Genomic DNA, 57266 nt, shown 5'->3' on the forward strand with positions numbered 1-57266 from the left:
AAAGAAATCGCGGATCATGTCAAATTCGCGGAACCGGGCCAGTTTCGAGCCAAGGGTGGTGCGTTCCGTCTGGGCCACGGACAGGGACAGGATTTTCTGCAGCGCCGTGCTGCCAACGATGTAATCAAGCCGGGCGCTGATATGGGCCAGTGTCCGGGCCCGGACGTAGCGCAGGAACAAATCGCACAGCAAGGCCAGCCCGACCCCGGCCAGAAGATAGGACAGGGTGTCGAAGGACCCCGCATTGATGGCAAGGTCATACACCGCCATGATGAACAGCGGCGTTGCAAGGGCCAGCAGGTTCAGCAGAAACGTCATGATCAGGATGCGTTTGAAGAAAACCTTGAAGCGACCGAGGACCGCCTGAAACCATTCCTTGCCGGAATTCCACTGGCCGATCTTGTCCCGGGGGACGGGACGGAAGAAAAATGCCTGTCCCGTTTGACCGAGTTCCGAACGGTTGTCGAGGGTTCGGTAGGTTTGCCGGGCGCTGTCAAAGATCCGGTATCCGTTTTCGTCGCCGGACACCACAACCATCACCGTGCCGCCGGGGCCATCAAACAGGCAGGGCAGCAGGCGCGGGTCGATATCCTTCAGGCGTGTCTTGCGGGCACTGCTTTGGAAATGCAGGTTGGCCAGCGTGCTGCGCAGGTCAACAAGGTCCATGGTGGTTTTGAAATGGGGCATGGCCTCGACCACCTGTTCCGGGTTGCCGCGCCAGCCAAGGGCCTCCAGCAGGGGGGACAGGCAGGCCGCGTATCGGGTTTCGCGGCCCCAGTTATTGTCGGCGGGATTGCCCTTGATGGCGCTCAGGAATGTCATGGGCCTACACCAGTTTAACCTGTTTTTCTTGCGTGTCCGGGGCCACTTTTCCCGGGATCAGGGCGTCAATCGGGCTTTTGACAAGCTGGCGGTCCATGATGCGGTATCCGCGGTCGGCGATCTTCAACAGAGAGGGCCGGTGGCTGACCAGAATAATGGTGCTTTTCCCTTTCCGGTCCAGCAGCACATTCTTGAGGATTTCATCCCCTGCTGCATCAAGGGAGGTGTTGGCCTCGTCAAACAGGATCACCTCGGGGTTCGAGATCAGTGCCCGCGCGATGGTAATACGCTGGCGAATGCCGCCGGGGGTGCTGTCGGCGGCGCCATCGCCGATCACCGTGTCATAACCAAGGGGAAGATGTTTGATCACCTCGTCCAGACCCAACTGGCGGGACAGTTCCAACGCCGCATCGATAAAGGGGCCTTTCCGGAAAGCGGTCAGGTTGTCCATGATGGTGCCGTTGAAAATGGTGGCGGTCTGGGGCAGATAGGCGATCCGCTCGCTCAGCAATGCATGCGGCAGGTGAGAGACATCCTGACCGTTCAGAAGGACGCGCCCCGCAGTTGGGGTCAGCAGGCCCCGCGCCAGCCACAGCAGGCTTGTCTTGCCCGCGCCGTTGCCACCGGTAATCGCTGTGATGCTACCGGCAGGGAAGGCGCCGTTCAGGGTATCGAACAGGTCGTCATGCTGGTCCCCATATCCAAAGGACAGGTTTTCAAAGTCGATTGTGCCGCCGTTGGCAGGGCGAGGCAGCAAGGGGCTCGGTACCGGAGAGCCGGGCGCAAGGGACGTTTCCGGGGTGCTGGAGTTGGCCACCTCTTGCGGCAGGGAGAGCAGGGATTGCACCCGTTCCTTTGACAGCTTCACATTCTGGTAGTGGGTCCACACCCCCATGGCCCGAAGCAGGGGCTGCAACGCCCGGCCGGACAGCAGGGTGCAGGCGGCAAGGCCGCCAATGGTCAGCCGCTCGTCGATCACCAGAAACGCCCCGAAGGACGCCACCGCAATCAGCGTCAGTTGCGAAAAGGAGGTTCCCAATCCTTGCGCCAGATTATGCTGCAGGGACACGTTGCGGATGACGTTGGCGGTTGTTTCCTGAAGCCGTTCATAACGGCGGACCATCTGCGCCTCCAGGGCAAGGCTCTTGACCGTATGGATGCCGGTCAGCACCTCGATCAGGAAGTTATAGCGCCGGTCGTCCCATGTGGCGCGTTCCTCAAGGCCTTTTTTGAGATCCCGGCTGACAAGCAGGGTGACAAGGGCGAAGCCGAGCAGGAGGAGGGCCGGGGCCAGCACCAGCACGCCGCCGATATAGGCCACCATTGCGAGGAAAATCAGCGCAAAGGGCAGGTCGATGAAAATCAGCAGGTTGTGGCCGGACATGAATTCCCGCAGGTTTTCGATGGCATTGAAACGATGCAGGTAGACACCGGCGGCCTCTTTCTCAAAACGCACGATATTGGTGCCAAGGGTGCGCGACAGGGCGCGGCACCCGGCGATATGCTCGAACCGTGCCCCGGAATAGGCGGTAAGATAAGATCGGGCCAGCCGGAAAAAAGCCTCCAGCAGCAGGGCAATGCCCACCCCCACCACCAGCAGCAGCAGGGTCTGTGTCGCATTGTTCGGCAAAATCCGGTCATAGACCTGCAGGATCATGACCGGCAGGGCAAGGGCCAGCACATTCAGCGCGAGCGAGGTCAGTATGATGCTGGTACGGCTGCCGGTTGCGGCGGGAAGTGTCCCTTCGCGCAGCATCGGCTTGTCATCCTGCAAATGATGTTTATCCAACTTTCATTCCCCGCCTGGATACTTTTCGTGGGTATCTCCTGTTCCTGTATGGGTGATTATTGGTTTAATTTTCGTAAAAATTGGAAATTGGGGGCGAAAAACGGGAAAATTCTTCTTGGGTAAAGAGGGCGCGATCAGGCGCAAAATTCGGGGAGAACGGCCGCAATATCAAAATACATAAAATTTTATTCAAATTAATTTCAAGTAAGAGGGGGAGCGTTATTTGACTTGTTGGTCTTTCAGTTGAAAGTTTACTTAAAATTATATTCAATTACTGTTAAATTAATATTTTGTTAATATGATTGGTTATACTGGAGAAACGACCCCCTGCAAAGCAGGGAGGATATCCCGGATCATTCTAACAGGATTGAAAAGCGATGAGCGACACGACGAGACCGGAAAGCGAACAGGTCACAGACGATCTGGAACTTTTGACCGCCGCAGGCTCACAGCGCAAATCGGGCCTGTCTTCAACCGAAGCCGAAAGCGGCGAGGGGGGCCGGGTCAAGACGGCGGACGCCTCGCTTGCCAATATTCATACGGGCGGCCGCGATCCTTACGAAGCCTCACAGGAAACACGGCAGGACGGCGCTTTGGTAGGCGACGAGACGGCCCCGGAGACCGCTTCGGATGCGGCACCGGACGATCGCGCCGGAATTGACGCCCTGTCACCCGGTTCGGGCGACAGCGGTTCTGATGCGGGACTGGATGATAGTCGGTCCGGCGGCGGCCGGGACCGGGTTGAGTTCGAGGATGTGGTCCTTGAACTGGATGGTGAGACGCCGTCAGACGCGGCGCCCGCCTGGCAACAGGCCCAAGGCGCAGCGTCTTCCGTCCGCGCCCCTTCCCAATCCCAGCCGGAGACGGGGGGCAGTGTTGCTGCCGCGTCTTCTTCCGCAGCTTTGAAAGATCAGGGCAGCGGCGATCTGGCGACTGGGGGGAGCGATCCCGTGTCAGACACCGGCCAAGAGGATGATCGCAACACTGATCGCGGCAACGGCCAAGAGGGCGGATTTCCGGGCGGTCCGGGTGTTCCGGAAACAGATGGTAGCGGTGATCCAACAGGCGACCCATCGGAGGGTTCCGGCGACGGCGAGGACGGCACACCGCCTCCCACCGATGGCGGGGGTCCGGAAACCCCTGATCCTGAAGGGCCTTCAGAACCGGAAGAGCCGGAAAATCCGACCGTGCCGGAAACCGGCGGCGGTGACGATGGCGGTGATACTGGCGATACTGGCGATAGCGGTGATGGCTCCGGTTCCGGCGGTAGCGGTAGTGGCTCTGGCGGGGGCGGAAGCAATCCGGTTTCGGATAATGATGTGCATGACCCCGGCCTTCAGGACAGCGCCACCCTGATCGGCACGGATGAGGATGACCAGAAAAGCACCAAGCTGATGGGCACCAACCATACGGATGATATTATCTATGGTCTTGGCGGCGACGACGACCTGATGGGCAAGGGCGGGAATGACACGCTTGTTGCCGGGGACGGCGACGATACCATCAAGGCCGGGCAGGGCGATGACCACCTGTATGGCGGTGCGGGCGATGACGACCTGCGCGGCGAGGGTGGCGATGACCTGATTTATGGCGGCGCTGGCAACGATGACATCACGGGCGGTGTCGGCAATGACACCATTTACGGCGGCACGGGCGATGATCATGTCGTTGGCGGTGCTGGCGATGACATGTTCTATTTCGGTGGCAATGACGGCATGGATACCTTTGTCGGGGGTAATGGCGGCGGTTGGTCCGACACCATTGTCCTGACAGACGGGTTGCCGGGTGGGGATGTTTCCGATTGGCTGACCCTGACCAGCGGCTCCATCGAGACCACCGACGACGGGGCCATCTTCCTGTCAGAAGACGCCTCCGGCACCATTACCCTTGGCGAGGATGCGGTCCTGACATTTGAAGGCGTGGAGAAAATCGAGGGCTAGGCCCCCTGCGCCTTGCCCTCAGGCGTCATTGACAAGGCTCACATGGCGGCAATAGGGCTTCAAATCCCGGACAGACCCGCCTGCGGCGACAATTCGCCGGACCTGTGCCGTGTCCCTGACCACCAATCCGCAGAGAGCATGAAGGCCATACTCATGCAGGATCGGAGAGAGCGGAGTCCCGGGTCCGACAAGGGCCGTCATCCCGTTCTGTCCGGCCGCCAGCAGGGGCGGTAATGTCTTGTTGATCAGGGTGGACGCGGTGATGAAGACGGCATCGCTCGACCGGATCAGGTCGGGGGCTGCCGAGGCTGGAAACTGACCGGGTTTCGGGTCCAGTTCCACAATTCGCGCCGCCGGGAATTTCTCGCGTGCCCCCTTGAAGGCCCCGATAAAGGTAACCGGTCCGTCCTGCGGGCCAAACACGTCCAGCCCGTTTAGATCGGCCCCTTCAAGGTCCGCCCTGTTTATATGGCAGTTGATCGCGGCGATGCCGATGGCGACCTCAAAGGGGTTGTCGGAAAAACATTTTTCCGCCAGCGTCCGCAGGCTGTACCGGGTCAGGTGGCCCGCTTCGGGAACGGACCGGCAGCCATGGGTGCCCCGCGCCGGGGTATGGGCAAGGCCGGCCCCTTTTTCTGTTTCAACCAGTGTCCAGTTCAGGCCGACGGTCACCGCGGTTACGGGGATATCGGGAACCGTGTCGGTCAGTTCCCGGTACAGGCGATCCTTGGGCCACCAGTCCCGGAATGCCTGCAGATCCATCGGCAGGATCGAGGTTAGCCCGCCGGTAAAGCGGTTCCACTGATCGGCGGCAAAGGCCGGAACAGCGATGAGGATGGGAATACCCTCCGCCATGACGCTCAGGATGCTGTCGGCAATGCCTTCGCCGCGCTGCTCCGCCTCGCCGAATTTCTCGACGATAACCAGATCGGCTTTCTCATCGATGGCCCGTTGCAGCGCGCTGGAGGACAGGGTCAGGGCCGACAGGTCCAGACCGCATTCCCGTGGACCGGCCGGTTTGTTGTCGGTGCGGACAATGGGAAACCGTTCGCCGTTGTCCAGATCAATGGCGTCCACCCCGGTGCGAAGGCCATCTCCGTCCCGCAAGACCTGTTGGCGAAGCCCGCCGATTTTCCAGCCGCGCTTTTTCATGGTCTCGGCAAAGCGAAGAAGATAGGCCAACTCGGCAGCATTGTTATACAGAACCGCAGCGGCATGGATGGGCATGGAAATATCGGTCACCTCTCACCTCTTGTCAGCGAGACTAAAAAAGACTGTTGGCCCAGCCTAAGGGGCGCGGGGCATGAAAATCCAGTCTTTCTGCCCTGATTGTCCTTAAAGGGCAGTACGGAAAATGAAAAAGGCTAGTTTCCGTTGCGTAAATTTGTGCTATCAGTTTAAACATGGTGATATCACAAACTGTATCCTAAGAAACTCCCACCAAGAGGATGTGAAAATGAATCAGAATCAAGCCTTCAAAGGGTTGAAAGTTGCAGACTTCAGTCAGGGTGTGGCCGGTCCGTATTGCGGCATGATGCTGGCTCAAGGTGGTGCAAGTGTTACCAAGGTTGAACCGACCGGTGGTGACTGGGCACGGACCCTTGGGACAACCTATGGCGAATACTGCGCCCATGCCATTGTCGTGAACCTTGGCAAGAAATCCATTTCCATTGACCTGAAAAACCCGGAAGGGTTGGCTCTGGCCCGGAAAATTGCCGAAGAGGCGGACGTGGTTCTGGAATCCTTCCGTCCCGGCGTGATGAAGAAATTCGGGCTGGATTACGACAGTGTTTCCAAAAACAACAGCAACGTCATCTATCTGTCCGTGACAGGCTATGGTCAGGAAGGGCCGTACAGCACCCGTCCGGTTACCGACAGCGCCATTCAGGGCTTTTCCGGCTGGATGTCCATCACCCGTGATGAAAACGGTATGCCCATGAAAAGCGGCATGGTCGTCATTGATTTCCTGACCGGCCTGTTCGCCTACCAGAGCGTGATGAAGGCCCTTATCGGTCGCGGTGTCAGCGGCGAGGGTGCCTATATCGACTGTAACCTGATGCAGGCCGCCGCCGCCTTCCAGAGCGCGAAAATCCTTGAGCATCATCTTGAAGGTGGCTCTCCGAACGTGCTGTATGTTCCGGCAGGAACTGTCCAGACAGCGGATGGCTATGTCGGGATTGCCGTGATGCGCGAAGGGCACTATGCGGAACTTTGCAAGGTTCTCGGCCGTGAAGACCTGATCGATCACGAGGATTACAACTCTCGTGAAAAACGGGTTGTGCATGAAAAGCCGCTGATGGCCGAAATTCGCCGGGAATTCCTGCGCAAGACCACCGCACAATGGTCGAAGGAACTGGAAGCCGCTGGCGTGATCCACAGCCCGATCAACGGATATGCCGATTATCTGGAGAACGAACAGTCCAAGGCCGTGAACAGCTATAGCTGGATCGACCATGAGGTTGTCGGGAAAATCCCGCTGCCGCGTATTCCGGGCTTCGATGGTTTTGTCAATGGCAGCGAACTGGCTCACAGCCCGCTGGTCGGCGAGCATTCCGATCAGGTTCTTGAAGGACTGGGCCTCAGCGAGGCGGAAATCGCGGCGCTGAAGGAAAAAGGCGCGGTCTTTAGCCGCTAAACGCTAGCCGGTAACAGAAACTCGGCAACTTAGTAAAGGGGAGGCGGGGCAGCCAACCGGCCTTCTTTCAAAAAGACCAGATACAAAAAGGGGCGTGTGATTGGATCACACGCCCCTTTTCAGTTGGTATCAAACCCGGTTGGCTCAGGCCTTGCCGAAGCCACCGCCACCCGGTGTTTCGATCACGACCGTATCACCCGGTGCCAGATCGACCTCGTCATTGCCTTTCAGCTGGACCTTGTCACCGTTGCTGCGGACAACATAGTTGTTACCGCGGGCACCGGCTTCACCGCCGTCCAGACCGTACGGGTCAGTATTGCGGTGCAGGGACAGGAAGGTGGCCGTCATGTCTTCCAGGAACTTCATCCGGCGAATGGCGCCGTCACCGCCTGAGAAGCGACCCTTACCGCCGGAACCCCGACGGATGCAGAACTCTTCCACGCGAACCGGGAAACGCCATTCCAGAACTTCCGGGTCGGTCATGCGGGTGTTGGTCATGTGACTGTGAACCGCGCTGGTACCGTTATGGTCCGGCCCGGCACCCGTGCCGCCGCAGATGGTTTCGTAGTTCTGGTACTTGTCGTTGCCGTACAGGAAGTTGTTCATGGTCCCCTGTGAGGAGGCCAGAACACCAAGGGCACCGTACAGGGCATCCGTGACACACTGCGAAACTTCCGTGTTACCGGCAATCACCGCCGCCGGGTAGGCGGGGTTCAGCATGGACCCTTCCGGAACCACAACCTTGATCGGTTTCAGGCAGCCTTCGTTCAGCGGAATTTCATCCTCGACCAGTGTCCGGAAAACATACAGGACAGCGGCCTTGCTGATGGCCAGCGGCGCGTTGTAGTTCATTTCATCCTGCGGTGAGGTGCCGGTGAAATCAACCGTTGCGCTGCGGTCAGCCTTGTTCACGGAAATCTTGACCTGGATTTTGGCTCCCGTATCCAGCGGATAGGTGAACTCGCAATCCTTCAGGGCGTCCAGAACCCGGCGAACGGATTCCTCGGCGTTGTCCTGAACGTGGGTCATATAAGCGGATACCACGTCAATGCCGAAGTGATCGATCATCTTGCGCAGTTCCCGGATGCCGGTCTCGTTTGCCGCAATCTGGGCAATCAGGTCGGCAACGTTCTGGTCCGGGTTCCGGCACGGATACTGACCGCTGGTCAGCATGGCGCGGGTTTCCTCTTCGCGGAAGTGACCTTTGGAGACCAGCAGGAAGTTGTCGATCAGGACGCCTTCCTCGTCGATGTGACGGCTGTCCGGCGGGGAGGACCCCGGTGTCCGGCCACCGATATCGGCATGGTGTCCGCGTGACCCCACATAGAAGATGATCTCCTTGCCGTCCCGGTCGAAGACCGGTGAAATGACCGTGACGTCCGGCAGGTGTGTCCCACCATTATACGGAGCGTTCAGGGCAAACACGTCACCCGGAGACATCTTGCCTGCATTTTCGGTGATGATGGTCTTGATGCTTTCGCCCATGGATCCAAGATGGACCGGCATATGCGGGGCGTTGGCAACCAGATTGCCTTCGGTGTCGAAAATCGCACAGGAGAAGTCAAGCCGTTCCTTGATGTTCACGGATTGGGATGTGTTGGCAAGGGTTGCCCCCATCTGTTCCGCAATGGACATGAACAGGTTGTTGAACACTTCCAGCATCACCGGGTCGGCATCGGTCCCGACGGCCTCGGTTTTCGGCCGGGCTTCGATACGATCCAGAACAAGGTGCATGCGGGCGTTCAGTGTGGCCTGCCAGCCCTGTTCGATGATGATGGTGCCGGTTTTCTCGATCAGGATGGCCGGACCCGGAATTTTCTGGTTCGGGACCATGTGATCGCGATTGTACAAAGGCACCATCTTGCGGTCGTTGCCTGTGTACATGGAGACGGTATCCACCGGTTCCAGATCGGCTGGGGCTGCATCGCTGGCCACTTCCGGGTCTTCAACGGAATCGGTCAGGCCGACCGCTTCAACGGAAACTGCCTCGATGATCAGGCCGCGATTTTCGGCGATAAAGCCGAACCGCTGCTTGTGGGCCTGTTCGAACTCTTCCTTCATGGTCGCCGGATCGGTCATGGTGACCAGCAGGGCGGTGTCGGAACCCACATATTTGATATGGGCTTTGCGGATCAGTTCGATATTCTCGGCCGGGACGCCTTGCGCCACCACCTCGTCAGAGGCTTCCTTGCCAAGCGGGGCGGTTGCCTTCTCACAGATTTCAAGGGCATTGTCGCCAAAGCTCTCTTCAACCTGCATTTCGCGCATGGCGCGGATATCGGCAAGACCCATGCCATAGGCAGAAAGAACACCAGAGAACGGATGCAGGAAGACGCGGGTCATGCCAAGGGCATCCGCTACAAGGCAGGCATGCTGGCCGCCCGCACCGCCGAAGCAGTTCAGGGTGTATTCGGTGACGTCATAGCCGCGCTGGACAGAGATTTCCTTGATGGCATTGGCCATATTTTCAACGGCAATACGCAGGAAGCCTTCGGCCACTTCTTCAGGGGACTGAAGGGGCGCGCCGGTGGATTTGGCAATGTCTTCCGCCATGTCCGAGAATTTCTGGCGCACCGCATCCGCATCAAGCGGCTCGTCCGCATTGGGGCCGAATACCTTGGGGAAGTGGTCCGGCTGGATTTTACCCAGCATGACGTTACAGTCGGTAACAGCCAGCGGGCCGCCGCGGCGGTAACTGGTCGGTCCCGGATTGGCACCGGCAGATTCCGGCCCAACGCGATAGCGCGCACCGTCAAAGGTCAGAAGCGAACCGCCGCCCGCGGCAACCGTATGAATGTGCATCATCGGCGCCCGCATGCGAACACCGGCGACAACAGTTTCAAAGCTGCGCTCATACTCGCCGTCATAATGGGTGACGTCGGTGGATGTACCGCCCATGTCAAAGCCGATCAGCTTGGTATAGCCGCTCATGGCTGCGGTCCGGGTCATGCCGACAACACCGCCGGCCGGGCCGGACAGGATGGCGTCCTTACCCTGGAACAGGCGGGCGTCGGTCAGGCCACCGTTGGACTGCATGAACATCAGCCGTGCACCGGAGCCGGAATCGGTTCCAAGGGCTTCGGAAACCTGATTGACGTAACGGCGCAGGATCGGGGACAGATAGGCGTCCACAACCGTGGTGTCGCCGCGGCTGACCAGTTTCATCAGCGGGCTGATGTCATGGCTGACGGAAATCTGGGTAAAGCCGACCTCGCGGGCGATATCGGCAATCCGCTTTTCGTGATCCGTATAGCGATAGCCGTGGATCAGGGCGATGGCAACGCCGCGAATACCGTCATCAAAGGCTGCCTGCAGGTCCGCACGGACCTTGTCTTCATCCAGTGGTGTGACAACGGCGCCGTGGGCGTCCATGCGCTCATTGGCTTCGATCACACGCTCATACAGCAGTTCGGGAAGAACGATATGGCGGGCGAACAGTTTCGGGCGGCTCTGGTATCCGATGCGCAGGGCATCGCCAAATCCCTTGGTGGTGACGAACACGGTCCGGTCGCCGTCCCGCTCCAGCAGGGCGTTGGTCGCAACCGTGGTGCCCATCTTTACATACTCAATGGTATGCTCGGGAATCGGGTCTGTCTTTGCAAGGCCCAGAAGTTCGCGAATGCCCTGAACGGCCGCATCCTTGTACTGTTCCGGATTCTCGGACAGCAGCTTGTGCGAAATCAGTTCACCATCCGGCTTTTTGGCAACGATATCTGTAAAGGTGCCGCCGCGATCAACCCAAAATTGCCACATCTGATTTTTCTCCTACTGGATACTGTGATATGGTAGGACGCTAAAATAACATTGACAAAACGTCAACGTTTTTATATCGTTTTTACGCATTCACAAGGAACAAACTTAATCGGGGAGTATAAGTATGAACGCTTTTTCAAAACTTCTGTCTGCCGGCACGTTCGCGATCGGCACGATGGTCGGGTCCGCTGCGGTTGCGGATACATGGGATATGCCGACGCCGTATCCTGACAAAACATTTCATACCGTTAATATTACTGAATTCGCAAGAGATGTCGAGGCTGCAACAAACGGTGCCCTCACAATCAAGATCCATTCTGCCGGCTCTCTGTTCAAACACGCGGAAATCAGCAAGGCTGTTCGCGGCGGACAGGTTCCGATCGGCGAATTTTTCATGTCCCTGCTGAATAACGAGCAGGCCGTTTTCGGTGCCGACAGCCAGCCTTTCCTGGCCACCAACTATGACGACGCCAAGCGTCTGTGGGATGCCCAGAAGCCGGTCGTGACCGCGCTGCTGGACAAACAGGGCCTGATGCCGCTGTTCTCCGTTCCGTGGCCGCCGCAGGGTCTGTACACTAAGAAGGAAATCAACTCTGTTGAGGACCTGAAGGGCCTGAAGTTCCGCGCTTATAACGCGACGTTGGAAAAATTTGCAAATCTGGCCGGCGCCGCACCGACACAGGTTGAGGTTCCGGATATCCCGCAGGCCTTCACCACGGGCCGCGTTGAAGCCATGATCACATCCCCGTCCACCGGTGCCAACTCCAAGGCATGGGACTATGTAACTCATTACACTGACATTCAGGCGTGGGTTCCGAAGAACATCGTGGTTGTGAACAAGCGGGCGTTCCGCAAGCTGGACAAGGCTGTTCAGGACGCCGTTCTGGCCGAAGCCGCCAAGGCAGAGGCACGGGGCTGGGAAATGAGCCGCGAGGAAACTGCAGCCAAGATCAAGGTCATGCAGGACAACGGCATTACCATTGTCACACCGACCGAAGAGCTGATGACTGGCCTCAAGGAAATCGGGGCGACCATGCTTGAAGACTGGAAAGCCGCTGCTGGCGAAGAAGGTCAGAAGGTGCTGAGCGCCTACGGCAAATAACATTGACTTTTCAAGGGCGGCATATGGCCGCCCTTGTTATTTACGCTTGCTTGTGCGGGAGACAGGAATGCGTTGTTTTTTGAATTTTTTATATAAGGCAAGCGGGTGGACCGCCGCCCTGTTCATCCTGGCCATTTGTATTCTTGTCATGGCACAGGTGACGCTCAACCTGATTGACAAGGTCTATGGTGCGCTGTTTGGTGTGCCGTTCGGGTTGACCATTCCATCCTATGCCGATTTTACCGGATTTTTCCTGGCCGCGTCGTCCTTTCTGGCGCTGGCCTATACCTTGCGCGAGGGCGGACATATCCGTGTGAGCCTGCTGCTCCACCAGTTTTCGCACCGCGTCCAACATTTCTTTGAAATTCTGTGCCTGTCCATTGCGGCGGCAATTACCCTTTACTTCACATGGTTCACAGGACGGCTGGTTCTTGAATCCTGGACCTATGGCGATTTGTCTGCGGGCATGATTGCCGTTCCCATCTGGATACCGCAGGCCAGTATTCTGGTTGGCCTTGCCATTCTGGCCATTGCCGTTCTGGACGAGTTGATCTCTGTGCTTCTTGGGCACGGGGCGTCCTATGAAGGCAAGGGGGAAAACCTTCTGGTGGACGAGGATGATACCGCCGCCGACTATATCGCTGGGGAGGATCGTCCATGACCGAAATTGCACTGACAGCGCTTCTTTTACTTGTTCTTCTGGCCCTGCTTGGGGCCGGTGTCTGGGTTGCCTTCTCCCTGCTGGCTGTGGGGATGGTGGGCATGTTTGTCTTTACCGATGCCCCGGTTGGCGATGTTCTGGCCACAACCGCATGGGGCGCCAGCAATTCCTGGGCGCTGGCGGCGCTGCCGCTGTTTATCTGGATGGGGGAAATCCTGTTCCGCTCCCGTTTGTCGGAAGACATGTTCACCGGTCTTGCGCCGTGGATGAACCGCCTTCCCGGACGGCTTCTGCATGTGAATATCATCGGTTGCGGAATCTTTGCGGCCGTGTCCGGGTCTTCCGCCGCGACGGCGGCCACCATTGGCAAACTGTCCATTCCGGAACTTTCAAAGCGGAAATATCCTGAAAAACTGATGATCGGGACCTTGGCCGGTTCCGCGACGCTGGGCTTGCTGATCCCGCCGTCCATCATCCTGATTGTTTATGGCGTGGCCACGGAACAGTCCATTGCCCGCCTGTTCATGGCCGGGGTTGTGCCGGGCATCATGCTGGTCGGCCTGTTTGTTGGTTTTGTCATTCTGTGGGCGTTGTTCAACAAGGACAAGCTGCCGGTCGAGGAAAGCCGCTCCAGCCTGCGCGAGAAACTCTATCATTCCCGCCGCCTGATCCCGGTGGTGATGCTGATTGGCGGTGTGATGGGGTCCATCTATGCCGGGATCGCATCGCCGACCGATGCCGCAGCGGTCGGCGTGGTGCTGGCACTGGCCCTGTCCTGGTTTACCGGATCACTGAACCGCGAGACCTTCCTTGACGGGCTGATCGGGGCCACGAAAACCTCCTGCATGATTGCCTTCATTCTGGCAGGCGCGGCCTTCCTGACCGTGGCCATGGGCTTTACCGGTATTCCCAAGATGCTGGCGGTCTGGATTGGTGGCATGAACCTGTCCCCGTATGAACTGCTGTTCGCGCTGACAATTTTCTTTGTCATCCTAGGCTGTTTCCTTGACGGGATTTCCGTTGTCGTGCTGACCACCTCCGTGATCATGCCGATGGTGGAGCAGGCGGGCATCGATCCGCTGTGGTTCGGTATCTATATCGTGGTTGTTGTGGAAATGTCCCAGATCACACCGCCGGTCGGGTTCAACCTGTTTGTCCTGCAATCCCTGACAGGACGGAACATCCTGAATGTGGCCATGGCGGCACTGCCGTTCTTCCTGCTGATGTTTGTCGCGCTGGCGGCCATCGTGGCGGTGCCGGAAATTGTGACATGGCTGCCGAACAACATGAACTGACCGTGCGCGTAGAGGAGTAGAATAATGACAGAAAAGAATATCCCGCACATCGTCTCATCCGAGCATCTGGCCTCCGAAAACGGATGGCAGATGAGTGAACTGGAATACGGCATGATCATGGCCTATAACGCGTTCAACCGTTGGATGGTGCGCTGCATGACCGCCGTTGGATACAGCGATTTCAACGGCTTGGACATTCTTGTTCTGCACAATGTCAACCACCGTCAGCGCGAGAAACGGCTGGTGGATGTGGCTTTCATGCTGAATGTGGAAGATTCCCACACCATCAACTATTCCCTCAAGAAGCTGATGAAATCCGATCTGATCCAGAGCGAGAAACGGGGCAAGGAAATGTTCTATTCCACCACCCCGAAAGGCGCCGAGGTCTGTGCGGAATATCGCAAGGTCCGGGATGTGTGCCTGCTGGAATCCGCAGCGGCAACAGATCGGGACTTCAACGAGATCAGCAAGACCGCGACAGTGCTGCGAAGCGTGTCCGGTCTGTACGATCAGGCCGCCCGCGCCGCGGCCTCTATCTAGGCGATCCGGGGCGGCCAACCAAGAAAGAGATTGGTTGGCCGCCCCGATCCCGTTACTCTTGGGGCCGCATCTGTTTGGGGCCCGGAATATGAAACTTTCGAAAACATTTGGACGCTGGCCGACAAGGCTGGTTCTTGCGGTTGCCATAGTGGCGATGGCGGGGGCGGGCCTGTATGGCTTTCGGGTGCCTTTGGCCGAGAGGGGCCTTGCCTATCACCTGAAAAGCCTCGGCTTCGATCAACCGTCTTTTCAGGTGACCTCTATTGAGACGGACGGCGCGGTGATCGAGGATGTGATCCTTGGTCCCGATCTTTCCGCAGGACGACTGGCGGTGAAGTATCATCTGGCCGGTCTGCTGTCCGGGCAGGTGGATGGCGTGACGATAGACCGCCTGAACGCCGACCTGTCCGACCCGGAGGGCGGTGCCCTGTCCGTCCTGATGGGCTTTGCCGAAACGGATGCTGCTTCTGATACGGGCAATGAAAGCCCCCTGACCATTCCCCCCATTTCTGTGACCGATGCCCGTATCAAGGCCGCCTTGGGACCAACCGGGCTTGACGCGGTCCTGAACGGTACCCTTGATGCAGCAGGGGCTCTTGCAGCCCGGGTTCAGGTGAACGCCACCCACGAGGAAGGCGGGCAGGGCATCGCCCTTGACGGGTTGGACCTGTCTGTTGCCGGCAGCCTGCCCGAAACCCGCCTTGATATCCGCATTGAGGATGGCAAACTGGTGCATCGCGCAGACCTTCCCGCATGGCCGCCGGTTCCCTTGACGGGCACGGTCAGCCTGAACCCGGAGCGGGCGGATTTCAGCCTTGCGGCGGCCCTTCAGGAAGGCTCCCATGCCTTGAAGCTGCAGGGCTTTCATGATCTGGTCGGCGGGGCGGGACAGGGAAACCTGACCGTTACTGATTTTGTGTTTCAGAAAACGGGCCTTCGCCCCGGTGATCTGTCCCCGTATCTTGCGGACCTGCCGCCGCTGGATGCGGCCTTGTCCGCCCGCGCCCACGCCGGGTGGAGCGGGGAGGGCCTAACCCTCACCAGTGATCTGGAGGTCACAGGCCTGTCTGTGGAGGGGGAGGGATATACCGCCGCGTCCGAGCGGATCGCGCTTTCGGCAACAGGACAGTATGACTTTGCCAGCGGGGACCACCATCTGGCGGTGCGCGGGCAGGATCTGGCCGGATTGCTGATCATGAACGAGGACAGGATCACCGTCAAAAACGGTGAACTGGCCGTCCGTATCCGGGAATTTGGGCAGCAGATTACGGTTGAGACCTTGTCCGTATCTGTGTCCGATCCCATCGCAAAACCCCTGTTTCCGCCGCTGCTCCTGACCGCCACCGCCGCCCTGACAGAAGACGGCGCAAAGGCGGAAGGCCGTGTGACAGGCCGGGATGATGAGGTGACGCTGGCCTATGACCTGCAGTCGGAGCGGGCTTTCTCTCGCGTGGACATCACCGGGAAACTGGACCCCCTGACTGTGGGCCGGGGCGGGATTACGCCTGAAAAACTGTCCCGGTTGTTATCGGCCCTTCCCGCCGGAACTGGCGGCACGGTGGCCGGTGATGTGGCCCTAGTCTGGAACCGGGCGGCCGGTAACCTCACCGGCACGGTCAATTGGTCCGGGCGGGACATGGTGGTCAAACAGCAGGATATCCGCATCTCCGGCCTGTCCCTGTCCGGGAATGTGGACATATCCGAAAGCGGTTACAGCGGCCGGGTCCGGGATGTCACAGGCCGGGTCGATGCGGGGCCGCGGCAGGCCAGTTTCAAGGGCGGGCAGGCCCAATACCAACTGGATACGGATTTCAAAAACGGCACGGTTGATCTGGTGGGGATGCAGGTAACGGCGGGCAAGGGCCTGTTTCTGAAGCCGCCGGTCACGCTTGCCGGAAACGCGCAGCTTCGGTCCGGGACGCTGGCTGTGAACGGCGGATTGACCACGCTGTTGCTGGGTGAAATGGTCCGCTTTGACGGCAAGGCCGATCTGGACCGGGGGCAGGGACGCATCAGGCTGACCGTTGCTGATATCCCGTTTGAGAAAGGCGGGGTGCAACCGGCGGATCTGGTGCACGGCCTTGGCACAGAGGTGGAGGCCAGTGGGTTTCTTGGCGGTGCGGCGGAACTGGTTTGGTCCGGCGATACGGTGACCACATCGGGCAGCCTTAATCTTGACACGGTTTCCCTGAAAATGGAGGGGATGGAAGCAACCGGCATCACCGGGCGGATCAGGCTGGACAGCCTGATGCCGCTGACCGTCAGCACCCCGCAGGAAATTTCTGCGGATCGTCTGGTGGCGGCCGCCGTTTTTGACCGGCCCTTGCTGCGTTTTCGTGTGGCAACACCACAGGACGCACCGGTTCTGTTCGTGGATTACCTGAGAACCGGGCTTGTCGGCGGCATGGCTGAAATCCGGGATGCGAAACTGGATACGGCAGCGGCGGTCAACCGGGTCACGGTGGAACTGAGTGCGCTGGACCTGGAACAGGTCATGGCCATGGGAAATATTCCCGATGTGACCGCCACCGGACGGCTGAGCGGTAGCCTGCCGCTGGAATTTGACGGGGACAAGCTGACCATTTCGCTGGGGGAACTGACCGCACTGGAGCCGGGCCATCTGCAGGTCCATTCAGCAGAAGCCCGGCAGGCCCTTGCTGGCGGCGGGGACCAGACAAAGCTGCTGTTCGATATTCTGGAGAATTTCAATTATACCGAATTGTCGATCGCCATTCAAAAGCCCCCCACCGGCGAGGACAAGGTCAGCCTGCATATCAAGGGGGGCAACCCGGATGTGGAAAACAACCGGCCGGTTGTCCTGAATATCAATGTGGAAACGGATCTGGACAAGATCCTTGGGACGGTGCTCGATGGCTATCGGTTGTCGGAACAGGCCCTGCGTGCTACCGTCGGTAAGAAGCGTCAATGATCAAGAGGAAATGCGTGAACGGAAACTCTTACGGAATATTGCCTGTTACCCTGCTTGCAGGATTGGTATTGCTACAGGCCTGTTCGCCGACGGTGAAAGTCGAGGCACCGTCCGAACCTATTACTATCAATCTGAATATCAAACTTGATGCGGAAGTCCGCCTCAAGATCGAAGAAACCGCCAAAGAAGATATCGAGACCAACCCGGAGATTTTCTGATCATGAAACACGCGACGAAAAAATACGGTATGTCCCGTCGGGGACTGTTGTTGGGGGCCGCCCTGATGGCCGCATCTTTGGGTCTGATGGGGCCGGCACCGGCATGGGCCAGTCAGCTTGACGATCTGCGGAAATCCGGCGCTGTCGGCGAGGCCTATGACGGCTATACCCGGGCGCGGGACGGATCGGCCAAGGGGTTTGTTGATACGGTCAACAAACAGCGCCGTGGCATCTATGTCAAACGGGCCAAGTCCGAAGGTGTCTCCCCGGATCAGGTGGGGCGTGTCTATGCCCTTGAGATTTTCAAGAAAGCGCCAAAGGGAACATGGTTCCTTGGTGAAAATGGAAAATGGACGCAGAAATAACCTGCGGTTCCTGAATTCATAAAAAAAGGGGCAGGTGCCATATGGCATCTGCCCCTTTTCTGTTTTTCAGGCGGGGATCAGTTCGCGGCGGCAAATTCCGCCAGTTTCTCCACCAGAACTTTCAGGTCGGCCTTCACTTTGTCGAAATTGGCTGATTTCTCAAGGGTGGCCTCATCCATATAGAGATCGCGGCGAATTTCGATCTGCAGGCTGTGACGGCCCGCATCCGGGTCGCTATAGGCCCGCACCAGTTCCACACCGGCATAAGGCTCATTGACGGCAACCTGATATCCAAGCTCTTCCAGAACCTCTTTTGTCTTGGCAACGAATTTCGGATCGCAGGTGGTGCCGCGGCGGTCGCCAAGGCAGAATTCCGGACGCTGGACGCCGGGCCCTTCCTTGGAGGTCTCGTTGCTCATTTCCGGCATGGAATGGCAGTTCAGGTGCCATACACGGCCAAAACTGGCATGGGTGTCATCCAGTGCCGCTTTCAGGGTGTCGTGATAGGGCACCCAATAGCTGTCGATGCGGTTTTCTGCTTCGGCCACAGACAGCTTGCGATCATAGATATCCTCGTTGATCTGGTTTTTCCGCCAGATCAGACCAATCCCGAGACCGGCTTTTTCACTTTCGCCAACAGGACGGGTCCAGTCCCCATCGATCAGGGCGGTGTCCATTTCGGTGATGCCCCGGTTCACGTCGATATAGCTGCGCGGGAAATGGGCCCCCATCAGGGTCGCGCCCAAATCCGGTGCATCGGCATACAATTCGTGGATATAGGTATCTTCCGCCCGGCGCAGGATCATGAAATCCGAGGCGTGGTTGAAATCCTCGGGGTATTCCATGCCGCTGTGCGGGCTGTCCAGAACAAGGGGAACAGAGGTGGATGTCGGGGCGTTCAGGAACAGAACGCCCGGAATGTTTTTGCTACTCACGATACTAACCTTCATTCAAATGACACGCGGACATATGGCCGGGTGCAACCGATTTAAGTTGAGGGACCTCCTGGCGGCAACGATCTGTCGCAAAGGGGCAACGAGGATGGAAATGACATCCCTGCGGCGGATCAAGCGGAGAGGGGATCTCTCCCTCGATCGGGGTAAAGTCCGCATGACGGGCATCCAGCCGCGGGATTTCCCGAAGCAGGGCCTGTGTATAGGGATGGTTTGGCTTGGCAAACAATTCCTCGGTGGGGGCGGACTCAACAACCCGCCCCAGATACATGATCACGATCCGGTCCGAGATATGCTCGACCACACCCAGATCATGGGAAATGAACAGATAGGTCAGGTCCAGATCTTCCCGCAGCTTGATGAACAGGTTCAGAATCTGGGCCTGAATGGACACGTCAAGGGCGGCCACGGCCTCGTCACAGACGATGAAGTCCGGCTGCACCGCAAGGGCGCGGGCAATCCCAAGACGCTGGCGCTGCCCGCCGGAGAACTGGTGCGGATAGCGACGCTTGTAGGACGGGTCCAACCCGCAGCGCAGCATCACGTCATCCAGATAGTCATCCTGTTCCGCCGCAGTCGTCAGCTTGTGCACCAGCGGTGCCTCGCCGATGATGTCCCGGACCCGAAGGCGGGGGTTAAGGGACGCGAACGGGTCCTGAAAAATCATCTGGACCTTCAGCGCCACTTCCCGCGCATCCTCCCCGGTCAGGGAGGCGATATTCTGCCCCTTGTACAGGATCTCGCCGGAGGTGGGAGGCATGATGCCCGCCACCATGCGGCCCAGCGTGGACTTGCCGCAACCGGACTCGCCCACCAGACTGACAACTTCACCCTTGTTGACGTGAAGCGAGACCCCATCCACCGCATGGACCACTTCCTCGCGGATATTGGAGCCCAGCTTCTGGGCGATTTTTCCGGCAAAATCCAGCGGCTTGACGAACTTCTTCGACAGCGACCGGATTTCCAGTACAGGAGAGTTCTGTTCCTGATTAGACATGGGAGAGAGCCTCCTCTACACGATGGCAGCGAACAAGGCGGCCATCCTCACATTTGCTGATGGACGGGGCCTGCTGGCAGGCGTCCGAGGCATACTGGCACCGTTCCCGGAACGAGCAGCCCTTTGGCAGATTGAACAGGGACGGGGTCATGCCCGGAATCTGGGTCAGGGGCTGGCCCCGCTTGTTGCGGCTTGGCACCGACCCGATCAACCCTTCGGTATAGGGGTGCTTCGGATTGTCCAGAACATCGTCCACCTTGCCGGATTCAACGACCTTGCCCGCATACATGACGCAGACCGTATCGGCGAGGCCCGCCACAACGGTCAAATCATGGGTGATCCAGACCAGCGATGTGCCCGTTTCCCGGCACAGTTTCTGGGTTTCATACAAGATCTGGGCCTGAATGGTCACGTCAAGGGCCGTGGTCGGCTCGTCGGCGATGATCAGGTCAGGCTTGTTCAGAAGCGCAATGGCGAAGGCCACACGCTGCCGCATGCCACCGGAAAACTGGTGCGGATAGGATTTCAGGCGCTCCTCGGGCGAGGGAATGCCAACCTGTCCCAGTGCGTCACGGGCCCGCTGCAAGGCTTCCGCCTTGGACACGTTTTCGTGGGCGCGGATGGCTTCGACCATCTGGGTATCAATCCGCAAGACCGGGTTCAGGGTCATCATGGGGTCCTGAAACACCATGGAAATCCGCGAGCCCCGCAGTTGCTTATACTGCTTTTCCGTATACTGGGTCAGGTCCTCGCCCTTGAACAGGATCTTGCCGCCGGTAACCCGGCCGGGTTGATCCACCAGTCCAAGGATCGAGAAACCGGTCACGGACTTGCCGGACCCGGATTCCCCGACAAGGCCCAGAACCTCGCCGCGATTGACGGTAAAGCTGACATCATTGACCGCCGTAACGGCACCGGCTTTTGTGAAAAACTGCGTTTGCAGGTTTTCCACCTGAAGTGTGGGTACTGTCTGGGTCATTTTTTCAGCCTCGGGTTCAGGACATCACGCAGTTGGTCACCAACAAGGTTGATGCTGACAATGGTAATCAGCAGGGCAAGGCCCGGATAGAAGCTGACCCAGTAATCACCGCTCAGCATGTAATCGAAGCCGTTCTTGATCAGCAGGCCAAGGGATGGTTCCGTGATCGGCACACCGATCCCGAGGAAGGACAGGGTCGCTTCCAGGGAAATGGCGTGTGCCACCTGTACGGTACCGACCACGATCAGCGGCGGCGTACAGTTGGGCATCAGGTGCTTGAACACGATCCGGCGGTGGCTGATGGCAAGACAGGTTGCCGCCTCCACATATTCCTTGCGGCGTTCCACAAGGGCGGTGCCGCGAATGGTCCGGGCGTAATAGGCCCATTGCACCGCCACCAGCGAAATGATCACCTTGTCCACCCCTTGTCCCAGTGCGGACACAAGGATCAGGGCGATCAGGATGGCCGGAAAGCTGAGCTGCAAGTCGGCGATCCGCATGATCAGGGTATCGACACGGCCCCCGAAATAGGCGGCAAACAGGCCCAGAGCACCGCCTAGAACAAGGGCGATCAGGGTTGAAGCGGCGCCCACGGCAAGGCTGGTGCGCAGGCCATAGAAAATACCGGACAGAAGGTCGCGGCCCTGATCGTCGGTGCCCAGCCAATAGGTGATCTGTGATCCCACGCTACCCGGTTCCAGACGCCCGTCCAGAAAGTCGATCTGGTTCAGGTCATAAGGGTTCTGGGGGGTGATCCACGGGGCGAAGATGGCGGCTGCGATCAGGGCCACGAATACGATCAGGCCCAGAACAGCCAGTTTCTTTTCAGCAAAATCCGACGCGAAGGTGCGCCACGGATTGATGCCGTCATCCTGTACAGCGGCGGCCATCAGTTTGCTCCTCCAAGACGAACGCGTGGATCCAGAATGGAATACAGGATGTCCACGACAAAATTGATAACGATAAACATGGTCACGGTCAGCAGCAGATAGGCAACCACAACCGGACGGTCCAGATGGCTGATGCTGTCAATCAGCAGCTTGCCAATTCCCGGCCATGCAAAAACGGTTTCCGTCACAACGGCAAAGGCGATCACGCTGCCAAGTTCCAGACCCAAAACGGTTACCACCGGGATCATGATGTTTTTCAGCACATGCACACCGATGATCCGGGCGTCGGAAACCCCTTTGGCGCGGGCGAACTTGATATAGTCCTGCAGCAGAACCTCGCGGGTGCCGGACCGGGCCAGACGGATGACCAGTGACATCTTGAACAGGGCCAGGTTGAAGGCGGGCAGGAACAGGTGACTGAGGCCATCAAGGGTCAGGAAACTGACGGGTATACCGAACAGGTCCACCGTCTCCCCGCGTCCCGAGGCTGGAAGCCAGCCCATATTCACGGAAAACAGCATGATCAGCATCAGGCCAACCCAGAAGGTGGGCAGGCTGAACCCCAGAATGGAGCCGGTCATGATAACCCGGCCAACAACGCTGTCCGGTTTCAGACCAGCCAGCATGCCAAGGGGGACGCCGAAAACAACAGCCAGACCCACGGCCAGAAAGGCCAGTTCAAGGGTGGCGGGCAGGCGCTGGAAAATAATGTCAAGCGCCGGCAGATTATGAACAAATGAATTCCCAAGATCGCCTTGCAGGGCATTGGCAAGGAACAGGCCGTATTGCGTCCAGATGGGTTTATCCAGACCCAGACGGCGAATGGTTTCTTCCTGTTCCGCAATATCCGCTTCCGGGTTGATCAGGATGTCGACCGGATTACCGATCGCATACACACCGGCAAAGACGATGATGGACATTACAAATAAGACAACGACACTTTGCGACAAGCGCCGAATGGTGAAAGCAAGCACTGAACTCTCCTGTCAAAAAAGACCGGGCACTGAATATGTGCCCGGTCTCTTTGTTCCGATGGACTTAGTTGGCCTTGTGTACGCCTGTTGCCAGGGTGTACTGGTCGGCACGTGCCTTGTGGGACAGACCCTTGCGGTGTGCCCATGAAGTCACTTCGAAGTGAAGCGGAAGGATGGAGTAATCTTCCATGGCTTCCCGGCTTGCGGTCCGCAGGATTTCCTCGCGTTTCGCGTCATCCACGGTGGCAAGGGCCGTCAGGATCTTTTCATCCAGTGACGGGTTGCTGTAACGGCCACGGTTGGTGCCGCCCAGACCGGTTTCCTTGTTGCGCGTACCGACAAGGGCCCGCAGCGGGTTGGACATTTCACCGGTGCCAGCGCCCCAGCCAGCCAGATAGATGGAGAACTCGTAGGTGTTCCGGGTCTTGAAGAAGACGCTCTTGGTCATGGCGTTGACGGTTGTCTTCACGCCGATACGGGTGAACATCTGGGCGATGACCTGGGCAATCTTGGCATCGTTGATATACCGGTCATTCGGGGTGCCGAGGACCAGTTCAAAACCGTTCGGGTAACCGGCTTCGGCCAGCAGTTTCTTGGCGCCATCCGGGTCATACGCTTCGTGCTTGGCGCCCGGGTTGGTGCCAAAGAAGCCCTGCGGCAGCAGTTCACCGGCCGGAACAGCAACACCGCCCATGATTTTTTCGACGATGGCATCGCGGTTGATGGCCTTGGACAGGGCCTGACGAACACGCACGTCAAGGAACGGGTTCTTTTCACAGGCTTCCGTGGCGCACGGGCCTTCGCCTTCATACTGGGCGTCCGGCTTGCCGGTGCCCTTGACGCCGAAGGTGGACGGGCCAAACTGGTCCATATGCAGATAGATTACCCGGTTGGACAGACCTTGCGATACGTCGAATTTCGGGTTTTCTTTCAGTTCTGCCAGGTCCTGGGTGGGCGGGTTGTCGACAAAGTCAACATCGCCAGCCAGCAGGGCGGCCATACGGGCGGCGGCATTGGTGATCGGCTTCTGGATCACTTCGTCCCATTCGGGCTTGCCGCCCCAATAGTTTGCATTGGCTTCCATGACAAAGCGGTCGCCCTTGACGAATTCCTTGAACTTGTACGGGCCGGTACCGATGGAGGCGGAGCCGTTGTTGAAGTCAACTGTGGACGGGAACGCGTCCAGACCGCAGTTTTCCTTGTCATACTTGATGTCGCCGGAAACGCCATTGGCGGTTGCCGACAGGATGCCCCAGTTGGCGAAATAGGTCGGCAGCAGCGGTGTGGGTTCCGAGGTGTGAACGATCAGGGTGTGGTCGTCCTTGATTTCGAAGTCGGAAATCGCGCTGGTGAAGCTGACGAAGTTGGACGGGCTGTTGGGAACGTTCGGTACCCGGCAGGCGGAATAGACAACGTCCAGCGCCGTAAAGTCGGAGCCGTCATGGAACTTGACGCCCTTGCGCAGGTTGAATTCCCAGGCGGTTTCGCTGATCGGCTTCCAGGATTCGGCAAGAAGCGGACCCAGCTGCTGGGTTTCGTCCTGATTTGTCAGCGATTCGAACATGTGGCGGCGCAGCGCGTTGTTCGGTGACAGGTTGTGGTAGTGCGGATCGATGGAGCTGGCTTCAGAGGCCATTCCCATGGTCAGAGTTTCCGCCTGTACTGCGGCCGGCAAGGCGGTCGCAAGGGCCACCGCTGCTGCGGCAAGGCCATACTTTCCGATGAACATTTTCAATCTCCCTGTTCAAACAGTTAAAACGTCCCAAGTGTCGCGCAGGCCTGTGTCGCGCTGGCCCCTGTCGCGCGTGGGGGTATTTCTTGACCAATTTTAACCATTGATCTGGCGCCAATGTAGACAAACACATACGTATATGTATAGTCTTTTTTTAATCCTATTCGCCCAGCGAATACCTGCTAAATCTTTTTCGGTGTGATATGTCGAATTTTGCAAATGGCCTGAACTTTCGCCAACTGGAGATTTTCAGTGCGGTTGTCGAGGCTGGCTCGACCACGCGGTCCGCGATCAAGCTGGGCCTGTCACAGCCTGCGGTCAGCCGCAACGTGGCACAGCTTGAAAAGGATCTGGGGTTCAGCCTGTTTGACCGGTCCGGCGGGCGCCTGATCCCGACCGAGGCGGCGCTCCGCCTGCATGCGGAGGTCAGCAAGGCCCTGACCGGCATTGAAAATGTGCTGCACAGCACCCGGGACAGCAAAGCCCCCATGCGGGGCAAGGTAAGCATTGCCGCCGTTCCCAGCATGAGTTTGAGTTTCCTGTCCCGCGCCGTGACCGGCTTTGCGGAGGACTTCCCCGATGTAAAAATCCAGTTTGAGACCCGCACCAGCCGAATGTCCGTCGAGATGGTGGCGGATTTGCGGGTGGATGTGGGGCTAGTCTCCCTGCCGCTGTCCCATCCGGGCATCCGGTTGGAGGAACTGGCCCGGCCGCGGGCGGTCTGTGTCATGCCCAAGGGGCACCCGCTGACCGCAAAGCGGGAAATCGATATCAGTGACCTGAAGGGGCACAACCTTATTCCCATGTCCCGCAGCCACAGTTCCCGGCACCGTCTGGAAGAACTGTTCAGTTCTGTCGGGATCGAGCCGCAGGTCCGGTTCGAGACCTCGACCATGGAAATGGCCTGCGCCCTGATCGAAAGCGGCCTTGGGGTCACGGTGGCCAACGAGATCACCGCCAACCGCCATGAAAGTCACGGGGTCGTCGTGCGCCCGTTCAAGCATGACATGAACTATATCTATGCGTTTGCCTTTCCGGCAAGCACCCCGCCGACGGAGATTTCCCAAGTCTTTGTCACCTACCTGAAGAATTATCTGGCGAACTGGATGAAGCAGTCTGAAGAACGGCTGTCCGCCTGATATTCCCATCCGTCCCTATCAGGACAATCAAAGAAGAGAGTGCCGAAATGAGTACCGAACAGAAGTCCGAATTCACCATTGAACTGACGGCTCCCGATATTTCCGCCTACAAGACCGGCAACCGGGGCATTGAATATGTAACCACATTCGATTCCGGGGTGGAGGGGCCCCATGCGCTGGTCAGTGCCGTGGTTCACGGGAACGAGCTTTGCGGCGCCATCGCCGTGGATCACCTGTTTAAGCAGGATGTCCGGCCCACACGGGGCAAGCTGTCGCTGGCCTTCATGAATGTGGATGCCTATCACAATTTTGATCCGGCCAACCCGATGGATTCTCGTTATGTGGAAGAGGATTTCAACCGCGTCTGGGCAAAGGACGTTCTGGACGGTGATCGGGACAGTGTTGAGCTCCGCCGCGCACGGGCGGTTCGTCCGCTGATCGACGAGGTGGATTACCTGCTGGATATCCATTCCATGACCATCACCCCGGAGCCGCTGATGATGGCCGGCCCCATCGCCAAGGGGCGCGTTATTGCCAAACAGGTCGGTCTGCCGGAAACAGTGATTTCCGATGCCGGGCACAAGGCGGGCCTGCGCATGCGGGACTATGGCGATTTTATCAACCCGGACAGTCACAAGAATGCGCTGCTGATGGAATGCGGCATGCACTGGGTCAAGGAAAGCGGCGATCTGGCCATTGAAACGGCTTATCGTTTCCTGGATGTGCTGGGCATGATCGACCCTGAACTGGCCGAGAAGTTTGGCCCGAAAACCCTGCCGCAAGCCCAGCGGTTCGTGGAATCCAGCGGTCCCTATACCATCAAGACCGACAATTTCCGCTTTAACGAGAAGTTCAGCGGCGGTGAAGTCTTTGACAAGGCCGGCACCGTTATCGCCCATGACGGGGACGAACCGGTCACCACACCGTATGATGATTGCGTCCTGATCATGCCGAACCTGCGGCTTCGCAAAGATGAAAGCGCCCTTCGGTTCGGTCGCCTGATCGAGGTTTGATCCCCGGCCCATGGGCCATGAACCCTGATCTTGCCCTGACCTTGCCCTGACATGATCAGGGCCTTGAAAACAGAAACCTCCCCTCGGTTGAGGGGAGGTTTTTTTATGGTCTGTTGCCAAAGAAAAGAGGCAGGGGGTCAGGCCGTCGCTGTCCGTTCGCGGGCGGCCAGTGTACAGGCGAAGTCATGATTGACATCCCGGTGACCGGCCTCATCCTCCCGCACGGCCAGAACCACATCCCGAAGGCGGGCGGTTGGCGGCAGGTTCCAATATTCGATGGCGATATCCGGGGCGGGCACGTTCTCGTGATACCCATCGTCAATTTCCTGAAGATACCGGGTATAGCTGATAACAGCTTCTTCCTCGAAATAACCGACAACCCGGTGGGCCGTTTTCGGCGCGAACAGATACAGGAAGAAAAAGACGTTATAGAAAACCGCCTGAACCGTCATGATCAGCGCCCGCTCAAACACGGACGGCTTGGTGATCTCGACAAAGGTCATCAGGTGCATACGCTCGTTTTCCGCTTCGTCCAGAAGGGTGCGAATCCAGCCCTGATCGTCGCGGATATGACGGATGGCCTTCAGGTGTTGCAGCAGGCCACCGACCATGCCGGGCACGGCGGCCACGGTTTCCAGAACCACGGCCCGGTGACCGTATCGCTTGCGAAAAAACAGGTCAGCAGAGAAACGCAGGACGCGAACAATACCAAGGGCGACCCTGTCGCTGAGGCCGGTCGGCTTGTGATGGCGCGTCAGGTTGATCGGTTCTGGCAGGCTTTTGGCGGTGGGGGATGACATGCTCATCTCCTTTTCTTGGGTAATCCACTCAATGCCTTGAATATAATCCGCCTGATGGAAAAAAGAGTGTGGCAGGATGCCGCTGCGGCATTCTGCCATACATGCAGGTTTGTCAGATTTTGGACGGTTTCACCCGGCCAGATGATATTTCGTCAGGTCCGTATCATAGGTGAGGGACCAGTAATCCACCAACCGCCACGGCGTGTTGGCCACAATCCTGCCTTCGCTGTTCTTGTACCAGCTTCCCACATCCGGATGGGTCCAGATCATCCCGTTGTGAATGTCGTCCACGGTGCGGTTATATTCGTCATGAATATCCTTTCGGATTTCCAGTTCCGTCCTGTCCGCCTCGATCATGCCCATGATGGACTTGGTGATGTATCGGGTCTGGCATTCCACCTGAAAGATCGTGCTGCCGCCGTGGGCCAGATTGGTGTTCGGGCCATACAGGATGAACATGTTGGGGAACCCCGGTGTGGTCATGCCAAGATAGGCGCGGGGGTCGTCCTGCCACTGGTCGTGCAGTCGGACACCGCCCCGGCCCTGGAGGGTCATGGGAAACAGCAATTCCCCCGCCTTGAAACCGGTGGCATAAATAATGGCATCAAAATCGCGGGCGTCGCCGTTGGTATCCACAATGCCCTCCGCGGTCAGCCGGTCCACACCGGCAGAGACCAGATCCACATTGTCCCGTTTCAGCATCTCGCACCAGTAGTTGTCGATCAGCATCCGCTTTGAAAAGGGCGGGTAATCGGGGATGACCTTGTCCATCAGCTCCGGGTTTCGGTCCAGTGCCTGTTCCAGATGCCGGACGTAAATCTGGCGGTGGCGGTCATTTTCCGCGTTGACGGCCCGCTCCGGGTGGGGCCAGTCCGGGTCTTTCTTCAGGCTTTCCCACAAACCGTCCCCATATCCCCAGAACAGCTTGAACCGGTACCAGTTCTGGTAAAAGGGCACGTGTCGCAGCAGCCATTTCTTGGCGTCGCTGACCGTGCGGTGATAATCGGGCAGAATGCGAATCCAGTGTTTGCTGCGCTGGAAAATGGTCAGTTCCGCAACCTCCGGCGCAATGGCAGGACAAAGTTGCATGGCCGATGCGCCGGTCCCGATCACGGCCACCCGCTTGCCCGAAAGGTCCACATCCTGCCGCCATTCCGCAGAATGAAAGGCTGGCCCCTTGAATGTTTCCTTGCCCGGAAAATCGGGAACGGACGGGCGGTTCAGTTGCCCCGTGGCGGAAATCAGGAACCGGCTGTCCAGGACCTGTTCGCTGCCATCCGGGTCCTGAACGGTGACCTGCCAGCGATGGGCCGCCTCATCGTAGGACGCCTCGGTCACGGTCGTGTTGAATTGGATATGCGGGGTAATGCCATAGGCATCCGCAACCTTCAGAAGATAGGCGAACAACTCGTCCCGCTTGGAATAATATCCGGACCAGTCCGCATTGGGCGCGAACGAGAAGGAATAGAAATGGTTCGGGGTATCCACCCCGCAGGCCGGATAGGTATTCTGGTACCAAGTACCGCCGGCCCGGTCGTTTTTCTCGATCAGGGTGAAGGGGATACCCGCCTGTTTCAGGTGGATGGCCATGCAGATGCCGGACATGCCGCTGCCGATGATCAGGCAGGAATAATCGTCCTTGCGGGCTTGGGGCTGGGGCGTTTGCCACTGGATATGGGTGGTCAGCGGATCGATAAAGCCCATATCCTCAAGGAACATGGGAACGAATTCGGCCCCCACCGGCTCCCCCACATAAAGGGACAGCAATTCCCGCAGCGTCTCCTTTGAGGGCAAGGGCGGCGGTGTCAGCTTGCCGTCCCGAAGGTCGCGAAGCGTGTGAAAGGCTTGGTCCCGGATTTCCTTTTGGCGTTCCTCGCTGATGCGCCGCACCCCTTCCAGACTGCGAGAGGGGACCTGCCCGTCCGAAAACAGGCTCCTGTCCCCGGTCAGTTGGGTCAGTACCATCATCAGGGTGGGGATATTGGCGGCGTCCAGTGCGGATTTCAGGTCGGCATCCGTGGCGCCCTGCAAGCTGTTCTCTGTTGTCATTTCTCGCCCTCGTGCCGGTTTCCCCCGGTCTTGTCTGGTGAACGGATCAACATGGTGGTTGCTTTCATTTAAGGTGAATGTCTCCTGCATATGCAAGTAAAGAAATCAAGAAAACACTGTTTGAGGGGAGGGCGGGAAGCAGTGTCTCCTTGACAAAACCATAAATCCGGTTATTTGGATATGTATGGAAAAACATCAGGATATCGCAAAGGCCCTTGCGGCCCTTGGGCATGACAGTCGCCTCGCCATCTATCGTCTGCTGGTGCAGGCCGGGGATCAGGGGCTGAATGTGGGCGAAATTGGCACCCATCTCAAAATCCCGCCATCCACGCTGGCCCATCATCTTGGCACCCTTGTCAGTGCCGGTCTGGTTCTTCAGGATCGGCGGGGCCGCGAAATCTATAATCGGGCCGACTATCACGCCATGCGGAAAGTCACCGGGTTCCTGACCGAGAATTGCTGCGCCGGGGTGGGGTCTCCCTGACGCGGGCAGGCATTTTTTTGTTCTTATAAAACTATAAAATTAGGGATATCGGTATGGGTGTGATCGCAGAAACTTCGCAAAAGCCACTGGCCCTGTTGGTGCACCGCCTCTGGCAGGATCATCGGGTCTGGCTGGTGTCGGCGGCGGTGCTGGCGGGTTTGTTTGTCGTCTCCCCCGCGCAAGGGGCGGACAGTGCGGTTTTTGTCGCCCGCAATCTGGTTCAGACATTCCCCTATATCCTGCTGTCCATCGGGCTGGCGGCGTGGCTGGGGGCAACCGGGGCTGATGGGCTTGTCTCGCGGGCCTTTGTCGGCTCGCCCGTCCTGATGATTTTTCTGGCGGCCCTCGCAGGGGGGGCTGTCGCCTTTCTGTTCCTGCGGGGTGATCCCCCTGATTGCCGCCCTGCTCAGCATGGGGGTGCCGCTGTCTGCGGTGATGGCCTTCTGGCTGGCCTCGCCGGTGATGGACCCTTCCATGTTCCTGCTGACCAGCGGCGTGCTGGGGGTTGAGTTTGCCGTGGCCAAGACATTGGCGGCCATCGGGATCGGGGTGCTGGGCGGCGGCGGTATTGCTCCGGTTTTTACGGCGGCATTCGTCGGCGTGCCAGCCTATCTGAACGGCTATGCGGCCCTGCCACTTGTCGGCGGGTTGATGGGGCAGGGCATGGCGCCGGGGGCCGGGCTTGCCTTTTTGGTGGCGGGGGGTGTGACCTCCATCCCGGCGGCGGTGGCCGTGTTTGCGCTGGTCAAGCGGCCCGTATTTCTGCTCTATCTTGTGTTGGCCCTTGGCGGTGCCATTGGCAGCGGCCTGCTGTATCAGCTCTGGGTGGGCTAGGGGCAGCGCGGCTCCCGACGCTAAAGGGAATTGTCCGGTTCGGGCATTTCCCGTACTGTGACAAAAAAGAAAGAACAAGAACCTTTTCAATGGCGAGTTGCTTTTCATGACCTTTTTAAAAGGCAGTGGGCCGGTCTGGTGCCTTGCCCTTGGACAGACCCTCTTCTGGGCCGGGCTTTTTTACCTGTTTCCGGCGCTGATAATCCGCTGGGAAAGCGGTTTGGGCTGGTCCAAGGCTGAAATCACCGGGGCGCTGATGATGGCGTTGGTGGCCTCGGCGCTGGTCTCGCCCTTGTCCGGGCGGCTGAATGACCGGGGATACGGGCCGCATATGCTGGCAGGCGGCGGTGTGGTTGGCGGGGTTCTGGTTGCCATGCTGGCGCTGGTCGAAACGCTGGTTCCCTTTTATCTGCTCTGGGCCGGGATTGGCCTGTGTATGGGGACCAGTCTGTATCAGCCCTGTTTCTCCTTCCTGATCCGCAACAAGGGGGAGGGGGCGAAACGGGCGATCACTCTGGTCACGCTGGTGGCCGGGTTTGCCAGCACCGTGTCCTTTCCGCTCAACCATGCCATTTCCGAACTGGCGGGCTGGCGGGTCTCGGCGCTTGCCTTTGCGGCCATGATCCTGCTGATCGGGGTGCCCCTGATGTGGGCCGGGGCCCGCCGGATCGAGGCATCGGGCGCCCATTTAAGGGCACCCGATCCGGCTGCATCGGGGCCGACGGGCCATGCCTACCGGTTTTTGTGGCATCCGGTTTTCTGGCTGCTGGCCATCGGCATGACCTTGCCCCTGATGGCAAACGCCGCGCTTGGCACCCACATGCTTCCCCTGCTGGATGAAAAGGGGGTGGACCCGGACCTTGCCATTCTGGCGGTGTCCTTTATCGGTCCCATGCAGGTTCTTGGCCGCTTGGTTATCATGATGGCGGAACGGTATCTCAACAATATCCTGACGCTGGCCTTCTGTTTTCTGTCACTGGGGGCGGCGGCGCTCTGCCTGCTGGGAACGGCGTCTTACATGGCCCTGTTGCCGCTGTTCATTTTTCTTCAGGGAACCGGAAACGGGGTCATCAGCATTATCAAGCCGGTGGTCTCGCGAGATTTGCTGGGGGCGCGGGATTTCGGCCTGAAATCCGGGGTACAGTTCGTTCCCATTCAGGTCGGCTCGGCCTTTGCGGCGGTGATCGGTTCCCTCATCTGGGAGGTGGGCGGCTATGACCTGATGATCCGCTACCTGATCGGTGCGGCGGGGATCGGGCTGGCGCTGTTTTTGTGCGCTGTGCATATCAGTCGGACCAACCCCTTGGAATAATGCGCAGGACGCAAAGGTAAATTGCACTCTTTTCCGGTGGTGCTCAGAAAATTTTCCGGTTAGAAAGCATTCTCTTAATAAGGAATGAGAAAAGATATGAGCAGCACACGGGGAAATAGCCTTGTCACACCGGTACTGGTTGCCGGGTGCCTGATCCTGATGACCGGGTTTTCCATTCGCGCCAGTTTCGGTGTGTTCCAGATTCCCATTGCCGAAGAATTTGGCTGGCTGCGCTCTGAATTCTCATTGGCGATTGCCATTCAGAACCTGGCCTGGGGAATTGGCCAGCCCCTGTTCGGGGCGTTGGCTGAACGGTTTGGGGAACGTCTGGCCCTTGTGCTGGGGGCGGTGGTCTATGCGCTTGGGTTGGTGCTGTCCAGTTTTGCCGTCACGCCCGAGGCGCATCAATTCTATGAAATTCTGGTCGGCTTCGGGATTGCCGGAACCGGCTTCGGGGTTATTCTGGCCGTTGTTGGCCGGGCCGCGTCCGATGAAAACCGGTCCATGACCCTTGGCATTGCAACGGCGGCAGGCTCTGCCGGGCAAATCATCGGCCCGCCTGTGGCCGCCTATTTCCTCGACTTCATGAACTGGTCCTCCGTCTTCCTGATCTTTGCTGTCTCCATCATGGCGGTTCTGGTCGTGCTGCCCATGATGCGGGCGGAAGGGGGCGCTGTTGTCGCCTCTGCCCGCGAGGAAACCATGGGTGAGGTCTTGCGGAAGGCGTTCTATGATCCGTCCTACAGCATGATTTTCCTCGGCTTCTTTTCCTGTGGGTTCCAGCTTGCCTTTGTGACCGCCCATTTCCCCGCCTTCGTGACCGAGGCTTGCGCGGCGATCGAACCGGGCAGTCTGATGGCCAGTTTGGGGATCAATACAACATCGGCGCTTGGGGCCTTTTCCATTGCCGTGATCGGGGCGGCCAATATCATGGGGACGCTGGCGGCTGGTGCCCTTGGCAAGCATTATTCCAAGAAATACCTGCTGGCCGCAATCTATGTGGGGCGGACCCTTGCGGCGGGCGCCTTTATCATGATGCCCATGACGCCGACGACTGTTCTTGTGTTCTCCGTGGTGATGGGGTCCTTGTGGCTGGCGACGGTTCCGCTGACCTCCGGGTTGGTGGCGGAAATCTATGGCCTCAAATATATGGGAACCCTGTACGGCATTGTCTTCTTCTCCCACCAGCTTGGCTCCTTCCTTGGGGTTTGGCTGGGCGGCACCCTGTATGACCAGTTCGGCTCCTATGATCTGGTGTGGTGGGTTGGCGTGGGCGTCGGGGCGTTTTCCGCCGTGATCCATCTGCCGGTCAAGGAAGGCCCCATTCAGGCCCGTCAGTTCGCCTGACGGGTCCGGCGGTGCCCATATGGGGGCTTGACGGGACGCCGGGCTGGCTTCACTTTAGGCGGCGGTAACGGGCGTCGCCCTTCATCCTTTATCATATCCTTGCTATCGGGAGAGCAAAAATGGTTGCAGAACTGTCTGGAAAAGTCGCCCTGGTGACCGGGTCCACAAGTGGGATCGGGTTGGCGATGGCCAAGAATTTTGCCCGTCTCGGGGCGCAGGTTGTGATCAATGGTCTCGGCGATGAGGCTGCCCTTGAGGCGGCGCGCAAGGATATTGCCAGCGTTTCGGCCAAGCCGGTCCATTATGAAGGGGCCAACATGCTGGACCCGGATGCCATTCAGGCCATGATCCGCACCACCGAAGAAAAGTTCGGGGCGCTGGACATTCTGGTCAATAACGCCGGTATTCAGCATACCGACCGGGTCGAGGATTTTCCGCGCGATCGCTGGGATGCCATTATCGCCATCAACCTGTCCAGTGCCTTTCATGCTTCTGCCGCGGCGTTGCCGGGGATGAAAGAACGGGATTTCGGGCGCATCATCAATGTGGCGTCCGTGCATGGGCTGGTCGGGTCCGTTGAAAAATCCGCCTATGTGGCGGCAAAGCACGGCATTATCGGCCTGACCAAGGTCACGGCGCTGGAAAATGCCACGGCCAATATCACCTGCAATGCCCTGTGTCCCGGTTGGGTACGGACCCCGCTGGTCGAGGCGCAGATCGATGCGCTGGCCGCCCGCGAAGGGCTGGACACGGCGGAAGCGGCGCGCAAGCTGCTATCCTCCAAGGAGCCCAGCCTGCGCTTCACCGCGCCGGAGGAACTGGCCGATGCGGCCGCGTTCCTGTGCAGCCCCGCCGCCAACAACATGACCGGTACCACCCTCACCATGGACGGGGGATGGAGCGCCCAATAAGGCGCACGGGCTTGCGGGAATTGTGATTTGACAGTTTTTTCCGGTTTTGAAACAATCGCTTTAAAACCATGGGAAACTGTTAGGGGCAGGGCGGACCGTGCGGCCACTTGAATTCGACGAGGATTATGTTCTGACGCAAGCCATGCGCTGTTTCTGGCGGCAGGGCTATGCGGCGACCAGTATGCGCGATCTGGAACGGGCCACGGAACTGGCAACCGGCAGTTTGTATAACAGTTTCGGCAACAAGGAACAGCTTTTCGAGCGTTGCTTCGATTTCTATCTGGAACGGGTTTCCCTTCGGCGGGTGCGGGATTTTCTGGAAGCGGAGCAGGCCCGCGCCGGGATCATGAACTATTTTCGCGATGCCCTGAAACGCCCGGCGGAAACCCGGTCCATGGGCTGCCTGCTGGTCAATACAGCCTGTGACCTTGACAATCACTCGGGGCGGATCGCGGAAAAAGCGCGCCAGACCCAAACCCTGATCGAAGGCGCCCTGAAGGATGCCATCCTCCGGGCGCAGCAGCAGGGAGATGTGCCCGCGGACAAGAACCCGGCTCAATTGGCTGGCGACCTTGCCCTGATCCTTTCCGGGATTATCCTTAAACTGAAAACGGACCCGAATACGGACTGGCACGAAAACAGTCTCGATCTGGTTGCGCGTCTTCTGGACTGAGACGGCCAGAAAAAGTCAAAAAAGTTGAAAACTGTCAAAAGTCGGTAAAAAGCCGAAAAAAGAGGGTAAAAGACGAAAAAACAGGGTTTTGGAACGATCATTTTAAAACTGGGGGCAGACAGGAAAGGGTGTTTACATGATCAGGGTACATCATTTGCAGGATTCCCGTTCGCAGCGGATTCTCTGGCTTCTGGAAGAACTGGGACTGACTTACGAGGTGGTCCGCTATGAACGGGATGCCACAACCCGTCTGGCCCCGGAGGCCTTGAAGAAAATTCATCCCCTCGGCAAGTCCCCGGTTCTTGAGGATGGGGCGGTGGTCATCCATGAATCCGGGGCCATCGTGGATTACCTGATCCGAACCTATGGTAACGGGCGACTGGCGCCCGCGGTGGCGACGCCCGACTATAACCGGTATGTGGAATGGATCCATTATGCCGAGGGGTCGGCCATGACGCCGATGCTGTTGCGCCTGTACGCCAGCCGCCTTGGCGAGGCGGCGGAACCGTTGATGCCCCGGATCAATTCGGAAACAGCGAACCATTTCGGCTATATGGCGGCGGCGCTGGGGGATCGGGATTATTTCGTCGGCGAAGATCTGACCGGGGCGGATATCATGCTGTCTTTCCCGCTGGAAGCCGCGAACGCCAATCGGGCGCTGGACAGGTTCCCCAATCTGGCTGGCTTCGTTGCGCGCATCCAGACCCGCCCGGCCTATGTCCGGGCCCTGGAAAAGGGCGGTGATTACGCCTTCGGTCCGCGATAGAACAGGGCACGAATATCGCCAAGGGGGCGAAAGCGGAGCAGATGGTGCGCGGTAAGGCCGATCACCAGCCCCCAGAACGGCGCGCCGATGCTGAGCAGGCTCATGCCCGACGCGGTCACGAGAAAGGTGAGGAAGGCAGCCTCGCGGCTGTCTTCGTCGGTAACCGCTGCGGCCAGACTGTTGCCGATGGTGCCGAGCAGGGCCAGTCCGGCAATGCCCATGATCAGGTCCGCAGGGAACATGCCCAGCACCCCGGCGACCAGTGCCCCGAACAGGCCCAGCAGCATGTAAAACAGACCAGCCCAAACCGCCGCCGGATAGCGTTTGTCCCGGTCCGAATGAACGGTATCCCCCATGCAAAGCGCCGCCGTGATCGCCGCCAGATTGAAGGCATAGCCGCCAAACGGGGCCAGCGGCAGACCGATCGCCCCCGCCCACGCAATGAGGGGCGAGGCCGGGGTCTGGTAGCCGTGGGCGCGCAGGACTGCAACACCCGGAATGTTTTGCGATGCCATGGTGACAATAAAAAGCGGCAGCCCCACCCCGATAAGGGTCGATAGGGAAAAGCTGGGCAGGGTGAAAACGGGCAGGGTGAGGGCAAAGTCAAGGGACAGGGCCCCCATGCGCCCCTCGGCTGTGGCCATCAGGACACCGGCCAGAAACGTGGCCGGAATGGCATAGCGGGGAGAAAACCGCCGTCCCGCCAGATACACGACCAGCATCAGCGCGATCAGGGCAAAGCGGCTTTCCATGGCCACAAAAATATCCAGACCAAAGCGCACCAGAACCCCGGCCAGCATGGCCGAGGCCAGCGGCATGGGAATGATCTTCATGATCTTTTCAAACCAACCGGTCACCCCGAAAAGGGTCAGAAGCAGGGAACTGAACAAAAAGGCGCCAACGGCGTCCCCCATGGGAATACCGGGCAGGCTGGTCACCAACAGGGCGGCGCCGGGCGTAGACCAGGCGATGATGATGGGCACCCGATAGAACAGGGAAAGCCCGATGCCACTGATCCCCATGCCAAGACCAAGCGCCCACATCCATGAGGCAATGATATCCGGGGTGGCCCCGCCCGCCGCCGCCGCCTGAAACACGATGGCCGCTGCACTGGTATAGCCAACCAGAACCGCAACAAATCCCGAGATCACATAGGTGGGGGCAAAAAATTTCAGCATTGCGGGCCTCGTCCAGCAGCTTGATCGGATGTGCGTTATAGCGCACAATGGCAATACCATAAGATCGTGCGTTATAGCGCACAAGTCTTTTTTATGTGAGGTTGAGGCGGTATGCAGGAACAGGCGGCCCATCTATCGAAAACCCTGAAGGCTCGGCGAAAGGTGCTGGGCTGGAGTTTGGACCGGGCGGCGGAGCAGACCGGCGTGAGCAAGGCCATGCTGGGCCAGATCGAGCGCGGCGAAAGCAGCCCCACGGTCGCCACGTTATGGAAAATCGCCACGGGGCTGGAAATGTCGTTGTCGTCCCTGATTGAGGCGGTGCCGGACAACACCGAGTATCGGGAGACCTTGCGCCGGGATGCCGACCGGATGCGGCGCGATGCAGCGGGCGAGGGATTGGCCGTGGCGCCGCTGTTCCCCTATGAGGAGCGGTTCGGGTTCGAGTATCTTGAACTGACGCTGCGGCCCGGATACGAGCGCATTTCCGAGCCCCACGAGCCGGGCGTTGTCGAGTTTGTCACCGTTCTGGAGGGGCAGCCGGAAATCCTGTCGGAAGGTGTGTGGCACCCCCTCGCACAAGGGCAATCCCTGCGGTTCGCAGGCGATCGGGAGCATGGATACCGTAACCGGGCGGACGAGAAGGCCGTATTTTTGTGTGTGATCCACTACCCGGCAGGACGCCGATAGGAACGGACTGCGGCCGGGAGGGGGAGATTATCCAGCCTCAAACAGGGTGGCTTCCCATGTGCCTTTCCTGACCTCGTTGGCAATAAGGGTCCGCAGCAACCCGACCATGGTTTCCTGAAGACGGGTGGAGGGACGCTCCCGCAGGTGGCCCATATAAAGAGTGCGGCTGAGGGACGGCTTGATGACCGGACGGGCGTGAAGAATGCCATCCCGTAGTTGCTGGCCCACAAACACCTTGGGGGCGATGGTGCAGCCAAGCCCCGCCGTCAGGCCGGTAATGATCCCGGCCACGGAATTGAGGTGAAGGGGGGCCTTGGCCTCCAGCTTGGTGAGCAGGGCCGGACGGTCCACAAGCGCCCGCGAATACACCCCCTGACGCAGAAGAAGAACCGGCAGGGTGGTAAGCTGGTCGAACGTCAGGGGCTCATCCGTATCACCCACAATGTCGCGCTTGCCAACACAGAGAACTTGTTCCTCAAGGATCGGGACCATGCTGATGCGGTCATCCTTTTGCGGGTTATAGAAAAAGGCCAGATCCACATCCGATGCCAGAAGGTTCGAGAAGTTGGTGCCGGACAGGCTTTCCACAATGGACAGGCGAACCTTGGGGAAATCCTCCATCACGGTTTTCATGAGGGGGAGGGCAATGGTCTGCATCACGGAATAGGGCAGGCCAATGGCGAAATCGCCGCTGACCTCGTCAGACAGTTGCTTCATGTCCTGTTCCGCAGCGCCGATGGCCCGCAGGATCAGCTTGGCATGTTCATACAGCTTGATCCCCGCCGCCGTCGGTTCCATCCCCCGCGGTTTGCGAATGAAAAGCTGGACCCCCAGTTCGGTTTCAAGATTGGACAGGTGGTGACTGATGGCGGACTGGGCGACGTTACATTCGCTGGCGGCCCGGGACAGGTTCCGGTGCTCGAATATGGCGGCGTAATATCTAAGCTGGCGTGTGTCCATGACTACCCATCTAAAAACCAGAACGAATTGATCAATTAATTATATTTTTAAGAAGATTAGTTTGGCAATAGCGTAATCGCTTCACAAATTACAAAAATCCTTTTCGGATGGAAATTATCAGTATGACGTCGACGTTACCCCTCTCCGGTATCCGCGTGGTGGAGATGAGCCACATGGTGATGGGCCCTTCCTGTGGCATGATCCTGGCCCAGCTTGGTGCCGAGGTGATCAAGGTGGAACCGCCCAAGGGAGACAAGACCCGTGATTTGCGGGGTATGGGGACCTCTTTCTTCCCGTTGTTCAATCGCGGCAAGAAGAGCGTTGTTCTGGACCTGTCCCTGACGGAGGATCGCGAGGCGTTTTATGCCCTGCTGGAAACCGCCGATGTGTTTGTCGAGAATTTCAAGGACGGGATGCTGGCGACCTACGGCGCCGATGCGGAGACCCTGCGCGAGAAATTCCCCCGGCTGATTGTTGCCGGTCACAAGGGGTTCCTGTCCGGCCCGTATGAACATCGTCCGGCGCTGGATGAAGTGGTCCAGATGATGGGCGGCCTTGCCATGATGACCGGATCGCGGGAACGCCCCCTTCGGGTGGGATCGTCCGCCAATGATATCATGGGCGGCATGTTCGGAGTGATCGGCATCCTGTGCGCCTTGCTGGAGCGGGGAAATAGCGGAGAGGGCAAGAATGTCCGGGTTGGCCTGTTCGAGAACTGCCTGCTGATGGTGGCGCAGCACATGGTTCAGTATGACATGACGGGCGTGCCTTCAACCCCGATGCCCGCGCGGACCCACGCCTGGCCGGTTTACGATATTTTTGATACCCGCGACGGCCAGCGGGTGTTTGTTGGCGTTGTGACCGATGGACACTGGCAGACCTTCTGCCGGACCTATGGCCTTGAAAACCTGTTGCAGGACGAGCGGTTGCAGACGGCAACCGACCGGATCGAGGCGCGGTCATGGACCATTCCGCTGGTGGCGGAAAAACTGGCGCTGGTGGATGCAGGCGACCTGATGAGCCGACTGGATGAACTGAGCATTCCTTTCGCCCCGATCAATGCACCGGAAGACCTGTATCAGGACCCGCATGTGCAGCGGGATGGGGGGCTTGTTACCTCGACCAATACGGATGGGCAGACCTTCCGTGCACCGGCCTTGCCGCTGGAAATGGACGGGGCCAATGTGGTTGGCGAACTGGATGTGCCCAAGCTGGGCGCGGATACGGATCGCATTCTTGCCGACCTTGGCATCAAGAGGTCCGGCAATGCGTGATCTGGAACGGGTTCGGGCCGTTTACCCGGAAGGCCGGATTTCCTTGCGGGAAGTGGGCTTGCGCGATGGTCTGCAGATGGTGAAGAGCTTTCCGTCCACGGAGGGCAAGAAAACATGGATCGAGCGCGAATATAACGCCGGTGTCCGCCATTTCGAGGTGGGATCGTTCCTGCCGAAGGACCGCTATCCGGCCTTTGCCGATGTGGAACAGATTATCGAGTTTGTTGCGACCCTGCCGGGTGCCCATGCCAGTGCGCTGGTTTTGAACAAGCGCGGGGCGCTGAATGCGCTGGATACAGGCATTGAGGAAATCGGCTGTGTGGTGTCCGCCTCGGAAGAGCATAACCGGGCGAATGTGAACCGGACCCGCGCCGAGACCCTGAACGAAATTGCGGAGCTGTGTTCGCTTCGGGATCAGTCGGCGCACAAGCCGGTTGTGTCCGTGGGGGTGGCCATGTCCTATGGCTGTTCCATCAGCGGCGCGGTGGACCCGAAAGAGGTTCTGGCCGTGGCCAGGGAATGTTACGCCATCGGTGTGGATGTGGTCAGCATTGCCGATACGGTCGGATATGCCGGACCCCGTCAGGTGGCGGCCCTGACCCGTCAGGTTGTGGCCTTGGCCGACGGCCGTCCGGTGGGGGCCCACCTGCATGATACGCGGGGGCTGGGTCTTGCCAATGCGGCGGCGGCGCTGGACGCCGGGGCGACCATTATTGACGGCGCCATGGGGGGATTGGGTGGATGCCCGTTTGCCCCGAATGCGACCGGAAATGTGGTTTTTGAAGATTTGGTTTTTATGTGTAAAACCAATGGATTGGACATCGATATTGATGTTAAATCTTTGATTGAAATGCGTGAGGTTCTGTCTTGTGAAATGCCAACGGAGACCCTGTATGGGGCGCTGGCAAAGGCGGGATTGCCATTGACGCAACACGTCAACACGGACGTGTCTGACAGTGGAAATGATTTAGTTTAAGGGATAGGAAACATGAAGAAAATTCTTGGAATGGCTCTGGGGCTTGCCGCTTTTGCGGGAGCCACCGGCGCAGCATCAACGGCAACAGCGGCCACCGAAATGCGGTGCAGCCACCAGTTGCCGCCGGCCCACCATATTGCACAGGTCATTGACCGCTGGGCCGCTGAAATTGAAACCCTGTCCGAAGGGGAAATTGACGTTCAGGTTTTCGGCACAAACAGCCTGACCAACGCAAAGCAGAACGCAACAGCCGTTGCCAAGGGCAGCATCGATTGCGCCTTTTCCATCAACCCGCAGTGGGGCAAGACCCTGCCGATCATGAACGTGACATTGGGCCCGTTCGCGGTGAGCCGTCTTGACGCCCTGAAAGCCTGGGAAGGGTCCGAGGCCGCCGCGTTTCTGGAAGAAAAGCTGCTGACAAAAGGCGTGAAGAACGTTGTCTGGATGTTCACCACCCGCAGCACCGCCATCACATCCAGCGGCAAGCCGCTGATCAAGCCAGAAGATTTTGAAGGCGTGAAAATCCGCGGTCTGGGTCCGGTACCGGATTCCGGGTTTGTCGCCATGGGCGCGGCACCGTCCGCCATGTCCGGCAGCAAGGTCTATCAGGCCCTGTCCACAGGCGTGATCGATGCGGGCCTGACCGATATTTCCGCAGCCGTTACCCGGAAATATTTCGAGGTTCAGGACCATGTCACCGTTCTGCCGCTGTTCAGCGTGTATTTCCACGGTTATGTGAACCCGAAATGGTATGACGGGCTGTCCGACAAGGGCAAGCAGGCCGTTCAGGAAGCAGGCCGGAAAGCCGCCGCATGGGCCATCGAGGCGTCTGAAGAATCCGCCGCATCCGCCCCTGACGAGCTGGCCAAGGCCGGCATGAAAGTGCATATGGCAACGGATGAGGAAATTGAGGCGCTGAAAGCCTACATGTCTCCGGCATTCGACAAGGCCTTCGGTGAAGCCAGCGGCGAAGATGGCAAAAAGCTGCTTGAGCTGATTTCAAAACTCTAATTCGAGGCAGTTTCTGTCATGAATACTGGTCCATCCAGTGATGAAGAGGCCCCTGTGGCCTCTTCCTTCCTTGGAAAAGCGATGGGAATGGTGGCGCTCGCTGCCGGGATTCTCAGCGCTTTTCTTGTTATTTTCACCCTTGCCCTGACGGGATACAGCGTTTTTCAACGCTATGTTCTGGGAACGCCGCTCACTTGGACGGACGAATTGTCCGGCTTTCTGGTGGTGGCGATTGTCATGTTGGGGGCGGCGGATATCTTGCGCCGGGGCGAGCATATCAGTGTTGATCTGCTGTCCTCCAAGGCAAAAGGCGGACTGGCGCTGGGGTTGAAATTCTGGGGCTTTCTGGCAACGGCTTTTGTGGCCGGTGTCATGTGCCTCAGCGCGGTTGAAGCCGTGCAGTTTTCTATTGATTTCGAAGTTTTCTCCGATGGCTATCTTGAGGCGCCCTTGTGGATTCCCCAATCCACCCTGCTGGTGGGCTCCGGGCTTTTGTGTCTGATAGCGTTGGTCAAGGCGTTTGATGTGTTGCGTGGCGGGCGGAAAAAACAGTGACTACTCTTCTTATCATGGGGCTGCTCATTGCCCTTTTGCTGTCCGGGATGCCTATTTTCGCCGGTCTGGGGCTGGCCTCGATCGCGATCATGCTGGTCGCCGAGGGGAGCATCACCAGTGTCGCCGACACGGTTTTTGCCAAGCTGGATAACGGCCTTCTGACGGCCATTCCCATGTTTGCCTTCATGGCGCATGTGATGATCAAGTCCCGCGTGGTGGATGACCTGTACGAGGCGGCCAACGCGCTTGTCGGGCATTTCAAGGGAGGCCTCGGGGTGGCGACAGTGCTGTCCTGCACCATCTTTGCCGCCATTTCCGGCTCCTCTGTGGCGACGGCGCTGACCATCGGGTCCAGTGCCATTCCGCAGATGCAGCGGTTCGGGTATCGCCCGCGGGATGCCTACGGGGTGATTGCTGCCGGCGGAACGCTGGGCATTCTGATCCCGCCGTCCGGGCCGTTGATCCTCTATGCCATTGTAACGGAAACTTCGATCGGGGCGCTGTTTCTGGCCGGGTTCATTCCGGGCATAATGATCGCCCTGATCTTTGCCGGATATTGCGTCTTTCAGGCCTATTTCCGAAAAGGCCTGACGGATTCTGAGTGGATCGGCTGGATGAACTGCGTGAAGGCCTTGCGGAAATCCGTTTGGTCCCTGTTGATGCCGCCGCTGGTTCTGGGCGGGATTTACGCCGGGATTTTCACCGCCTCCGAGGCGGCGTCCATCGGCTGTATCTATGCGCTGCTGGTGGGATCGCTGGTCTATCGGAATTTTGGCCTGAAGGAATTGGGCCAGACCGCCTATGAAACCGTGCGGACAACAGCCATGCTGTTCATGATCCTGGCCGCAGCGGCCATGTTCGGTCATGCGGTGACCATCATCCGCCTGCCCATCGAACTGATGGAATATGTGACGGCCATCGGCCTGTCGCAGCTGGGCTTCATTCTGGTGGTGATGCTGGTGATCTTCATTCTGGGCATGTTCCTTGAAACCATCTCCATCATCCTGATCACCACACCGATTGTCCTGCCGGTGCTGATGCAGCTTGATGTGAACCTGATCTGGTACGGCATTCTGCTGATGATCAATCTGGAACTGGCCCTGATTACACCGCCCGTGGGGATGAACCTGTTCGTCATCAAGGGGATCGCCAATGCCCCCTTGTGGGAGGTTATTCGCGGGTCCGTGCCGTATGTGCTGCTGATGATCCTGGGGCTGTTTTTGGTTCTGGCGTTTCCCGGCTTGGCTTTGTGGCTGCCGGAATTGGCCGGGTTCGGGTTATAGCGCCCCTGCCTGAAATTTGAGGACCGATCCAAAATCGGTTCTTGCCGTGAAAAAAGCGTCTCTGTCAGATATGATGGAGGCGCTTTTTTTATGACCGAGGCAGGGGGCCGTCATGTCCAAAGACAGTTTCAATTCGCTTTTGCGGGATATTCGGGCCTGTACCCTGTGTGCCGAGGTCCTGCCCGAAGGGCCGCGCCCGGTCGTTCAGGCCTCAGAAAGTGCCCGCATCCTTGTGGTTGGGCAGGCGCCGGGCCGCCGGGTTCACGAAACAGGAATTCCGTTCAATGATCCCAGCGGGGATCGCCTGCGGGACTGGATGGGGGTGGACCGGGAAACCTTCTATGATGTCAGTCGGGTGAATGTGGTGCCCATGGGGTTCTGCTATCCGGGCACCGGTGCGTCCGGGGATTTGCCGCCCCGCCCGGAATGCGCAAAGGCGTGGCGGGCCCAACTGATGGCGGCAATGAAGGGGGTGGAACTGACACTGGTGATCGGGCAGTACGCCATTGCGTGGCATCTGGGGACCCGACGCCGCAAGACCCTGACGGAAACCGTACAGGCGTGGCGGGATTATTGGCCGGATCACGTGGTGCTGCCCCATCCCAGCCCGCGCAACAATGTCTGGCTGAAACGCAACCCGTGGTTCGAGGGGGATGTCCTGCCGCCGCTCCGCGAACGCATTCGCGAATTGCTTTAGGGCGAGCGGGAGAAGGGCGAGCGGGGAAGGGAGAGGGGGAGGAAAAGGAGCGTCCGGGAAAAGGGGGCGTGAGAGAAGGGGAAGATAGAGAAAAAGAAAGAAGGGAAAGTGAGGAAAGACGCTTGACGCAAACCTGTTTTGTTATGTTATAACATTAGGAAAGTTTCTGGGTTCCTTTTTCTGGTACATCTTTCATGAAAAAAATACTTCTCTCCCTTGCCTTTCTTGGCCTGTCCCTGATGCCCGCCCGGGCGGCGGAAACCGCCGGGGTGGTGACCACCATCGCGCCGCTGCATTCCCTTGTGCAGGGGGTGATGGGCGATACGGGTCAGGCGGACCTGATCGTGCGCGGCAATAACTCCCCCCACGGGTTTCAGTTGAAACCGTCCCAGATCCGGGCCTTGCGCGAGGCGCGGGTCATTTTCTATATCGGAGAGGGGCTGGAGAGTTTTCTTGGAAAAGCCTTTCGGACCCTGCCGCCCGAGGTGAGCCGGGTCGGCATGATGGACGCAGAGGGGGTCGAAATCCTGTCCATTCGGGACAGCGGGGGATGGGAAGCCCACCAGCATCATGCCCATGAACACCATCAGGAAGAAGGGCACGGTCATGATCATGACCACGACAAGGGGCATGACAAGGATCATGATGACCATAAGGGCCATGACGACCATAAGGACCATGATGACCACAAGGGTCATGACGATCATGCCTATACGGATGATCACCATATCTGGCTGAGCCCGGATAACGGGGTGGCCATGGTTGGGGCCATCACCCGCGCGCTGTCCCGCCTTTACCCGGAAAACACCGCCGTTTTTGAGAAGAATGCCGCGGAACAGGTGGCATTGATCCGCGCCGCAGAAGAAACCATCCGGCAAAAGCTGGTCCCGGTCCGCGAGGTTCCCTTCATTGTCTTTCACGACGCCTATCAGTATTTCGAGCGGCATTTCGGCCTGACGGCTGTGGGCTCCATCCTGCTGGAGCCGGAGGAGCTGCCCTCCATCAGCCGGGTGCAGGAAATCCGCCGCCGGATTACGGAAAGCGGCGCGGTCTGTATTTTCCGCGAACCGCAATTCTCGGACAAGCTGGTCAGCACCGTTGCGGAAGGCTTGCCCGTCCGCTTGGGAACGCTGGACCCCATTGGTCTGGATCAGGCCGAAGGGGCCGGGCTGTATCAGGCCATCCTGACGGATATGGCCGATCAGGCGACCGGTTGCCTGCAATAGAAAACGCCGGCCCCCTGATCCGGGCCGGGACTGATATGTCTTGATCCTGCCGCTCTCTTCCCTGAAAGTGAGGGAACGCTTATGGGAGGCAAGACATGTCAGGAGAAAAAGTACGCGTCGCAAAAGACGGGGCCATCACCACCGTTACCATTAACCGGCCAGAGCGGCGCAACGCCGTGGATATTGAAACCGGAAAGCTGCTGTTGGCGGCGTTTCTGGAGTTTGATGCGGACGAGACCCAGTCGGTGGCCATCCTGCGGTCCACCGGCCCGGTCTTTTGCGCCGGGTTCGACCTGAAATCCCTGTCCGGTACCGGGATCGATTATGACGCCGTCGGGGACGGGGCCATGGGGCCATCGCGGCGATTGCTGTCCAAGCCGGTTATCGCCGCGGTTGAAGGATATGCCGTGGCCGGGGGGCTGGAACTGGCCCTGTGGTGTGACCTTCGGGTGGCGGCCCGGTCCGCCAGCTTCGGGGTGTTCTGCCGCCGCTGGGGCGTGCCGCTGATCGACGGGGGAACGGTGCGCCTGCCGCGCCTGATCGGCCACAGCCGCGCCCTCGACATGATCCTGACCGGGCGCGAGGTGAAAGCACAGGAAGCCCTTGAGATGGGGCTGGCCAATCGCCTTGTGGAAGACGGTGAGGCCTATGACGAGGCCCGCCGGTTAGCCGAACAATTATGCCAGTTTCCCCAGACCTGCATGCGGGTAGACCGCATGACTTCCTATCGTCAATGGGGGATGGATCTGGCCGACGCCCTGACCCTTGAGGGGGTTGAGGGGGAAAAACCGCTGCAAGAAGAGGCCCGCAAGGGCGCCAGTCGCTTTGCGTCGGGTCTTGGGAGAAGTGGTGATTTTTCAAGTATTTAACATTACTCTTTTGATTAAACTCTAATATGTCGCCTATATAGGTTGATTAGATTTTTATGCTTTTCTGCCTTTTGGGATAGGCCTTTTGGCCCGTTGGGGGGCGGGTAGGATAACCCGAATTTTTCGGGCATATTTTCACATGTTTGTCGTATCACTGTTGTTGGATATAGCGTAACCGGGGAGGGATTATGAAATATTCAGGCAACGAAGTGTTCTTCGACCAGGGCGATCTGATCGTCAGCAAGACCGATTTGAAAGGCAGGATTACCTATGCAAATCGGATTTTTCTGGAAATCGCGGGATACGACGAAAGAGAGGTCATTGGAAAGGCCCACAACGTCATCCGCCACCCCAACATGCCACGGGGTATCTTCGAGCTTTTCTGGCAGACAATTGCCGATGCCAACGAGATTTTTGCCTATGTGGTCAATGCCACCCGATCGGGGGATCATTACTGGGTTGTCGCCCATGTGACCCCCAGCTTCCGGGATGGGCGGGTGGTGGGGTACCACTCGACCCGGCGGGTGCCGAACCGCACCGTGATCACCGAGGTGATCGAACCCCTTTATGATCAGATGAACCAGCTTGAGAGGGAAGCACCCAGCATCAAGTCGGGGACGGCCAAGTCCCTTGAGATGATGCAGGGCCTGTTGTCGGTCAAGGGGGTCTCCTATGACGAGTTTGTTTCCAGTTTGATGCGAGAGCACTGATGAATATGTATGTAGACCCTGAAAAGGACATGGATACCAAGGTTTCCATCGGCAAGTTGCGGGAAGTCCTGTCGGTGATGGAGGGGGTCGCTAGGGGGGATTTCGAGCGCCGTGTTCTGGACATTCCGACAGAACAGGGACCGGAGCGGGAGTTGTGCCTGAGGCTCAATGACATGATCGACCGGGCCGATGCGTATCTTCGGGAGTCGACCGCCTGTCTAGATTTTATCGCCGGGCACCGGTATTTCCGGCGTGTGGCTCCGGAAGGCCTGATGGGAGATTACGGGGTCGCCGTGGAAAAAATCAATTCGGCGGCGGACAGTATCGAAAACAAGATCAGTCGCTTTCATGATGCGGTCCAGTCCATCCAGAATGCCGCCAGTGACCTTGAGGAAAATGCCGGGACCATGAACCGGATGGCCGACCAGACCAATGACAAGGCGACGCTGGTGACCGCCGCCGCGGAAGAGGCCGGGGCCAACACCCAGACGGTTGCCACCGCCACCGAGCAACTGACCGCGTCGATCAAGGAAATCAACCTGCAGGTCAGCCAGTCGGCGACCATGTCCGCCGAAGCGGTGAGCCAGTCGGAACGGGTCACACAGATTGTCGAAGTGCTGGGCGAGGCATCGGACCGGATCGGCAATGTGGTCAACCTGATCAATGCCATCGCCGGGCAGACAAAATTGCTGTCCCTGAACGCAACCATTGAGGCCGCACGGGCAGGCGAAGCCGGAAAGGGCTTTTCGGTGGTGGCCAGCGAGGTCAAGAACCTGTCTTCGGAAACGGAAAAGGCCACCGGCGATATCCGCGAACAGGTGCAGCAGATTCAGGAGGCATCCTCCGGCGCCAATGCGGCCATTCAGGATATCGGAAAATCCATCGCCCGCCTGAGTGAGGTGTCCGCGGCCATTGCCTCTGCGGTGGAGCAGCAGGGCGCGGCGACCCTTGAAATTTCCCGCAATGTGCAAGAGGCGGCCATCGGCGTGCAGGACGTGACCACCAACATGAAGGATGTGAATGACAGCGTCACCCAGGTGGCAGGCAGTTCGGAAGAGTTCCTGTCCATCGCCGAGCAACTGCGGGAGCAGGCCAATGAACTGGAACGTGCCCTGAACAGTTAGGTCCGCCGGGCGAAAGCGAACCGGCAGTGCGACAGGCAAGGAAGCAGGCCGGCCGGCAAGCAAGCAAGCAAGCAAGCAAGCGGTTGACTTGGGTCAAGGCAGACGGAAACGCCTTTTGATAAGGTTTTTCGCATGTCGGGTATAGGGAAAGGTCGGGCCATGTCTGCAGTGATTGAACAGCTTCGCAAGGAACATGTGGGGATGGCAAAGGTTCTGTCCCTGCTGGACGAGGAAATGCGCAAGTTCAAGTCAGGAGAGGTGATGGATTATCTGATGGTCCATTCCATTCTGGACTATATGGAAACTTTTCCCGATATCGCCCACCACCCCCTTGAAAATGTGATCCGGGATGTGCTGGTAAACCGGGACCCGGCGGCGGACGCCGTGATCGGGGATTTAAAGGGGGAGCATGACCGGTTGTCCGTTCTTGTGCAGAACCTGCGGGAGGCCGTACAGGCGGTGGAAGCGGATCTGGAAATGCCGCGTGAGGATGTCGTTGCCAAGGCCCATGAATATACCGGGTTTCTGATGCGCCATATGCAGAAGGAGGAGCATGACTTTTTCCCGCGGGCGCAAAAAGTCCTGAGCCCAGAAGAATGGCTTTTGGTGGAAGAATCCATTGTGGACATGCTCGACCCGCTGGAAATGGACAGCCGGATCGAGGAATACGAGGCCTTGCGCCGGGAGATTTGTAGTTGGGAGAAGGCGACCGATTGAGGGATCAGGAAAGCGGGCTGCCCGGCCGTTGCCGGGTTTGCCAGTCCGGGTCAATCCAGTAATCGGCGTCGGAGGGCGGAAGAGGGGAGCGACCCCGTATCTGGTCCGCGGCTTTCTCGGCCACCATGATGGTCGGGGCATTGAGGTTACCGTTGGTAATTGTCGGGAAAATGGAACTGTCCACGATCCGTAGGCCTTCGGTGCCGCGGACCCGGCAATCCGGTGTAACCACCGCGGCGGGGTCGTTTTCCGCCCCCATCTTGCAGGTGCAGGATGGGTGATAGGCGCTTTCCACATTGTCCCGGACCCAGTCATCAATATCCTGATCAGACGAGACAGCGGCGCCCGGTTGGATTTCATCCCCCCGGTAAGGGGCAAAGGCCGGTTGCAGGATAATTTCCCGACTGAGCCGGATCACCCGCCGCCAGTCTTCAACATCCTGAGGGTCCGTCAGATAGTTAAACAGGATTTCCGGGGCTGTATCCGGGGCAGGCGAGCCGATCGTCACATGCCCCCGGCTTTTCGGCTTGTTTGGCCCCACATGAACCTGAAAACCATGACCGCTGAAGGCAGTGCGCCCGTCATAGCGCATGGCGGCAGGCAGGAAGTGATACTGGATATCCGGCCATTTCTGTCCGGCTTTCGAGCGAATGAAGGCACAGGATTCAAAGTGGTTTGTCGCCCCGAGACCGGACTTGAATAACAGCCAGCGAGCCCCGATCAGGGCCTTGCTGACAGGGTTCAGCCTGGTGTTGAGCGAAAGCGGCTGGGTGCAGCGAAACTGGAAATAGACTTCCAGATGGTCCTGCAGGTTGCGGCCAACGCCGGGCAGGTCGAACAGGGGGTCAATGCCTTTTTCCCGAAGGATGGCGGCCGGGCCAATGCCGGACCGTTGCAGCAGCGTGGGGGAGCCGATGGCCCCGGCACTCAGGATAACCTCCCGCACGGCGGAAATGACTTTTTCTGATCCCTGATGGGTGACATGGATGCCGGTGGCCCGGCGGCCGTCAAACACCAGCCGGTTGGCCATGCACCGGGTAAGGACTGTCAGGTTCTTCCGGGACCGGGCGGGCGCCAGATAGGCCCGCGCGGTGGAGGCCCGAACGCCGCCGTCCACGGTCATGTGCATGGGGCCAAAGCCTTCCTGCTGATATCCGTTGTAATCATCCGTCACCGGGTATCCGGCTTGCCGTCCAGCCTCGATAAAGCTTTGGTACAGGGGGTTCAGGGACATGTCATTACCGTTATTGACCCCGACCGGCCCGTCGCCGCCCCGATAGGTATCGCCGCCCTTGTACCAGTGTTCGGCCCGCTTGAAATAGGGCAGCACATCCGCATATCCCCAGCCAGCGGCCCCGTTTTCCTGCCATTCCTCGAAATCGCAGGCATGGCCCCGGACATAGACCATACCGTTGATGGAGGAGGAACCACCCAGCACCTTGCCCCGCGGGCAATCAAGCCGCCGTCCGGCCAGTCCGGGTTCGGGCAGGGAGTGGAACCCCCAGTTGAACCGGTCCATGTTCATGGGGATGGACAGGGCGGTTGGCATGCGAATGAAAAGACTGTTGTCCGATCCGCCGAAATCCAGCAGGCAGACCGAAACGGAGGGGTCTTCGCTCAGGCGGTTGGCAAGGACACAGCCCGCAGAACCGGCCCCCACGATCACATAATCAAACGGCATGATCCTGTCCTTCCATAGGGGCGGTATCCAGAAATCGGTTGAGGCAATTTTCAATGAGGGTCCGGGCAAAGGCGGCATCGGCCTTTTCCACCCGAAGGGCCTGACGCAAATACAGGCCGTCGATGAGGCTGCCGATCATCTCGGCGATTTCGGGGGCGCGGTTGCCGACCAGCGGACGCAGATTGTAGCAGAGATTGGACTGCAGGCGCCGGACATAGACCCGGAGCAGGTTCCGTGCTTCAGGCGTGCTTTGGGCATGGGCGTAGAAGACCAGCCAAGCGGTCACGGTGGCGTCTGAAAACTGGGTTTCATCAAGACTGGATGCAATAAGGGCGGAGAGTTTTTGCCGCGGGCTGTCCGCCTCTGCAAGGCGACGCAGGACCAGCCGCCGGAAATCGGTCAGCAAATGACGAAGCGCTGCCAGAATGAGCCGGTCCTTGCTGCCGAAATAATGATGTGCCAACCCGGATGATACCCCGGCGGCGCGGGCAATATCGCTGACGCGGATGTCAATGCTCCGGCGTTCCTGAATGGTCTTTAATGTTGCGGATATCAGGCTTTTGCGCCGGATATCCTCCATCCCCACTTTTGGCATCCTGTCCTCGCCACAGGTTAAAGTCGTTGTTCGGGTGACTATATTTTTTTTAATTGACTGGTCAATCAATAAAAAAGGTCAGGGTTGACAAGGGCCGGACAGGCGATGCGGTGCGAATAAAACCAAAGGGGCGTCAGGGGAGGGTCGGATCGACCAGAATAATGCCTTTCGGCGGCATCTCGATGATTTTCCAGTAATGCTTCAAAAGGCGGATCGCTTCGGTGAAGCTGTTCTTGCGGTTTGACTTGACGATATAGCCGGCAATGTTTTTCTCGTAAGACCGGCAGATATCGATCTCCGCCTCAGAGGTGGTCATGACAAAGACGATGGCCCTTCTGAGCACGTCATCCCCCCGGATGATTTCCAGAAATTCCAACCCGTTCATGCGCGGCATGTTGAGGTCCAGCAGGATAATGAACGGGAAATCGACCTTTTTTCGTCCATTTTCCCCGCGCAGGGTTTCCAGTCCCTCGATGCCGTCCCGGGCCTCAACCAGGGGGTTGGCGATGCCAACCTCTTGCAGGGCTTTCTTCGTTGCAAGAATATCAATCTCGTCATCCTCGATCAGCAGGATCGTGACTTCCCTGTTCCTCATCTACAGGCTCCTTTGGTCCTTGGGCCATAAAATGACGACGGCGGTGCCGCGCTCAAATGTGGAAGGCTGAATGAAAACCTCGGCCCCGTTTCGTTCGATAATTTTTTTGACAAAGGCGAGGCCCATGCCGCTGCCCTCCACCCGATCGCGGGGGTGCAGTGTCTGGAACATGCCGAAAACCCGGTCGCGCATGTCTTCGGGAATGCCGGGGCCGTCATCTTCCACATGAAATTCATGGAACAGCCCCTGATCCTGATAACTGACATGGATTCGTCCGTGATCGCGGTCGTGATGCTTCATGGCGTTGGTGATCAAATTCTGGAACAGCATGGATATTTCTGTCTGGGAGGCCTCGAAGGTGGGCAGGGGGTCCACGGTCAGGGCGAAATTCCCAAGGTCGAGAAGGTCCAGTGTCTCTTGCAGAACGGCGTTCAGGTTCAGGGGTTCCAGAACGGTGTTGCGGCGACCGATCCGGGAATATTGCAACAGGCTGGACAGCAGGCTGTCGAGGCGGCTGATCCGATTGCGAAGCAGGCGCATATAGGTGGTGCATTCCTCGTCCATATGGGCGCCGACCTTTTCCTCGATCCACGAAGCCAGATTGTCAATGCCCTGAAGCGGGGCTTTCAGGTCATGGGAGGCAATATAGGCAAACTGGGTCAGGTCCTCGTTGGAGCGGGCCAGTTCGCGGCTGTGTTCCAGCAGCTTTCTTTCCGCTTCGACCCGGTCAGTGATGTCGCGCAAGATGCCCACGAACCCTTCATAGGGCGGCAGCATTTCCCCAACGCTGAGATCCAGATGGAAAATCTCTCCGTTTTTGCGCCGACCCAGAACCGCCCGGCCGGTGCCAATGATATGCTTGACCCCGGTCGTGGCATAGTCATGCAGATACCGGTCATGCTCGGTGGCGTACTGGTCGGGCATCAGGCATTTGACATTCTGCCCGATCACCTCGTCCCTGCCAAAGCCGAACATGACCTCGGCGGCGCGGTTGAACCGCTGGATGATCCCGTCCGGGCGAATGGTGATGATGGCGTCTACTGTGGTTTCCAGCAGCGCGTCCAGTTCCACGCTCTCCCGGCTGATCTCCATGTTCGAGAGCTTGCTCATCGAGGTGCATCCCTTTCATTCCGGTTGACCGCGAGACGGTCAGGAAACCTGATACAGAACACGCATTATTTTATTTTATATGATTAATATAATATAATAGGTTACCTTTTCTTTCAGGCAACCACTCTTTTGAAGGGTGGTTTGTTTTTTTTACCGGCGGCAGGGGGCGGGGTTTCCCGAAGGCGTCCGCCGTTTGGGGGCGGCAGGGGGAATTGTTTTGATTGATGGGGCAAACAGGATATGATCCGCCCGTTAATTCCAGGAAAAACAATTCCAGAACAACAGGTAGTATAATGAAAGTTCAGGCAAAGTGGGTCGAGGGCTATCGCTTCATCGGCAATAATGACAAAGGGCACGGCATTATCATGGACGGTGCCGGCGGTGAGGAGCGTCTGGGGGTTAGCCCCATGGAGATGATCCTGTTGGCCGTGGGGGGCTGTTCCGGGATCGATGTTGTGCATATCCTGAAAAAATCCCGCGAAAATGTAGAGGACTGCATTGTCGAGGTTGAGGGAACCCGCGCCACCGAGGACCCCAAGGTGTTTACGGATCTGCACATGATTTACCGCGTCAAGGGACAGGGCCTGAACCGGGCCAAGGTGGAGCGGGCGGTTGACCTTTCCGCCGAGAAATACTGCTCTGCCTCTGTCATGATCGGGCAGGCCGCGAATATTACCCGCGATATCATTATCGAGGAAACAGGGGCCTAAACAACACCCCTGTCTTCTGCATCCAGACCGTCCTTGCCCTGCCGATCAGGCGGTGGCAAGGGCCGGTTTACGGGTCCGCCACAGGACGAAGGACATGATCAGGATATTGGCCATGTTCCAGGCAATCCCGTTCAGGAAGGCCGCCTGATAGGACCGGGTCAGGTCATAGATCAGACCGGAAACCCAGCCGCCGAAGGACATGCCGATCACGGTGGCAAAGATCACCATACCGACGCGCCAGCCCGCATCCCGCGCCGGCAGATATTCCCGGATCACAATGGCATAGCCGGGAACGATGCCGCCCTGCGACAGGCCGAACACCAGCGACACCACATAGAGCGACGCCAGCCCGTTGAACGGGATATAGAGAAACAGGGCGATACATTGCAGGATGGAGCCGAGGATCACGGTTCTGACCCCGCCGAAATAATCGGCAAGAATGCCGGACAGCAGCCGACTGACAATCCCGCCGACCAACATGATGGAAAGCATTTCTGCGCCCCGTGCCACCCCGAAACCAAGATCGGCGCAATAGGCGACGATATGGACCTGCGGCATGGACATGGCCACACAGCAGGCAACGCCCGCCACCACCAGCAGGGTTTGCAGGGCTTTGGGGGACAGGTTTATCTGATGCGGGGTGCCGTTCCGGTTCGTGCTGACGGTGGTCATGTTGAGGGCGTGCGGCGGCACGCGCTTCCGCAGGCACAGGATCAGCGGCGGCAGGGACACCAGCAGGATGAGGGCCACCAGCGCATAGGCGTCCCGCCAGCCATTGGTGGTGACGATATCCTTCAGGAACAGGGGCCAGATGGCCCCGGCGAAATAATTGCCGCTGGCGGCGGCGGCAACGGCAATGCCGCGCCGCTTTTCAAACCAGTGGGAAATATCCGAGAGCAGGGGGCCAAAGAAGGTGGCCGCCCCGACGCCCACCAGAACGCCGTGCAAGATGGCAAATTGCCCGATACTGGTGGTCAGCGTCGACAGATAGAACCCGCTGGACAGCAGGATGACCGACACCGCCATGGGCAGGACAATCCCGAACCGATCGACGATCCGGCCCGTCACCAGATTGCCGATCCCGAAGGCAATCATGATCACCGTAAAGGGAAGCGACGCATCCGCCCGATCCACCCCGAATTCTGTCTGAATTCCGGGCATGACCACAATAATGGACCACATGCCGACACTGCCCAGTGTTGAAATGAGGATACAGGCAGTCAGACGGAGCCAGGAATAGGTACTGTCAAGATGACCGTTATCCGGGGACAGGGAAGAAGACGCATGACGAGCGTGAGTTTCGGGTGTGCTCATTGGGGGAACCTTGACGGACATTCTGACAAAAGACCGGTCGGGAGATGTATGGACCGTCCCCTTGCATATCACTGTTTGCGCGAATTGAATAATCAAATTTTCTAAAGCAAGGAACAATCGACCTCAAGCGATCTGAGGCGATCTCAAGCGATTGGGACGAAGGGAAGGGGGCAGTGCTCCGCCCGGTATTATAATCGGGTCACTTATGTAATTATATTAACCGGTTAAATTTGGAATGGGTGGGTTTCGGTGTTCGCAGATGGTTGCCAGTCCCGCTTAATGCAGGATGGGGAGGGGGGCTTGCGATGTGCCATCAACCGGGCGGGAAGATTGGGATGCGGGGGGCGCTGTCACCGTTGAGCCAGCCACCGCCTTCTTGAGATGAAAAAGAACGGAGGGGCGAACCGGGATTTCATATCCTGACAGAGCCAGCGCCAGCGCCCAATTCCGAAGAACGGGCCGCGCCTTTTCGATCTCGGCAGGGGGCAGGAACGGAGATAGAAGCGGGGCCGGGTCCGGTTGGTGATCAAGTTGACAGAAGCCAAGGGCCTGCAAAAGACGCCATTCATCCCATGCGATTTCCGGGCAGGCGGGACGGTTGATATGGACGGGCCGACACAGGTCCCGAGCCAGCAAGGGCAGGAAAAGGCAAAGATGACGGTAGGCCTCCGGGCAGCGGGCCAACCCATGGAGACGCCAGAGAATGCCTGCGGCCTCATCCTGTTCAGGCCCCGGATCGCAGGTCCGGTCCTGATCGTCACACGCGTACCGCAGGCTCCACAGGGTGAGGGTTTCCGGGAATGCCAGATCGGTCAAATTGTCAGGATGCGGGGAAGGGCGGCCCATGAAACATTCCTTTGATGTTGCTGCGAATAAAAGTGATAATTAATCGCAATAATGTCAAGGAAGTTGGTGCAGGGGGCTTGCCGCCTTCCCGAACATCCGGGCTACAGGAAATCCGGTCCACAGGAAATCGGGGCGGGTCAGGAGGCTTTCATCTGGATGTAGTTTTCCAATCCCATTTTCTGGATCAGGCCCAGTTGCTGTTCCAGCCAGTAGGTGTGGTCTTCCTCGGTATCCCGCAGCAGGGACACCAGAAGTGCGCGGGTCTGGTAGTCCTGCTCCGCCTCGCAAATCTGGATGGCGCTTTTCAGGGCGGCAACGACGGACAGTTCCGATGTCAGGTCATTTTCCAGCATGGACGGCACATCCCGCCCGATCAGAAGCGGATCGCGGGCACCGACTTCCGGGGTGCCTTCCAGAAACAGAATGCGCTCTACCAGTCGCTTGGCATGTTCCAGTTCTTCCTCGAATTCGTGGTGCAGGCGCTCATATAATTCGGTCAGGCCCCAGTCATTATACATTTCGGAATGAATGAAATACTGATCGGCGGCGGTCAGTTCGCCCTTGAGAAGCGCGTTCAGCAGACCAATGATCTTTTTGTTGCCTTTCATGGTTTTACTCCCCGGCGCCGGATTGCATGTAGTTTTTTAGCCCCATCCGCTTGATCAGGCCCTGTTGGGTTTCCAGCCAGTCCAGATGGCTTTCCTGATCAGCGAGAACCTCTTCCAGCAGGTCGCGGGTGACGTAATCCTGCTTTTCCTCGGCAAGGGTGATCCCGGCCTTTTGCGCATTGTGACAGGCCGTGTCCATTTTCAGGTTGCAGTCGATGATTTCCTCGACATTTTCCCCGATCAGCAGCTTGCCAAGATCCTGCAGGTTGGGCAGGCCTTCCAGAAACAGGATGCGCTTTACGACGCAATCCGCCGATTTCATTTTGACAATGGATTCCTTGTAGTCTTTCTCTCCCAGTTCCTCGAGACCCCAGTCTTCCATCATGCGGGCATGCAGGAAATACTGGTTGATGGCTGTCAGTTCATTCTTGAGGATGGCATTGAGCTGCTGAATAACCTGCCGGTCGCCCTTCATGTGCGTGGCCCCTTCGTTGCTGATGGTGGGGGAAATTATTTATCATAAAAATATAATATTGGCAACGAACGGGCAGGCGGAACAAGGGCTTGCAACTGGTTCCGGGAGGCATTTTCAACATGCCTCCCGGCCCGGATCAGGCCGTGTGGCGGGTGATGAGGTC

General features: G+C 58.5%; 53 protein-coding genes and 1 pseudogene (2 of these 54 only partly in view). 31 read left to right on the top strand and 23 right to left on the bottom strand.

The window, feature by feature from the left end; all coding sequences use genetic code 11:
- Window positions 1-822, bottom strand: partial view of a peptidase domain-containing ABC transporter gene (locus FQB27_RS10370; RefSeq protein WP_169560983.1) — the start only. It extends 1308 nt beyond the left edge of the window; only the first 822 of its 2130 coding nucleotides appear in the window; its start codon is at window positions 820-822; its stop codon lies off the left edge, out of view.
- 4 nt (window positions 823-826) lie between these two features.
- Window positions 827-2611 (bottom strand): peptidase domain-containing ABC transporter, encoded by a 1785-nt coding sequence (locus FQB27_RS10375; RefSeq protein WP_169560984.1) that lies wholly within the window; start codon window positions 2609-2611, stop codon window positions 827-829.
- 377 nt (window positions 2612-2988) lie between these two features.
- Here FQB27_RS10375 and FQB27_RS10380 point away from each other — a divergent pair, with 377 nt between their 5' ends.
- On the top strand, window positions 2989-4551 hold the full coding sequence (locus FQB27_RS10380) for a hypothetical protein (protein ID WP_169560985.1): 1563 nt from the start codon (window positions 2989-2991) through the stop codon (window positions 4549-4551).
- Between the two features lie 18 nt (window positions 4552-4569).
- Here FQB27_RS10380 and FQB27_RS10385 read toward each other — a convergent pair whose 3' ends face one another.
- The gene (locus FQB27_RS10385) at window positions 4570-5793 is read right to left on the bottom strand and encodes a DUF2478 domain-containing protein (protein WP_169560986.1); all 1224 of its coding nucleotides are present in this window, start codon (window positions 5791-5793) and stop codon (window positions 4570-4572) included.
- Between the two features lie 214 nt (window positions 5794-6007).
- Here FQB27_RS10385 and FQB27_RS10390 point away from each other — a divergent pair, with 214 nt between their 5' ends.
- Window positions 6008-7186 (top strand): CaiB/BaiF CoA transferase family protein, encoded by a 1179-nt coding sequence (locus tag FQB27_RS10390; protein ID WP_169560987.1) that lies wholly within the window; start codon window positions 6008-6010, stop codon window positions 7184-7186.
- A gap of 144 nt (window positions 7187-7330) precedes the next feature.
- On the opposite strand, the gene FQB27_RS10395 is transcribed toward FQB27_RS10390, so the two are convergent.
- Complete coding sequence (locus tag FQB27_RS10395; protein WP_169560988.1) at window positions 7331-10939, bottom strand: hydantoinase B/oxoprolinase family protein; 3609 nt, start codon at window positions 10937-10939, stop codon at window positions 7331-7333.
- A gap of 124 nt (window positions 10940-11063) precedes the next feature.
- Between FQB27_RS10395 and FQB27_RS10400 the strand changes: the two genes are divergently transcribed.
- From FQB27_RS10400 to FQB27_RS10430, 7 genes are all read left to right on the top strand, one after another.
- Window positions 11064-12041 (top strand): TRAP transporter substrate-binding protein, encoded by a 978-nt coding sequence (locus FQB27_RS10400; RefSeq protein ID WP_169560989.1) that lies wholly within the window; start codon window positions 11064-11066, stop codon window positions 12039-12041.
- Window positions 12042-12120: 79 nt separating this feature from the next.
- The gene (locus FQB27_RS10405; protein ID WP_206374546.1) at window positions 12121-12702 is read left to right on the top strand and encodes a TRAP transporter small permease; all 582 of its coding nucleotides are present in this window, start codon (window positions 12121-12123) and stop codon (window positions 12700-12702) included.
- On the top strand, window positions 12699-13997 hold the full coding sequence (locus FQB27_RS10410) for a TRAP transporter large permease (protein WP_169560991.1): 1299 nt from the start codon (window positions 12699-12701) through the stop codon (window positions 13995-13997). Before FQB27_RS10405 ends, FQB27_RS10410 begins: the two co-directional genes overlap by 4 nt.
- A gap of 24 nt (window positions 13998-14021) precedes the next feature.
- Entirely contained in the window at window positions 14022-14537 is a 516-nt protein-coding gene (locus FQB27_RS10415; protein ID WP_169560992.1) for a winged helix DNA-binding protein, read from the top strand.
- An 88-nt stretch (window positions 14538-14625) separates the two neighbouring features.
- The gene (locus FQB27_RS10420) at window positions 14626-17466 is read left to right on the top strand and encodes an intermembrane phospholipid transport protein YdbH family protein (RefSeq protein WP_169560993.1); all 2841 of its coding nucleotides are present in this window, start codon (window positions 14626-14628) and stop codon (window positions 17464-17466) included.
- Window positions 17463-17684, top strand: a complete 222-nt coding sequence (locus FQB27_RS10425) for a YnbE family lipoprotein (RefSeq protein ID WP_169560994.1) — start codon at window positions 17463-17465, stop codon at window positions 17682-17684. The genes FQB27_RS10420 and FQB27_RS10425 overlap by 4 nt, the downstream gene beginning before the upstream one ends.
- Before the next feature lie 29 nt (window positions 17685-17713).
- Window positions 17714-18049 carry a YdbL family probable chaperone protein gene (locus tag FQB27_RS10430; RefSeq protein ID WP_169560995.1) on the top strand — a complete coding sequence of 112 codons (336 nt, stop codon included), beginning with the start codon at window positions 17714-17716 and terminating at the stop codon, window positions 18047-18049.
- Window positions 18050-18126: 77 nt separating this feature from the next.
- Here FQB27_RS10430 and FQB27_RS10435 read toward each other — a convergent pair whose 3' ends face one another.
- The 6 genes from FQB27_RS10435 to FQB27_RS10460 all read right to left on the bottom strand — a co-directional run bounded on the left by FQB27_RS10435 (window position 18127) and on the right by FQB27_RS10460 (window position 24571).
- Window positions 18127-18984 carry an N-formylglutamate amidohydrolase gene (locus tag FQB27_RS10435; protein WP_206374548.1) on the bottom strand — a complete coding sequence of 286 codons (858 nt, stop codon included), beginning with the start codon at window positions 18982-18984 and terminating at the stop codon, window positions 18127-18129.
- A gap of 4 nt (window positions 18985-18988) precedes the next feature.
- Window positions 18989-19999 (bottom strand): ABC transporter ATP-binding protein, encoded by a 1011-nt coding sequence (locus FQB27_RS10440; RefSeq protein WP_169560997.1) that lies wholly within the window; start codon window positions 19997-19999, stop codon window positions 18989-18991.
- Window positions 19992-20978 carry an ABC transporter ATP-binding protein gene (locus FQB27_RS10445; RefSeq protein WP_169560998.1) on the bottom strand — a complete coding sequence of 329 codons (987 nt, stop codon included), beginning with the start codon at window positions 20976-20978 and terminating at the stop codon, window positions 19992-19994. The genes FQB27_RS10440 and FQB27_RS10445 overlap by 8 nt, the downstream gene beginning before the upstream one ends.
- The gene (locus tag FQB27_RS10450) at window positions 20975-21868 is read right to left on the bottom strand and encodes an ABC transporter permease (protein ID WP_169560999.1); all 894 of its coding nucleotides are present in this window, start codon (window positions 21866-21868) and stop codon (window positions 20975-20977) included. The genes FQB27_RS10445 and FQB27_RS10450 overlap by 4 nt, the downstream gene beginning before the upstream one ends.
- Window positions 21868-22842 carry an ABC transporter permease gene (locus FQB27_RS10455; protein WP_169561000.1) on the bottom strand — a complete coding sequence of 325 codons (975 nt, stop codon included), beginning with the start codon at window positions 22840-22842 and terminating at the stop codon, window positions 21868-21870. The genes FQB27_RS10450 and FQB27_RS10455 overlap by 1 nt, the downstream gene beginning before the upstream one ends.
- A 64-nt stretch (window positions 22843-22906) precedes the next feature.
- Window positions 22907-24571 carry an ABC transporter substrate-binding protein gene (locus tag FQB27_RS10460; RefSeq protein WP_169561001.1) on the bottom strand — a complete coding sequence of 555 codons (1665 nt, stop codon included), beginning with the start codon at window positions 24569-24571 and terminating at the stop codon, window positions 22907-22909.
- 206 nt (window positions 24572-24777) lie between these two features.
- Here FQB27_RS10460 and FQB27_RS10465 point away from each other — a divergent pair, with 206 nt between their 5' ends.
- Both FQB27_RS10465 and FQB27_RS10470 read left to right on the top strand, forming a co-directional pair.
- A complete protein-coding gene (locus FQB27_RS10465) occupies window positions 24778-25713 on the top strand; it encodes a LysR family transcriptional regulator (RefSeq protein ID WP_169561002.1) in 936 nt (311 codons plus the stop codon).
- A 47-nt stretch (window positions 25714-25760) separates the two neighbouring features.
- Window positions 25761-26726: a M14 family metallopeptidase gene (locus tag FQB27_RS10470; RefSeq protein WP_169561003.1), complete on the top strand. Its 966-nt coding sequence runs from the start codon at window positions 25761-25763 to the stop codon at window positions 26724-26726.
- A gap of 137 nt (window positions 26727-26863) precedes the next feature.
- Here the strand turns inward: FQB27_RS10470 and FQB27_RS10475 are convergent, their stop codons facing one another.
- Window positions 26864-27526, bottom strand: coding sequence for an alternative oxidase (locus FQB27_RS10475; RefSeq protein ID WP_169561004.1), 663 nt, complete (start codon window positions 27524-27526; stop codon window positions 26864-26866).
- A 129-nt stretch (window positions 27527-27655) separates the two neighbouring features.
- Window positions 27656-29575, bottom strand: a complete 1920-nt coding sequence (locus tag FQB27_RS10480) for a flavin-containing monooxygenase (RefSeq protein ID WP_169561005.1) — start codon at window positions 29573-29575, stop codon at window positions 27656-27658.
- Window positions 29576-29759: 184 nt separating this feature from the next.
- Here FQB27_RS10480 and FQB27_RS10485 point away from each other — a divergent pair, with 184 nt between their 5' ends.
- The 7 genes and pseudogenes from FQB27_RS10485 to FQB27_RS10515 all read left to right on the top strand — a co-directional run bounded on the left by FQB27_RS10485 (window position 29760) and on the right by FQB27_RS10515 (window position 35902).
- Entirely contained in the window at window positions 29760-30059 is a 300-nt protein-coding gene (locus FQB27_RS10485; protein ID WP_169561006.1) for an ArsR/SmtB family transcription factor, read from the top strand.
- A gap of 53 nt (window positions 30060-30112) precedes the next feature.
- Window positions 30113-30893, top strand: a pseudogene (locus FQB27_RS16950) (permease).
- Window positions 30894-30999: 106 nt separating this feature from the next.
- Window positions 31000-32205, top strand: a complete 1206-nt coding sequence (locus FQB27_RS10495; RefSeq protein ID WP_169561007.1) for an MFS transporter — start codon at window positions 31000-31002, stop codon at window positions 32203-32205.
- A 96-nt stretch (window positions 32206-32301) separates the two neighbouring features.
- Complete coding sequence (locus FQB27_RS10500) at window positions 32302-33552, top strand: MFS transporter (RefSeq protein WP_169561008.1); 1251 nt, start codon at window positions 32302-32304, stop codon at window positions 33550-33552.
- Window positions 33553-33671: 119 nt separating this feature from the next.
- Window positions 33672-34463, top strand: a complete 792-nt coding sequence (locus tag FQB27_RS10505; RefSeq protein ID WP_169561009.1) for a 3-hydroxybutyrate dehydrogenase — start codon at window positions 33672-33674, stop codon at window positions 34461-34463.
- A 97-nt stretch (window positions 34464-34560) separates the two neighbouring features.
- On the top strand, window positions 34561-35136 hold the full coding sequence (locus FQB27_RS10510; RefSeq protein ID WP_169561010.1) for a TetR/AcrR family transcriptional regulator: 576 nt from the start codon (window positions 34561-34563) through the stop codon (window positions 35134-35136).
- 136 nt (window positions 35137-35272) lie between these two features.
- Window positions 35273-35902 (top strand): glutathione S-transferase family protein, encoded by a 630-nt coding sequence (locus FQB27_RS10515; protein WP_169561011.1) that lies wholly within the window; start codon window positions 35273-35275, stop codon window positions 35900-35902.
- Here FQB27_RS10515 and FQB27_RS10520 read toward each other — a convergent pair.
- Complete coding sequence (locus FQB27_RS10520) at window positions 35881-37080, bottom strand: benzoate/H(+) symporter BenE family transporter (protein ID WP_169561012.1); 1200 nt, start codon at window positions 37078-37080, stop codon at window positions 35881-35883. The two genes, FQB27_RS10515 and FQB27_RS10520, sit on opposite strands and share 22 nt — an antisense overlap.
- Before the next feature lie 111 nt (window positions 37081-37191).
- On the opposite strand from FQB27_RS10520, the gene FQB27_RS10525 reads away from it, so the two are divergent.
- Window positions 37192-37767, top strand: a complete 576-nt coding sequence (locus FQB27_RS10525; protein WP_169561013.1) for a helix-turn-helix domain-containing protein — start codon at window positions 37192-37194, stop codon at window positions 37765-37767.
- Window positions 37768-37794: 27 nt separating this feature from the next.
- Here the strand turns inward: FQB27_RS10525 and FQB27_RS10530 are convergent, their stop codons facing one another.
- Entirely contained in the window at window positions 37795-38727 is a 933-nt protein-coding gene (locus FQB27_RS10530) for a LysR family transcriptional regulator (RefSeq protein WP_169561014.1), read from the bottom strand.
- Between the two features lie 122 nt (window positions 38728-38849).
- Between FQB27_RS10530 and FQB27_RS10535 the strand changes: the two genes are divergently transcribed.
- The 11 genes from FQB27_RS10535 to FQB27_RS10585 all read left to right on the top strand — a co-directional run bounded on the left by FQB27_RS10535 (window position 38850) and on the right by FQB27_RS10585 (window position 49169).
- Window positions 38850-40001, top strand: a complete 1152-nt coding sequence (locus FQB27_RS10535; RefSeq protein WP_169561015.1) for a CaiB/BaiF CoA transferase family protein — start codon at window positions 38850-38852, stop codon at window positions 39999-40001.
- Between the two features lies 1 nt (window position 40002).
- Window positions 40003-40977, top strand: coding sequence for a beta/alpha barrel domain-containing protein (locus tag FQB27_RS10540; protein WP_169561352.1), 975 nt, complete (start codon window positions 40003-40005; stop codon window positions 40975-40977).
- Window positions 40978-40989: 12 nt separating this feature from the next.
- Window positions 40990-41988: a TRAP transporter substrate-binding protein DctP gene (gene dctP / locus FQB27_RS10545; RefSeq protein WP_206374557.1), complete on the top strand. Its 999-nt coding sequence runs from the start codon at window positions 40990-40992 to the stop codon at window positions 41986-41988.
- 18 nt (window positions 41989-42006) lie between these two features.
- Window positions 42007-42543, top strand: a complete 537-nt coding sequence (locus FQB27_RS10550) for a TRAP transporter small permease (protein ID WP_169561016.1) — start codon at window positions 42007-42009, stop codon at window positions 42541-42543.
- Complete coding sequence (locus FQB27_RS10555; protein WP_169561017.1) at window positions 42540-43826, top strand: TRAP transporter large permease; 1287 nt, start codon at window positions 42540-42542, stop codon at window positions 43824-43826. The genes FQB27_RS10550 and FQB27_RS10555 overlap by 4 nt, the downstream gene beginning before the upstream one ends.
- 112 nt (window positions 43827-43938) lie before the next feature.
- A complete protein-coding gene (locus FQB27_RS10560; RefSeq protein ID WP_169561018.1) occupies window positions 43939-44523 on the top strand; it encodes a uracil-DNA glycosylase family protein in 585 nt (194 codons plus the stop codon).
- Between the two features lie 194 nt (window positions 44524-44717).
- Entirely contained in the window at window positions 44718-45749 is a 1032-nt protein-coding gene (locus FQB27_RS10565; RefSeq protein WP_169561019.1) for a zinc ABC transporter substrate-binding protein, read from the top strand.
- 95 nt (window positions 45750-45844) lie between these two features.
- Complete coding sequence (locus FQB27_RS10570; protein WP_169561020.1) at window positions 45845-46618, top strand: crotonase/enoyl-CoA hydratase family protein; 774 nt, start codon at window positions 45845-45847, stop codon at window positions 46616-46618.
- 188 nt (window positions 46619-46806) lie between these two features.
- Window positions 46807-47328, top strand: coding sequence for a PAS domain-containing protein (locus FQB27_RS10575; RefSeq protein WP_169561021.1), 522 nt, complete (start codon window positions 46807-46809; stop codon window positions 47326-47328).
- Window positions 47328-48452, top strand: coding sequence for a methyl-accepting chemotaxis protein (locus FQB27_RS10580; RefSeq protein ID WP_169561022.1), 1125 nt, complete (start codon window positions 47328-47330; stop codon window positions 48450-48452). Before FQB27_RS10575 ends, FQB27_RS10580 begins: the two co-directional genes overlap by 1 nt.
- Before the next feature lie 159 nt (window positions 48453-48611).
- Window positions 48612-49169 carry a hemerythrin domain-containing protein gene (locus tag FQB27_RS10585; RefSeq protein WP_169561023.1) on the top strand — a complete coding sequence of 186 codons (558 nt, stop codon included), beginning with the start codon at window positions 48612-48614 and terminating at the stop codon, window positions 49167-49169.
- Between the two features lie 4 nt (window positions 49170-49173).
- Here FQB27_RS10585 and betA read toward each other — a convergent pair whose 3' ends face one another.
- From betA to FQB27_RS10605, 4 genes are all read right to left on the bottom strand, one after another.
- On the bottom strand, window positions 49174-50850 hold the full coding sequence (gene betA, locus FQB27_RS10590; protein ID WP_169561024.1) for a choline dehydrogenase: 1677 nt from the start codon (window positions 50848-50850) through the stop codon (window positions 49174-49176).
- A complete protein-coding gene (betI, locus tag FQB27_RS10595) occupies window positions 50840-51445 on the bottom strand; it encodes a choline-binding transcriptional repressor BetI (protein WP_169561025.1) in 606 nt (201 codons plus the stop codon). The genes betA and betI overlap by 11 nt, the downstream gene beginning before the upstream one ends.
- 133 nt (window positions 51446-51578) lie before the next feature.
- On the bottom strand, window positions 51579-52040 hold the full coding sequence (locus FQB27_RS10600) for a response regulator (protein WP_169561026.1): 462 nt from the start codon (window positions 52038-52040) through the stop codon (window positions 51579-51581).
- The gene (locus tag FQB27_RS10605) at window positions 52041-53150 is read right to left on the bottom strand and encodes a sensor histidine kinase (protein WP_169561027.1); all 1110 of its coding nucleotides are present in this window, start codon (window positions 53148-53150) and stop codon (window positions 52041-52043) included.
- Window positions 53151-53443: 293 nt separating this feature from the next.
- On the opposite strand from FQB27_RS10605, the gene FQB27_RS10610 reads away from it, so the two are divergent.
- The gene (locus FQB27_RS10610; protein WP_169561028.1) at window positions 53444-53860 is read left to right on the top strand and encodes an OsmC family protein; all 417 of its coding nucleotides are present in this window, start codon (window positions 53444-53446) and stop codon (window positions 53858-53860) included.
- Window positions 53861-53905: 45 nt separating this feature from the next.
- Here the strand turns inward: FQB27_RS10610 and FQB27_RS10615 are convergent, their stop codons facing one another.
- From FQB27_RS10615 to FQB27_RS10635, 5 genes are all read right to left on the bottom strand, one after another.
- On the bottom strand, window positions 53906-55174 hold the full coding sequence (locus FQB27_RS10615; protein ID WP_169561029.1) for an MFS transporter: 1269 nt from the start codon (window positions 55172-55174) through the stop codon (window positions 53906-53908).
- 276 nt (window positions 55175-55450) lie between these two features.
- The gene (locus FQB27_RS10620) at window positions 55451-56020 is read right to left on the bottom strand and encodes a hypothetical protein (RefSeq protein ID WP_169561030.1); all 570 of its coding nucleotides are present in this window, start codon (window positions 56018-56020) and stop codon (window positions 55451-55453) included.
- Window positions 56021-56157: 137 nt separating this feature from the next.
- Window positions 56158-56628: a bacterioferritin gene (bfr, locus tag FQB27_RS10625; protein WP_169561031.1), complete on the bottom strand. Its 471-nt coding sequence runs from the start codon at window positions 56626-56628 to the stop codon at window positions 56158-56160.
- A gap of 4 nt (window positions 56629-56632) precedes the next feature.
- Entirely contained in the window at window positions 56633-57103 is a 471-nt protein-coding gene (gene bfr / locus FQB27_RS10630) for a bacterioferritin (protein ID WP_169561032.1), read from the bottom strand.
- A gap of 136 nt (window positions 57104-57239) precedes the next feature.
- Window positions 57240-57266, bottom strand: the final stretch of a protein-coding gene (locus tag FQB27_RS10635; RefSeq protein ID WP_169561033.1) for a D-amino acid aminotransferase. The gene runs 900 nt beyond the window's last position; 27 of the gene's 927 nt are visible here — the last part of the coding sequence; its start codon lies off the right edge, out of view — the gene reads right to left on this strand; the stop codon is at window positions 57240-57242.

The sequence above is a fragment of the Sneathiella chinensis genome (assembly GCF_012720115.1).
GTDB classification, from domain to species: domain Bacteria; phylum Pseudomonadota; class Alphaproteobacteria; order Sneathiellales; family Sneathiellaceae; genus Sneathiella; species Sneathiella chinensis.

What these genes read in the sequence shown, in the direction of transcription:
- FQB27_RS10380 (WP_169560985.1), top strand. Translation starts at nt 2,989, where the DNA reads ATGAGCGACACGACGAGACCGGAAAGCGAACAGGTCACAGACGATCTG.
- FQB27_RS10390 (WP_169560987.1), top strand. Translation starts at nt 6,008, where the DNA reads ATGAATCAGAATCAAGCCTTCAAAGGGTTGAAAGTTGCAGACTTCAGT.
- FQB27_RS10395 (WP_169560988.1), bottom strand. Translation starts at nt 10,939, where the DNA reads ATGTGGCAATTTTGGGTTGATCGCGGCGGCACCTTTACAGATATCGTT.
- FQB27_RS10400 (WP_169560989.1), top strand. Translation starts at nt 11,064, where the DNA reads ATGAACGCTTTTTCAAAACTTCTGTCTGCCGGCACGTTCGCGATCGGC.
- FQB27_RS10410 (WP_169560991.1), top strand. Translation starts at nt 12,699, where the DNA reads ATGACCGAAATTGCACTGACAGCGCTTCTTTTACTTGTTCTTCTGGCC.
- FQB27_RS10415 (WP_169560992.1), top strand. Translation starts at nt 14,022, where the DNA reads ATGACAGAAAAGAATATCCCGCACATCGTCTCATCCGAGCATCTGGCC.
- FQB27_RS10420 (WP_169560993.1), top strand. Translation starts at nt 14,626, where the DNA reads ATGAAACTTTCGAAAACATTTGGACGCTGGCCGACAAGGCTGGTTCTT.
- FQB27_RS10425 (WP_169560994.1), top strand. Translation starts at nt 17,463, where the DNA reads ATGATCAAGAGGAAATGCGTGAACGGAAACTCTTACGGAATATTGCCT.
- FQB27_RS10430 (WP_169560995.1), top strand. Translation starts at nt 17,714, where the DNA reads ATGTCCCGTCGGGGACTGTTGTTGGGGGCCGCCCTGATGGCCGCATCT.
- FQB27_RS10440 (WP_169560997.1), bottom strand. Translation starts at nt 19,999, where the DNA reads ATGTCTAATCAGGAACAGAACTCTCCTGTACTGGAAATCCGGTCGCTG.
- FQB27_RS10445 (WP_169560998.1), bottom strand. Translation starts at nt 20,978, where the DNA reads ATGACCCAGACAGTACCCACACTTCAGGTGGAAAACCTGCAAACGCAG.
- FQB27_RS10450 (WP_169560999.1), bottom strand. Translation starts at nt 21,868, where the DNA reads ATGGCCGCCGCTGTACAGGATGACGGCATCAATCCGTGGCGCACCTTC.
- FQB27_RS10460 (WP_169561001.1), bottom strand. Translation starts at nt 24,571, where the DNA reads ATGTTCATCGGAAAGTATGGCCTTGCCGCAGCAGCGGTGGCCCTTGCG.
- FQB27_RS10465 (WP_169561002.1), top strand. Translation starts at nt 24,778, where the DNA reads ATGTCGAATTTTGCAAATGGCCTGAACTTTCGCCAACTGGAGATTTTC.
- FQB27_RS10470 (WP_169561003.1), top strand. Translation starts at nt 25,761, where the DNA reads ATGAGTACCGAACAGAAGTCCGAATTCACCATTGAACTGACGGCTCCC.
- FQB27_RS10475 (WP_169561004.1), bottom strand. Translation starts at nt 27,526, where the DNA reads ATGTCATCCCCCACCGCCAAAAGCCTGCCAGAACCGATCAACCTGACG.
- FQB27_RS10480 (WP_169561005.1), bottom strand. Translation starts at nt 29,575, where the DNA reads ATGACAACAGAGAACAGCTTGCAGGGCGCCACGGATGCCGACCTGAAA.
- FQB27_RS10485 (WP_169561006.1), top strand. Translation starts at nt 29,760, where the DNA reads ATGGAAAAACATCAGGATATCGCAAAGGCCCTTGCGGCCCTTGGGCAT.
- FQB27_RS10495 (WP_169561007.1), top strand. Translation starts at nt 31,000, where the DNA reads ATGACCTTTTTAAAAGGCAGTGGGCCGGTCTGGTGCCTTGCCCTTGGA.
- FQB27_RS10500 (WP_169561008.1), top strand. Translation starts at nt 32,302, where the DNA reads ATGAGCAGCACACGGGGAAATAGCCTTGTCACACCGGTACTGGTTGCC.
- FQB27_RS10505 (WP_169561009.1), top strand. Translation starts at nt 33,672, where the DNA reads ATGGTTGCAGAACTGTCTGGAAAAGTCGCCCTGGTGACCGGGTCCACA.
- FQB27_RS10515 (WP_169561011.1), top strand. Translation starts at nt 35,273, where the DNA reads ATGATCAGGGTACATCATTTGCAGGATTCCCGTTCGCAGCGGATTCTC.
- FQB27_RS10520 (WP_169561012.1), bottom strand. Translation starts at nt 37,080, where the DNA reads ATGCTGAAATTTTTTGCCCCCACCTATGTGATCTCGGGATTTGTTGCG.
- FQB27_RS10525 (WP_169561013.1), top strand. Translation starts at nt 37,192, where the DNA reads ATGCAGGAACAGGCGGCCCATCTATCGAAAACCCTGAAGGCTCGGCGA.
- FQB27_RS10530 (WP_169561014.1), bottom strand. Translation starts at nt 38,727, where the DNA reads ATGGACACACGCCAGCTTAGATATTACGCCGCCATATTCGAGCACCGG.
- FQB27_RS10535 (WP_169561015.1), top strand. Translation starts at nt 38,850, where the DNA reads ATGACGTCGACGTTACCCCTCTCCGGTATCCGCGTGGTGGAGATGAGC.
- dctP (WP_206374557.1), top strand. Translation starts at nt 40,990, where the DNA reads ATGAAGAAAATTCTTGGAATGGCTCTGGGGCTTGCCGCTTTTGCGGGA.
- FQB27_RS10550 (WP_169561016.1), top strand. Translation starts at nt 42,007, where the DNA reads ATGAATACTGGTCCATCCAGTGATGAAGAGGCCCCTGTGGCCTCTTCC.
- FQB27_RS10560 (WP_169561018.1), top strand. Translation starts at nt 43,939, where the DNA reads ATGTCCAAAGACAGTTTCAATTCGCTTTTGCGGGATATTCGGGCCTGT.
- FQB27_RS10565 (WP_169561019.1), top strand. Translation starts at nt 44,718, where the DNA reads ATGAAAAAAATACTTCTCTCCCTTGCCTTTCTTGGCCTGTCCCTGATG.
- FQB27_RS10570 (WP_169561020.1), top strand. Translation starts at nt 45,845, where the DNA reads ATGTCAGGAGAAAAAGTACGCGTCGCAAAAGACGGGGCCATCACCACC.
- FQB27_RS10575 (WP_169561021.1), top strand. Translation starts at nt 46,807, where the DNA reads ATGAAATATTCAGGCAACGAAGTGTTCTTCGACCAGGGCGATCTGATC.
- FQB27_RS10580 (WP_169561022.1), top strand. Translation starts at nt 47,328, where the DNA reads ATGAATATGTATGTAGACCCTGAAAAGGACATGGATACCAAGGTTTCC.
- FQB27_RS10585 (WP_169561023.1), top strand. Translation starts at nt 48,612, where the DNA reads ATGTCTGCAGTGATTGAACAGCTTCGCAAGGAACATGTGGGGATGGCA.
- betA (WP_169561024.1), bottom strand. Translation starts at nt 50,850, where the DNA reads ATGCCGTTTGATTATGTGATCGTGGGGGCCGGTTCTGCGGGCTGTGTC.
- betI (WP_169561025.1), bottom strand. Translation starts at nt 51,445, where the DNA reads ATGCCAAAAGTGGGGATGGAGGATATCCGGCGCAAAAGCCTGATATCC.
- FQB27_RS10600 (WP_169561026.1), bottom strand. Translation starts at nt 52,040, where the DNA reads ATGAGGAACAGGGAAGTCACGATCCTGCTGATCGAGGATGACGAGATT.
- FQB27_RS10605 (WP_169561027.1), bottom strand. Translation starts at nt 53,150, where the DNA reads ATGAGCAAGCTCTCGAACATGGAGATCAGCCGGGAGAGCGTGGAACTG.
- FQB27_RS10610 (WP_169561028.1), top strand. Translation starts at nt 53,444, where the DNA reads ATGAAAGTTCAGGCAAAGTGGGTCGAGGGCTATCGCTTCATCGGCAAT.
- FQB27_RS10615 (WP_169561029.1), bottom strand. Translation starts at nt 55,174, where the DNA reads ATGAGCACACCCGAAACTCACGCTCGTCATGCGTCTTCTTCCCTGTCC.
- FQB27_RS10620 (WP_169561030.1), bottom strand. Translation starts at nt 56,020, where the DNA reads ATGGGCCGCCCTTCCCCGCATCCTGACAATTTGACCGATCTGGCATTC.
- bfr (WP_169561031.1), bottom strand. Translation starts at nt 56,628, where the DNA reads ATGAAAGGCAACAAAAAGATCATTGGTCTGCTGAACGCGCTTCTCAAG.
- bfr (WP_169561032.1), bottom strand. Translation starts at nt 57,103, where the DNA reads ATGAAGGGCGACCGGCAGGTTATTCAGCAGCTCAATGCCATCCTCAAG.